This is a genomic window from Methylobacterium sp. HJ2 (assembly GCF_056431005.1).
Window position 1 is genome coordinate 390,231 of sequence record NZ_JBWJYM010000002.1, and the last position, 56,686, is coordinate 446,916.

48 protein-coding genes, 1 tRNA gene, 1 other RNA gene and 1 riboswitch (2 of these 51 only partly in view) are annotated in these 56,686 nt (G+C 72.1%); of the genes, 26 read left to right on the forward strand and 24 right to left on the reverse strand.

What is annotated here, in order from left to right; all coding sequences use genetic code 11:
* The 4 genes from ACS5RC_RS06425 to ACS5RC_RS06440 all read right to left on the reverse strand — a co-directional run.
* Nucleotides 1-1,913, reverse strand: the 5' portion of a protein-coding gene (locus tag ACS5RC_RS06425) for an NAD-dependent epimerase/dehydratase family protein (protein WP_478342994.1). Its footprint begins 334 nt before the window's first position; only the first 1,913 of its 2,247 coding nucleotides appear in the window; the start codon lies at nt 1,911-1,913; the stop codon falls past the left edge of the window.
* 55 nt (nt 1,914-1,968) lie between these two features.
* Nucleotides 1,969-3,129: an NAD-dependent epimerase/dehydratase family protein gene (locus ACS5RC_RS06430; RefSeq protein WP_478342995.1), complete on the reverse strand. Its 1,161-nt coding sequence runs from the start codon at nt 3,127-3,129 to the stop codon at nt 1,969-1,971.
* Nucleotides 3,130-3,224: 95 nt separating this feature from the next.
* Nucleotides 3,225-5,525 carry a GumC family protein gene (locus tag ACS5RC_RS06435; RefSeq protein ID WP_478342996.1) on the reverse strand — a complete coding sequence of 767 codons (2,301 nt, stop codon included), beginning with the start codon at nt 5,523-5,525 and terminating at the stop codon, nt 3,225-3,227.
* A gap of 447 nt (nt 5,526-5,972) precedes the next feature.
* Nucleotides 5,973-6,863 (reverse strand): helix-turn-helix transcriptional regulator, encoded by an 891-nt coding sequence (locus tag ACS5RC_RS06440; RefSeq protein ID WP_478342997.1) that lies wholly within the window; start codon nt 6,861-6,863, stop codon nt 5,973-5,975.
* A gap of 457 nt (nt 6,864-7,320) precedes the next feature.
* On the opposite strand from ACS5RC_RS06440, the gene ACS5RC_RS06445 reads away from it, so the two are divergent.
* Complete coding sequence (locus tag ACS5RC_RS06445) at nt 7,321-8,376, forward strand: hypothetical protein (protein WP_478342998.1); 1,056 nt, start codon at nt 7,321-7,323, stop codon at nt 8,374-8,376.
* Between the two features lie 289 nt (nt 8,377-8,665).
* Nucleotides 8,666-8,836, forward strand: a complete 171-nt coding sequence (locus ACS5RC_RS06450; RefSeq protein WP_478342999.1) for a hypothetical protein — start codon at nt 8,666-8,668, stop codon at nt 8,834-8,836.
* Nucleotides 8,837-8,915: 79 nt separating this feature from the next.
* Here the strand turns inward: ACS5RC_RS06450 and gltA are convergent, their stop codons facing one another.
* Both gltA and gltX read right to left on the reverse strand, forming a co-directional pair.
* Nucleotides 8,916-10,205 (reverse strand): citrate synthase, encoded by a 1,290-nt coding sequence (gene gltA, locus ACS5RC_RS06455; protein ID WP_478343000.1) that lies wholly within the window; start codon nt 10,203-10,205, stop codon nt 8,916-8,918.
* 338 nt (nt 10,206-10,543) lie between these two features.
* Nucleotides 10,544-11,968 carry a glutamate--tRNA ligase gene (gltX, locus tag ACS5RC_RS06460; protein ID WP_478343001.1) on the reverse strand — a complete coding sequence of 475 codons (1,425 nt, stop codon included), beginning with the start codon at nt 11,966-11,968 and terminating at the stop codon, nt 10,544-10,546.
* A 201-nt stretch (nt 11,969-12,169) separates the two neighbouring features.
* On the opposite strand from gltX, the gene ACS5RC_RS06465 reads away from it, so the two are divergent.
* Nucleotides 12,170-14,437, forward strand: a complete 2,268-nt coding sequence (locus ACS5RC_RS06465; protein ID WP_478343002.1) for a ComEC/Rec2 family competence protein — start codon at nt 12,170-12,172, stop codon at nt 14,435-14,437.
* Here the strand turns inward: ACS5RC_RS06465 and lexA are convergent.
* Entirely contained in the window at nt 14,431-15,168 is a 738-nt protein-coding gene (gene lexA, locus ACS5RC_RS06470; RefSeq protein ID WP_478343003.1) for a transcriptional repressor LexA, read from the reverse strand. The two genes, ACS5RC_RS06465 and lexA, sit on opposite strands and share 7 nt — an antisense overlap.
* A gap of 670 nt (nt 15,169-15,838) precedes the next feature.
* Here lexA and ACS5RC_RS06475 point away from each other — a divergent pair.
* Together ACS5RC_RS06475 and ACS5RC_RS06480 are read left to right on the forward strand one after the other, a co-directional pair.
* Nucleotides 15,839-16,204 carry a c-type cytochrome gene (locus tag ACS5RC_RS06475; RefSeq protein ID WP_478343427.1) on the forward strand — a complete coding sequence of 122 codons (366 nt, stop codon included), beginning with the start codon at nt 15,839-15,841 and terminating at the stop codon, nt 16,202-16,204.
* A gap of 207 nt (nt 16,205-16,411) precedes the next feature.
* The gene (locus tag ACS5RC_RS06480) at nt 16,412-16,810 is read left to right on the forward strand and encodes a BLUF domain-containing protein (protein ID WP_478343004.1); all 399 of its coding nucleotides are present in this window, start codon (nt 16,412-16,414) and stop codon (nt 16,808-16,810) included.
* A 54-nt stretch (nt 16,811-16,864) separates the two neighbouring features.
* On the opposite strand, the gene ACS5RC_RS06485 is transcribed toward ACS5RC_RS06480, so the two are convergent.
* Nucleotides 16,865-17,890 (reverse strand): cobalamin B12-binding domain-containing protein, encoded by a 1,026-nt coding sequence (locus ACS5RC_RS06485; RefSeq protein WP_478343005.1) that lies wholly within the window; start codon nt 17,888-17,890, stop codon nt 16,865-16,867.
* A 313-nt stretch (nt 17,891-18,203) separates the two neighbouring features.
* Between ACS5RC_RS06485 and ACS5RC_RS06490 the strand changes: the two genes are divergently transcribed.
* From ACS5RC_RS06490 to ACS5RC_RS06500, 3 genes are all read left to right on the forward strand, one after another.
* The gene (locus ACS5RC_RS06490; protein ID WP_478343006.1) at nt 18,204-18,719 is read left to right on the forward strand and encodes a hypothetical protein; all 516 of its coding nucleotides are present in this window, start codon (nt 18,204-18,206) and stop codon (nt 18,717-18,719) included.
* 275 nt (nt 18,720-18,994) lie between these two features.
* A tRNA-Thr gene (locus ACS5RC_RS06495) sits at nt 18,995-19,069 on the forward strand.
* 458 nt (nt 19,070-19,527) lie between these two features.
* Nucleotides 19,528-20,808 carry a DUF2254 domain-containing protein gene (locus tag ACS5RC_RS06500; protein WP_478343007.1) on the forward strand — a complete coding sequence of 427 codons (1,281 nt, stop codon included), beginning with the start codon at nt 19,528-19,530 and terminating at the stop codon, nt 20,806-20,808.
* Between the two features lie 148 nt (nt 20,809-20,956).
* Here ACS5RC_RS06500 and ACS5RC_RS06505 read toward each other — a convergent pair whose 3' ends face one another.
* Genes ACS5RC_RS06505 through ACS5RC_RS06515 form a run of 3 tightly spaced genes read right to left on the reverse strand, consistent with a single transcriptional unit; the run spans nt 20,957 to nt 24,848 of the window.
* On the reverse strand, nt 20,957-21,316 hold the full coding sequence (locus tag ACS5RC_RS06505) for a SpoIIAA family protein (protein WP_478343008.1): 360 nt from the start codon (nt 21,314-21,316) through the stop codon (nt 20,957-20,959).
* A 59-nt stretch (nt 21,317-21,375) separates the two neighbouring features.
* Nucleotides 21,376-23,577: a primosomal protein N' gene (locus ACS5RC_RS06510; RefSeq protein WP_478343009.1), complete on the reverse strand. Its 2,202-nt coding sequence runs from the start codon at nt 23,575-23,577 to the stop codon at nt 21,376-21,378.
* Between the two features lie 17 nt (nt 23,578-23,594).
* The gene (locus ACS5RC_RS06515; RefSeq protein ID WP_478343010.1) at nt 23,595-24,848 is read right to left on the reverse strand and encodes an MFS transporter; all 1,254 of its coding nucleotides are present in this window, start codon (nt 24,846-24,848) and stop codon (nt 23,595-23,597) included.
* A 202-nt stretch (nt 24,849-25,050) separates the two neighbouring features.
* Here ACS5RC_RS06515 and ACS5RC_RS06520 point away from each other — a divergent pair, with 202 nt between their 5' ends.
* Nucleotides 25,051-25,623 carry a hypothetical protein gene (locus ACS5RC_RS06520; protein WP_478343011.1) on the forward strand — a complete coding sequence of 191 codons (573 nt, stop codon included), beginning with the start codon at nt 25,051-25,053 and terminating at the stop codon, nt 25,621-25,623.
* 67 nt (nt 25,624-25,690) lie between these two features.
* Here ACS5RC_RS06520 and ACS5RC_RS06525 read toward each other — a convergent pair whose 3' ends face one another.
* The 4 genes from ACS5RC_RS06525 to fumC form a co-directional block, all read right to left on the reverse strand.
* Nucleotides 25,691-27,766, reverse strand: coding sequence for a TonB-dependent receptor (locus ACS5RC_RS06525; protein WP_478343428.1), 2,076 nt, complete (start codon nt 27,764-27,766; stop codon nt 25,691-25,693).
* A 190-nt stretch (nt 27,767-27,956) separates the two neighbouring features.
* A riboswitch (cobalamin riboswitch) is annotated at nt 27,957-28,169 on the reverse strand.
* Between the two features lie 17 nt (nt 28,170-28,186).
* Entirely contained in the window at nt 28,187-28,447 is a 261-nt protein-coding gene (locus ACS5RC_RS06530) for a ribbon-helix-helix domain-containing protein (protein ID WP_478343012.1), read from the reverse strand.
* Nucleotides 28,444-28,671 carry a DUF4169 family protein gene (locus ACS5RC_RS06535; protein WP_478343013.1) on the reverse strand — a complete coding sequence of 76 codons (228 nt, stop codon included), beginning with the start codon at nt 28,669-28,671 and terminating at the stop codon, nt 28,444-28,446. Before ACS5RC_RS06535 ends, ACS5RC_RS06530 begins: the two co-directional genes overlap by 4 nt.
* A gap of 53 nt (nt 28,672-28,724) precedes the next feature.
* Nucleotides 28,725-30,146: a class II fumarate hydratase gene (gene fumC / locus ACS5RC_RS06540; protein ID WP_478343014.1), complete on the reverse strand. Its 1,422-nt coding sequence runs from the start codon at nt 30,144-30,146 to the stop codon at nt 28,725-28,727.
* 151 nt (nt 30,147-30,297) lie between these two features.
* Between fumC and ACS5RC_RS06545 the strand changes: the two genes are divergently transcribed.
* Nucleotides 30,298-31,698, forward strand: a complete 1,401-nt coding sequence (locus ACS5RC_RS06545; RefSeq protein WP_478343429.1) for a cytochrome P450 — start codon at nt 30,298-30,300, stop codon at nt 31,696-31,698.
* 78 nt (nt 31,699-31,776) lie between these two features.
* On the opposite strand, the gene ACS5RC_RS06550 is transcribed toward ACS5RC_RS06545, so the two are convergent.
* Nucleotides 31,777-32,076 carry a GCG_CRPN prefix-to-repeats domain-containing protein gene (locus tag ACS5RC_RS06550; protein ID WP_478343015.1) on the reverse strand — a complete coding sequence of 100 codons (300 nt, stop codon included), beginning with the start codon at nt 32,074-32,076 and terminating at the stop codon, nt 31,777-31,779.
* An 896-nt stretch (nt 32,077-32,972) separates the two neighbouring features.
* Nucleotides 32,973-33,626: a sigma-70 family RNA polymerase sigma factor gene (locus ACS5RC_RS06555; protein ID WP_478343016.1), complete on the reverse strand. Its 654-nt coding sequence runs from the start codon at nt 33,624-33,626 to the stop codon at nt 32,973-32,975.
* Between the two features lie 242 nt (nt 33,627-33,868).
* Here ACS5RC_RS06555 and ACS5RC_RS06560 point away from each other — a divergent pair, with 242 nt between their 5' ends.
* From ACS5RC_RS06560 to ACS5RC_RS06595, 8 genes are all read left to right on the forward strand, one after another.
* Nucleotides 33,869-35,326: a helix-turn-helix transcriptional regulator gene (locus ACS5RC_RS06560; RefSeq protein WP_478343017.1), complete on the forward strand. Its 1,458-nt coding sequence runs from the start codon at nt 33,869-33,871 to the stop codon at nt 35,324-35,326.
* 96 nt (nt 35,327-35,422) lie between these two features.
* Nucleotides 35,423-35,584: a CsbD family protein gene (locus tag ACS5RC_RS06565; RefSeq protein ID WP_478343018.1), complete on the forward strand. Its 162-nt coding sequence runs from the start codon at nt 35,423-35,425 to the stop codon at nt 35,582-35,584.
* A 74-nt stretch (nt 35,585-35,658) separates the two neighbouring features.
* Nucleotides 35,659-36,159, forward strand: a complete 501-nt coding sequence (locus tag ACS5RC_RS06570; protein WP_478343019.1) for a CsbD family protein — start codon at nt 35,659-35,661, stop codon at nt 36,157-36,159.
* 82 nt (nt 36,160-36,241) lie between these two features.
* Nucleotides 36,242-37,147 carry a PhnA-like protein gene (locus tag ACS5RC_RS06575; protein WP_478343020.1) on the forward strand — a complete coding sequence of 302 codons (906 nt, stop codon included), beginning with the start codon at nt 36,242-36,244 and terminating at the stop codon, nt 37,145-37,147.
* 133 nt (nt 37,148-37,280) lie between these two features.
* A complete protein-coding gene (locus tag ACS5RC_RS06580) occupies nt 37,281-37,484 on the forward strand; it encodes a CsbD family protein (RefSeq protein ID WP_478343021.1) in 204 nt (67 codons plus the stop codon).
* Nucleotides 37,485-37,530: 46 nt separating this feature from the next.
* Nucleotides 37,531-37,914 (forward strand): CsbD family protein, encoded by a 384-nt coding sequence (locus ACS5RC_RS06585; RefSeq protein WP_478343022.1) that lies wholly within the window; start codon nt 37,531-37,533, stop codon nt 37,912-37,914.
* A gap of 173 nt (nt 37,915-38,087) precedes the next feature.
* Nucleotides 38,088-38,516, forward strand: coding sequence for a BA14K family protein (locus tag ACS5RC_RS06590; protein ID WP_478343023.1), 429 nt, complete (start codon nt 38,088-38,090; stop codon nt 38,514-38,516).
* A gap of 94 nt (nt 38,517-38,610) precedes the next feature.
* The gene (locus tag ACS5RC_RS06595; RefSeq protein WP_478343024.1) at nt 38,611-39,078 is read left to right on the forward strand and encodes a YidB family protein; all 468 of its coding nucleotides are present in this window, start codon (nt 38,611-38,613) and stop codon (nt 39,076-39,078) included.
* A gap of 161 nt (nt 39,079-39,239) precedes the next feature.
* Here ACS5RC_RS06595 and ACS5RC_RS06600 read toward each other — a convergent pair whose 3' ends face one another.
* Entirely contained in the window at nt 39,240-39,857 is a 618-nt protein-coding gene (locus tag ACS5RC_RS06600) for an SspB family protein (protein ID WP_478343025.1), read from the reverse strand.
* A gap of 84 nt (nt 39,858-39,941) precedes the next feature.
* Nucleotides 39,942-40,320: a transfer-messenger RNA gene (gene ssrA / locus ACS5RC_RS06605) on the reverse strand.
* Between the two features lie 15 nt (nt 40,321-40,335).
* Between ssrA and ACS5RC_RS06610 the strand changes: the two genes are divergently transcribed.
* The 3 genes from ACS5RC_RS06610 to ACS5RC_RS06620 all read left to right on the forward strand — a co-directional run bounded on the left by ACS5RC_RS06610 (nt 40,336) and on the right by ACS5RC_RS06620 (nt 44,161).
* On the forward strand, nt 40,336-41,133 hold the full coding sequence (locus ACS5RC_RS06610; protein ID WP_478343026.1) for a lysostaphin resistance A-like protein: 798 nt from the start codon (nt 40,336-40,338) through the stop codon (nt 41,131-41,133).
* A gap of 179 nt (nt 41,134-41,312) precedes the next feature.
* Nucleotides 41,313-42,209: a thymidylate synthase gene (locus ACS5RC_RS06615; RefSeq protein ID WP_478343027.1), complete on the forward strand. Its 897-nt coding sequence runs from the start codon at nt 41,313-41,315 to the stop codon at nt 42,207-42,209.
* A 260-nt stretch (nt 42,210-42,469) separates the two neighbouring features.
* Nucleotides 42,470-44,161 carry a methyl-accepting chemotaxis protein gene (locus tag ACS5RC_RS06620; RefSeq protein WP_478343028.1) on the forward strand — a complete coding sequence of 564 codons (1,692 nt, stop codon included), beginning with the start codon at nt 42,470-42,472 and terminating at the stop codon, nt 44,159-44,161.
* Between the two features lie 324 nt (nt 44,162-44,485).
* On the opposite strand, the gene ACS5RC_RS06625 is transcribed toward ACS5RC_RS06620, so the two are convergent.
* Nucleotides 44,486-44,683: a hypothetical protein gene (locus ACS5RC_RS06625; RefSeq protein ID WP_478343029.1), complete on the reverse strand. Its 198-nt coding sequence runs from the start codon at nt 44,681-44,683 to the stop codon at nt 44,486-44,488.
* A gap of 395 nt (nt 44,684-45,078) precedes the next feature.
* Here ACS5RC_RS06625 and ACS5RC_RS06630 point away from each other — a divergent pair, with 395 nt between their 5' ends.
* From ACS5RC_RS06630 to ACS5RC_RS06640, 3 genes are all read left to right on the forward strand, one after another.
* Entirely contained in the window at nt 45,079-45,921 is an 843-nt protein-coding gene (locus tag ACS5RC_RS06630; protein WP_478343030.1) for a formate/nitrite transporter family protein, read from the forward strand.
* Between the two features lie 74 nt (nt 45,922-45,995).
* Nucleotides 45,996-47,732: a bifunctional protein-serine/threonine kinase/phosphatase gene (locus ACS5RC_RS06635; protein WP_478343031.1), complete on the forward strand. Its 1,737-nt coding sequence runs from the start codon at nt 45,996-45,998 to the stop codon at nt 47,730-47,732.
* Nucleotides 47,733-48,018: 286 nt separating this feature from the next.
* Complete coding sequence (locus tag ACS5RC_RS06640) at nt 48,019-49,752, forward strand: methyl-accepting chemotaxis protein (RefSeq protein ID WP_478343032.1); 1,734 nt, start codon at nt 48,019-48,021, stop codon at nt 49,750-49,752.
* 138 nt (nt 49,753-49,890) lie between these two features.
* Here ACS5RC_RS06640 and ACS5RC_RS06645 read toward each other — a convergent pair whose 3' ends face one another.
* From ACS5RC_RS06645 to ACS5RC_RS06660, 4 genes are read right to left on the reverse strand one after another with little or no spacing between them, the layout of a single operon-like run.
* Entirely contained in the window at nt 49,891-50,808 is a 918-nt protein-coding gene (locus ACS5RC_RS06645) for an ABC transporter permease (RefSeq protein ID WP_478343033.1), read from the reverse strand.
* 10 nt (nt 50,809-50,818) lie between these two features.
* Nucleotides 50,819-51,892, reverse strand: a complete 1,074-nt coding sequence (locus ACS5RC_RS06650) for an ABC transporter permease (protein ID WP_478343034.1) — start codon at nt 51,890-51,892, stop codon at nt 50,819-50,821.
* Complete coding sequence (locus tag ACS5RC_RS06655) at nt 51,889-53,490, reverse strand: ABC transporter ATP-binding protein (protein WP_478343035.1); 1,602 nt, start codon at nt 53,488-53,490, stop codon at nt 51,889-51,891. Before ACS5RC_RS06655 ends, ACS5RC_RS06650 begins: the two co-directional genes overlap by 4 nt.
* Nucleotides 53,487-54,485, reverse strand: coding sequence for a BMP family protein (locus tag ACS5RC_RS06660; RefSeq protein WP_478343036.1), 999 nt, complete (start codon nt 54,483-54,485; stop codon nt 53,487-53,489). The genes ACS5RC_RS06655 and ACS5RC_RS06660 overlap by 4 nt, the downstream gene beginning before the upstream one ends.
* Nucleotides 54,486-54,911: 426 nt before the next feature.
* On the opposite strand from ACS5RC_RS06660, the gene ACS5RC_RS06665 reads away from it, so the two are divergent.
* A complete protein-coding gene (locus ACS5RC_RS06665; protein ID WP_478343037.1) occupies nt 54,912-56,078 on the forward strand; it encodes an amidase in 1,167 nt (388 codons plus the stop codon).
* Nucleotides 56,079-56,194: 116 nt separating this feature from the next.
* Nucleotides 56,195-56,686: the 5' portion of a TetR/AcrR family transcriptional regulator gene (locus ACS5RC_RS06670; RefSeq protein WP_478343038.1), read on the forward strand. The gene runs 126 nt beyond the window's last position; 492 of the gene's 618 nt are visible here — the first part of the coding sequence; it begins with the start codon at nt 56,195-56,197; its stop codon lies off the right edge, out of view.

Below are 56,686 nucleotides of genomic sequence, written 5' to 3' on the forward strand. Positions count from 1 at the left end.
TGGCGCGCGGGCGGCCAGCGCACGATGATCTGCATGATGCGCTTCGGGTTGCGGGCGACGAGCTTGATGTCGCGCATCAGGCCCTGGTTCGCCTTCGACACCGCGGCGGCCGGCCAGAATACCGGTGGCTTCACCCCGAGCGCCCGGGCGACGGCACCGTAGAAGCTCGCCCAGGTCACGGCGTCCGGCCCCGACAGGATGAAACGCTCACCCACCGCCTCCGGCCGGGTCGCGGCCAGCAGCATCCCGTCCACGAGGTCGTCGACGTAGACGGCGCTGCACAGGCCTTCGCCGCGGTCGGGCAGCACCACCTCGCCGCAGATCAGCATCTCGGCGGGCGCGTTCGTCCAGGGCTTGCAGAAGGGCCCGTACACGATGGTGGGCTGCACCACCGTGGTGGGGATGCCCCGGTCGCGCGCCGCGCCCAGCACCTCCGCCTCGATGGCGAGCTTGTCGCGCACGTAGATCCAAGAGCGGTCGCCGTCCCGGGTCTGCTCCGTCAGGGGCCCGGCCGGGAAGGGCTCGTAGACCGAGAAGGTGCTGACATGGACGAGGCGGCGCACCCCGTGGGCGCCGCAGGCCGCCACGAGGTTGCGGGCGCCGTCGAGGTTCTGCTTGCGCGAGCGCGGATCGTAGGCGCAGTGGAAGACGTACTCCGCCCCCGCGAGCGCCGCGTGGATCTGCGCGGCATCGGCCAGATCCGCCTTGACGAGGCGCACGGGCAGGCGCGCGAGGCGGGCCGCATGGCCGATCTCGCGGATGAGGCAGGTGACTTCGGCGCCCGCCCGCATCAGCCGCTCGACGAGGCGACCGCCGATGAAGCCGCTCGCGCCCGTCACCACCACCTTGGCGCCCGGCGCGATGCCGCCGGCCGGCAGGGCGTTGGCCGCGTCCCAGGGCAGGTCGAGGGGCGCGCGCATGGCGTAGCAGGCCTCGATCCGGCGGACGGAGGCGAGTCCCGCCTCGCCCGTGACCGAGACCCGCTCCGGCCCGGTCACGCTCCTGAGGAAATCGCGCATCTCCGCGTCGAACAGCTCGGGGAAGAGCTGGGGCTTCATCGTCGCGGGGGTGAGCCCCTCGTGGGCGAAGGCCATCGCCTCGGCGGAGCCGGCCAGCACGGTGTTGGCGTAGAGCGCCACCTCGACGAAGCCGCGGCTGCCCTCGATGCGCGCGGTGTTGGCGAGGTCGCGGGTGCGGCTCAGCTCCAGCCGGCCGCGCCCGCCGCCCGCGATCCCGAACTCCAGCACGCAATCGGCCTCGACGCCGCTGTCGCCGTCGTCGCGATAGGCGGTCGGCGTGATGTCGCCGAGCCAGTAGCCCAGGAGGTCGAGGGTGTGGGCGCCGGTATCCATCAGCACGCCGCCGCCCGAGAGGTCGTGGCGCAGGAGCGCGTCGGAGCTCGTCGCCCAGTTGAAGACGAAGCCCTCGCGCGCCTCGACCCGGCGGATCTCGCCGAGCGTGCCGGAGGCGATGAGCGCCTTCGTCCAGCGCGCCACGTGCAGGTAGCGCCGCAGCAGGCCCACCGCCAGGACGCGCCCGCCTGCCTCGGCGGCGGCGATCATCGCCTCGCCCTCGGCGCTCTTGGTGGCGAGCGGCTTCTCCATGAAGACGTGCTTGCCCGCGCGCAGCAGCGCCAGCCCGATCGGGCCGTGCGTGGTGTGGGGCGTCGCGACGAGAGCCGCGTCGAACTGGTCGGCGACCGTGGCCCAGTCGGCGGCCGTGACGATCTCGGCGCGCTTGCGCCCGGCCCGGCCCGCGAGCAGGGCGAGGCGCTCGGGCGAGCGGTCGATCAGCACGCTCGGCGCCCAGCCCTGCCGCTTCAGGGCGGGGAGCAGGTGGTGGTCGACCACCGCGCCGCAGCCGATGATGGCGAGGCGGGGCTTGCCGGTGGGGCTCACGGATTTCGCGGACATGATGGGGCACACCTTCTCGGACAGGGAAGCGGGGACGGAGGGGAGACGGCCGCGCTCAGGGCGCCGGGGCCGGGAGGCGGCGCGCGCGCGGGGCGCGGACCTTCGGGGTGCTGAGCCCGGACGCTCGGAGGGCGGCGGCCCGGAGCGCCTGCCGCTGGTCCTTCCGGCTCTCTCGCAGGGTCTCTCGCGGGTTCTCTTGCGGATTCGCCTGCCGGCTCTCGCGCCGCGTCCTTTGCCGGGTCTCCGGACGCGGCTCGGCCGCCAGAGGGTACTTCGCCGTGAGGTGCGCCGAGAGTTCGGGCCGCGCCCACAGGTCGGCCAGCGCCTCGTCGATCCCGAAGGCGGGCGCCCAGCCGAACAGCGCGCGGATGCGGGCGATGTCGGCGGCGAGCACCGGCCGGTCCACGGCCCGGACCCGGGATGGCTCCGACTCGACGGCGAAGTCGGTGCCGGCGATGCGGCGGAGACGGTGGACGACCTCTTCGACCGAGTAGGCCCGGGAGGTGCCGAGATTGACGGTGACGCAGGCGCCACGCTCGACGCTGCCGGCCAGGGCCGCCGCCATGAAGCCGCGGGCCGCGTCCTCGACATGGACGTAGTCGCGCCGCGGGCTGAGATTGCCGAGCCGGATCCCGGTCCGGCCGGCCTTCAGCTGGGCGACGATCTCGGGCATCAGGTGGGGGTTGGTCTCGCCCGGCCCGATCACGTTGAACAGGCGGACCACCACGGCCGGGAAGCCGCGCTGCGCCGCCATGTAGCGGACGTAGTGCTCCCCGTGCAGCTTGGTGAAGCCGTAGATGTCGGAGGGCTCGACCGGCGAGGCCGCCTCGGTATGCGGGTCGTCCTCCGCCCGGTAGACGGCGCCGCTGCTGGCGAAGACGAAGCGGCAGCCCGGCGGGCAGGCGGCCAGGAGGTTGACGGTGCCGGCGACGTTGGTGCGCACGGCCAGAACCGGGTCCTGCTCGCATTCCGGGATGTAGTGGATCGCCGCGAGGTGGATGATCGCCTCGGGGGCGAAGTCCCGGATCGCCGCCTCCACCGCCGCCGCATCGGCGATGTCGCAGGGCACGAGCCGGATCCGCGCCAGTTCGGCCGCGGTGAAGCGGCTCTCCCCGTAGCGGAGCGCGTCGAGCACGCAGACGGCGTGCTCCGCCGCGAGCAGGCGCGTCAGCGGCCTGCCCACGAACCCGTTCCCACCGATCACCATGATCCTCATCGAACCCGCTCCCTCGATTCGCCGGATGGCGTGCGATCCCTGTCGGATCGCGGCGGCCCGGCCGGGACGCCGCGTCGGTCGTCTGGCCCGGCGCATCAGGCCGTACGGGCGCCGGAGGGCAGCTTTCCGCCCTCGGGCGGTGCGGGAGCCGGGGGCCGACGCGGGGCCGCCTCGGCCTGCGCCCCCGCGGCCGGCCCGGATCCGGCGGACGACGGCACCGCCGCGGCCTCGGTCGGCGGATCGGCCTGGGCATCCCGTGCGAGGGCGCTCCGGGCGAAGAAGGCCCGGTGCGCGACGTAGTGGCCGCACTGGTCGGCGAAGCGGTCGTGCCGGTGCTCGTCGAGATCGACCTCCGTGAGCACGACGCCGCGGACCCGCACCGAGAGCTCCTGCAGGCGCCGGAGCAGCGCCACCACCGTCCGGCGCGGTGTGGCGCCCCAGCGGACGGCGAGGACGACCGCGTCGGAGAGGTGGGCGAGGTGCACCGCGTCCAGCACCAGCATGGCGGGGGGCGCCTCGATCAGCACGAGATCGAAGCGCGTCCGGGCGAGGGTGAGGAAGCGCTCGAAGCGCTCGCCCGCCAGAAGGTCGCCGGCCTCGGGCCAGCCGCCGCCGCGCAGGCGCACCACCCGCCGCTCCCGCACGCTGTCGAGGAAGCCCGCGGGATCGCCCAGCACAACGGTGCGCAGGTCGGTGCGCCCGTCCGGGTCGCCCGGGCCGGTCCCGGCGGCGTCGATCACCAGGGTGCGGGTCCCGCGCCCGGCCAGCGACTGCGCGAGCGCCATGCAGAGCAGGGACTTGCCCTCGTTCGGCAGGGCGGAGGCGACGAGGAGGACCTGCGAGGTCGCGGGAGGCCGCGACCAGCCGAGGCCCGCCGTCACCAGCCGGATCGCCTCGTCGAACATCCGCATCGCGGACGCGTCCGAATCGGCGGTGATGGCCGGGACCATGCTGAGGCAGCGCAGGGCCGTGAACTCGGCGACCTCGGTGCCCGAGCGGAAGCCGTTATCGCGCCGGGCGAGCAGGAGCGCGCCCGCGATGCCCGCTACGCCGGCGCCCGCGCCGGCGAGCCCGACGATCAGCGGACGGTTCGGGCTCGAGGGCACCAGGGTGGGCTCGGCCCGCATCACCACCTGCACCGCCGAGGATTTCACCCCGGCGAGGGCGATCGCCTGGGCATGGCCGTCATTGAGCAGCTTCAGCCGGTCGCGGACGGAGAGGGCGGCGGCCTGGAGGCTGCGCAGCTTGGCCTCGCGGCCCATCTCGCCGATCGCCGCGGCCTTGAGGGTCTCGACCCGCGCGGCGGTCGCCTCCTCCTCGGCGGCGGCCGAGCGCAGCTCGCTCTGCAGGTTGCCGATCGCCCGGTCGACCTCTTGGCGCAGGCGCTCCTGCGCCTCCGAGAGCGCCGCCTGCGCCTGGAGCAGGCGGGGATGGCGCGGTCCGGCCGAGCCCAGGGCCGCGATCTCGTGCCGGGCCGTCTCCACGCCTTCCAGCAGGCGCTGGATCACCGGGGCGCCGGCGAGGTCCTGCGCCGAGGGCACGCCGCCGCCCGCGAAGATCTCGCGCGCACGGGCCAGCCGGGCCTCGGCGGCGAGGCGGGCCTGCCCAGCGCTCGCGAGCCGCGCCTGGGCATCCTGCAGGGCCTGCTGGGGCAGGTTGGAGCCGCCCGCGCCCTCGACGAACCGCGCTTCCTCGCGATAGCGCTCGACCGCGGCCTCGGCCTGGTCCAGCGAGAGGCGAGTGGCCCGGACCTGGGCTTCGAGCCAGGTGCTGACGCGCTCGGCATCGGCGACGCCGATCTCCAGGCGGTTGCGCTGATAGGCTTCCACGAAGCCGTTGGCGATGCGCGCGGCGCGCTCCCGATCACGGTCGGTGTAGGTGACCGAGATCAGGTAGGCCCGGGCGTCGTTCGTGACGCCGAGATTGGCGGCGAGCGCCTTGACCGCCCGCTCGGCGGCGAGCGCCGGGTCGCCGGGTGCGCCGGGGTCGCGGCCGAGCAGGCGGCTGAGCAGCCCCAAGCCGCGGGCGAAGGTCGGATCGTCGGCGAGACGCAGATCCTCGGACACGCGCCGGGCGATGGCCCGGGAGCGGATCACGCGCGCCTCGCTCTCGACCATGGCCGCCGCGTCGAGGTTCGCGGTCGGCGCCTGGGCGGGCTGGCCGACCTGTGGGGCGAAGGAGCGGCCGAGATCGACCTGGATCAGGGTCTCGGCGGTGTAGCGATCGGGCAGCAGAAGGCTGATCGCGGCGGCCACGACGAGCACCCCGGCCACGAGCATCGCGATCGGCCGGCGCCGCCGCCAGACCGCCCGGACCAGTCCGAGGCTCTGGGCCTCGTAGACCTGTCTCAGGCTGAGGCTCGAACCCGCGTTGGGCTGCTCCGGAACCCAGTTCATCCCGCCCTCACTCGCGCAGACCCGATCGCGGATCGCCCGGCTGCCCGGCCCGCAGGGGCGGGTCCGACAGGTCGATCGGATCGCTGCCAATGGATCGTCGCCGCGCCGCGATTGGGAAGTGAGATCAGGGATTAGCCCGATCGTGCACCGCAACAGGGCGGGGGTCGCGGCGCGCCCGCGACCGGCGCGTGCGAGATCACGATGGGCGTCGCGCGGGATGCCGGAGACGTCGCGGAGAACGCGAACGGGCACGGGGCCGGGGGCGCCGGCCTCGTGCCCGTGTCGGGTGACCTGAGCCGGTCCGCGTCGCTCTGCGCCCGCGACCAGCGTTCGACCGGTGTCGTGACGGGGGCTCTCGTGCGCCGAACCGGTATCCCGTTCGGCGGACGGCAACCACCGTCTGCCGCCGGCCCGAGGGGCGGCGTCAGGGGCCGGGTCGCGCCCCGATCAGAGCTGGATCGGCCGTATCAGCCTGCCGGGGATCGGGGCGATCGACAGCGGACGCTCCGCGGCCGGTTGGTCCAGCCTGCCGAACGGATCGTCGTCCGTGCCGTTCCAGGCCGGGTCGGCCGCCTCCGGGTCCGCTGCGTCCGGGTGCGCGTCGCTCAGGACGCCGAGGGGCGCGGCGTTGCCGAGGGGCGTCGTCATGCCCCAGATCGCCGCCTGCGTCCGGTTGCGCACCCGCATCTTCCGCAGGATCGCCTTGACGTGGCCCTTCACCCGGTTCTCGGGCAGGCCGAGCTGCAGGGCGATATCGCGGTTCGAGGCGCCGCGCACGAGGCAGGCGATGATCTTGGTCTCGCGCGGCGAGGGCCGGAAGGCGCCCGCCTCGGCGACGGGATCCAGGCGGCTCTCCTGCACCGGTGCGGCCGCTTCGCAGAGCGGCTCGGGGCCGAGCTCGGCGGCGGGTGGCAGGCTCGGGACGATGCGGTGCCCGAGCAGGGCGAGTTCCAGGGTCTGGATCAGGATGTCGATGCCGGTCGTGTGCGTGAGGATCGCCGCGGCGCCGCTCTCCAGCATCGGCACCACCTGCTCCTCGTCGAAGCTCGAGCACAGGCAGAGCAGGGCCGCCTGGGGGAAGCGCGCGCGGGCCGCGCGGACTTCGACCAGGGACAGCTCGACTCTGGGCTGCGCGCACAGGATGGCGACGCGGGGCACCCGGTCCCCCGATCCCAGCCCGCACCCGCTCTCGTCCGCCGCCATCACCGCGAACCCTTTGGGGGCGAGGAGGCGCCGCAGGCCGTCGCGGAACAGGACCGTTCCGCCCAGGATCACGGTCGGGACCGGATCGTTGCGCGATGCCTGGGCATCGTCACCGCTGTGCACCAAGTCGATCATGATACAACTCGATCCTTCAGGTTCCGCGATGGTCGGGTGCAGCGTATCGAGCTGCCGAAGAAAGGCTCCTTTAGGTTTTTACACCTACTCCCTGTTTGTCTTACGAAGAGCTAGAAGAAGTTTCTACAGGGGCACACTAAACTAAATTAACAATCGCTCGCCGATCAGTAGATTCTTCTCGTTACGGACCTTTCGAAAATCTGGACTCGGTCGAGGCGGCCCTCCTCGACGCTCCGGTGCGGGAGGTGGGATCCACGCATTTCCCGTGCCGAGCGGCGAATCGCGGCGGCAGATCCACCGTAGTCAAGCGCTCTGGAGACGAAGAGACATTTTAAGGATTAGAGGCCCGACCTTCGGCGCAACCATCAGCCTTTCGGATTAGACCAGATTGCAACGCCGGATCTCGGCCGCGGATTCTATGATGATCGTATCGGATAGTGCCGGCACGAGACACGCCATGCTTCCTCAAACCTCCGCCGCCCTCGCTTCCTCCGCACCCACGGGGCCGGCGCGCCGGCCCCAAGGCGACCGGCAGGACTGGGCCGAGAGCTTGCGCCGGGATTATCCCGATCTCGTCGGGCGCGGGCCGAGACCGGCCTCGGGCGCGGGCCGGGCCGTCCGGACCGGCGCGGCCCTCGCGGCGCTGGCGCTCGGGACCGGAGCGATCGCCCTAGCGGGATCGTCCCTGCCGCTGCACGAACCGGGTGCCGGATCCGCGGCCCTCCTGCAACGCGCAGAGGCCGGCGAGGCGCGGGCGGCGGACCTCGCCCGCGAACTGGCGCAGGCCCGATCCGCGATCGCCGCGGCCCAGGGCGAGACGCTGCGCCTGCGCGAGACGGCGGGGCAGATCGCGGCGACCGAGAAGGCTGCCAAGCAGGCGACCGAGCAGGCCGATGAGGCCCGCCGGGCCGCGGAGGAGGCGGCGCAGGCCGCCGAGACGCGGATGCGCGAGCAGGTGACCGTTGCCGAGGCCGGAAGCGCCCAGGCGCGGCACGAGGCCGAGGCGCTGCGCCGCGAACTCGCCGCTGCCGTGGCGGCGCGCAACAGCGCCCTGGAGGCCGCGGCCGAGGCGCGGAGCGGACGTCTGGCCGCCGAGGCCGCACTCGAGAAGGCCGCCCCGGACGTCATCCCGCCGCCCGAGGGGCTGGAACCGATCGCGCCCGTGGCCGAAGCCCCGCCCGCCGAGAGCGCGCCCGTCGCCGGGCTGCGCTTCGCCGCATACCCGGATCTCCCGCTGCCGGACGCCCTCCGGACCGAAGCGGCGTCCGGGGTCGCGACGGCGGACGCCGCGACCCGGCCCCTGCCCGACGACAAGGCCGTGTCCGCACGATCGCCGACGCGCGGAGCGGTCGCGGAGCCCGGCCCGATCCGGCGCCCCAAGCGGCAGGCGGCGGCAACGGTCCGGGTGCCGGAGGGCCGCCGGATCGGGCGCGAGTCCCGCGCCGAGCCGCGACGGTCCGGATCGCAGGGCGGCGCATCCGCGAGCGTGGACCGTCGCCCCCCGGAGGAGTGAGGGCATCCCGAGCCGGGTCTGTCCGGTCGGGATCCGCGGACGGCGCTCCGGCCGCTCGCGGCAGCGCGCCGTCGGCGGCGCCCGCAGCGGTGCGACCGACGGGGACCGGGCCGCCCGGTCGGCGCCGAGGCGCGGATCGGCGGTGCGGCGGTGCGGCGGTGCGGCGGGCGCCGCAGAAATCCTTCGGAACGCTCGAGCAAGAACTTGGGACGCTCGGTCATTCCCCTGACTGCGCCGAGATGGCTCTTCTCGGTCCGTGTGCCGCAGGGCGCCGGGCGGGGAGCGATGGATGAGGCAGCAGCAGGACATTCCGGCGTGGCTGCGCAGGCGGCGCTTTCCGGATCACATCAAGCTGCTCATCGCGGCGGGGCAACGCCGCAGGGCAGCCGATGCGGAGCCGCCGCCGGAAGAGCCGTCGAGATCGACGATCATTCCCTTCCCGGTGCGGCGCGGCGGCTGACGCCACGGGCGCGGCCCGCACCGTCGGACGCTGTCCGGCGCGGCGCGGAGACGCTCTTCTCGCCGCGCCGCGCGGGGTCTCAGCCGCGTTGGGTGATCGGCACGTACTCGCGACGATCCGGACCGATGTAGAGCTGGCGCGGGCGACCGATCTTCTGGGACGGGTCCTCGATCATCTCGGCCCACTGGGCGATCCAGCCGACGGTGCGGGCCAGCGCGAACAGCACCGTGAACATGTCGGTCGGGAAGCCCATCGCCTTGAGGGTGATGCCCGAGTAGAAATCGATGTTCGGATAGAGTTTCTTCTCGATGAAGTACTCGTCCTTGAGCGCGATCTCCTCGAGCTTGACGGCGACCTCCAGCAGCGGATCGTTCTGCTTGCCGAGCTCCTTCAGCACCTCGTGGGTGGTGTGCTGCATGATGCGCGCGCGCGGATCGTAGTTCTTGTAAACCCGATGGCCGAATCCCATCAGGCGGAAGGGATCGTTCTTGTCCTTGGCCTTGGCCACGTAGGCATCGACCCGGTCCGGGGTGCCGATCTCCATCAGCATCTTCAGCGCCGCCTCGTTGGCGCCGCCATGCGCCGGCCCCCACAGGCAGGCGATGCCGGCCGCGATGCAGGCGAAGGGATTGGCTCCCGACGAGCCCGCGAGGCGCACCGTCGAAGTCGAGGCGTTCTGCTCATGGTCGGCGTGCAGGATGAAGATCCGATCGAGCGCTCGGGAGAAGATCGGGTTGACCTGATACTCCTCGCACGGAACGGCAAAGCACATCCGCAGGAAGTTCGATGTGTAGTCGAGCTCGTTCTTCGGATACACGAAGGGCTGACCGATCGAGTATTTGTAGGCCATTGCCGCGAGCGTCGGCATCTTGGCGATCATGCGCATGGAGGCGATCATGCGCTGGCTCTCGTCCGAGATGTCGGTCGAGTCGTGATAGAAGGCCGAGAGCGCGCCGACGCAGGCCACCATCACGGCCATCGGGTGCGCGTCGCGGCGGAACCCGGTGAAGAAGCGGTTCATCTGGTCGTGCACCATGGTGTGGCGCGTGACCCGGTAATCGAAGTCGGCCTTCTGGGCCGGGGTCGGCAGTTCGCCGAACAGCATCAGGTAGCAGGTCTCAAGGAAGTCGCCCTGCTCCGCGAGCTGCTCGATCGGGTAGCCGCGATAGAGCAGGACACCCTCGTCGCCGTCGATGTAAGTGATCTTCGATTCGCAGGAGGCCGTCGAGGTGAAGCCGGGATCGAAGGTGAACGTGCCGGTCTTGGCGTAGAGCTTGCCGATATCGACGACGTCCGGCCCGATCGTGCCTTTCTTGATCGGAAGCTCGACCTGCTTGCCGTCCACGGTGATCGTGCTGGATGCGCTCATAGGACGTGGACCTTTCCTCGCAACGGGGCGGTGCCGGCCCAAGGTCGCGTCATCCGGCGGCCCAGGACCCTGAGCACGGCAGTTTTGCTGCAGGTGCTCACAGGCCACCGGGTTAGCGGATCGTCCCTGCGCCTTCAACGGGGCGGATCGCTCCGCCCTTCCGGCCGTAGCGAAATCCGGGCCGTGCTGTCAGGTTTCCGTCGGCCTTGTGCGCCGCAATCGAATCGGCCGCGCGCCTGGGGCCGGTCCCGATCGCGGCGCGACGGGGCACGGCTCCCGACCTCCGTCGTGACGGGCCCTCCCGCGCCGAATCGGCATCCCCGCCGGCGGGAGGCGCGCTAGCTGCCGGCCTGGTCCCGCAGCCGCGCCAGGCTCTCCTCCCGCCCGAGCACCGCCATCACGTCGAAGAGCGGCGGCGAGGTGGTGCGTCCGGTGAGCGCGGCCCGCAGGGGCTGGGCGACCTGTCCGAGCTTGAGCCCGCCGGCCTCGGCGAATCGGCGCAGGGCGGCCTCGGTCTCCGCAGCAGTCCACGCCGTCAGCGCCTCGAGGTCGGGCAGCACGGCGCCGAGGCGGGCGCGCGCCTCCGGCGTGAGGAGGGCCTTCGCCTTCTCGTCGAGGGCGAGGGGGCGGGCGGCGTAGAGGTAGTAGGCGCTGTCGAGGAGCTCGATCAGGGTCTTGGCGCGCTCCTTCAGGCCCGGCATCGCCCGGATGAACTGCTCGCGCAGGGGATTCGGGAGCGGGGCTGCGAGGCCCCGGGCGGAACCGACGTTCGGCAGCACGGCCTCGATCCCGTCCACGAGGGCGGCATCGTCCGCCCCCCGGATGTAGAGGCCGTTGAGGTTCTCCAGCTTGGCGAAGTCGAAGCGGGCCGGCGAGCGGCCGATCGCCTTCAGGTCGAAGGCCGCGATCATCTCGTCCGTGGAGAACACCTCCTGGTCGCCGTGGCTCCAGCCCAGCCGCACGAGGTAGTTGCGCAAGGCCGCCGGCAGGTAGCCGAGATCGCGATAGGCGTCGACGCCGAGCGCCCCGTGGCGCTTCGACAGCTTGGCGCCGTCCGCCCCGTGGATCAGCGGGATATGGGCCATCAGCGGCACCGCCCAGCCGAGGGCCGCGAAGATCTGGCTCTGGCGGGCCGCGTTGGTGAGATGGTCGTCGCCGCGGATGACCTGGGTGACGCCCATGTCGTGGTCGTCCACCACCACCGCGAGCATGTAGGTCGGCGTGCCGTCCGAGCGCAGCAGGACGAGGTCGTCGAGGTCGCGGTTGGCCCAGGTGACGCGGCCCTGCACCGCATCCTCCACCACCGTCTCGCCCTCCGTCGGCGCGCGCAGGCGGATGACGGAACTGGCCCCCGCCGGCGCGTCGGACGGGTCGCGGTCGCGCCAGCGGCCGTCGTAGCGGGCGGGACGGCCCTCGGCGCGGGCCTGCTCGCGCATGGCCGTGAGTTCCTCGGGCGTCGCGTAGCAGCGATAGGCGTGGCCCGCCGCCAGCAGGCTCTCGGCCACCTCGCGGTGGCGCTCCGCCCGGGCGAACTGGAAGATCACGTCCCCGTCCCAGTCGAGGCCGAGCCAGCGCATCCCGTCGAGGATCGCGTCGATCGCCCCCTGGGTGGAGCGTTCCCGATCCGTGTCCTCGATGCGCAGCAGCATCCGGCCGCCGGTGTGGCGCGCGTAGAGCCAGTTGAACAGCGCGGTGCGGGCGCCTCCGATGTGGAGGTAGCCCGTGGGCGAGGGCGCGAAGCGCGTGACGACGGGTGACGACATCGGTCTCGGATGGCAGGTGCGATGCGGACGCTCGGACCGCATGGCATGCGGGCACGAGCAGGGGATACGGGCGACGGACGCGGGAGCGCGGGCGGAAGGGGCGGATCCGGCCGTCCGAGCGGGCGGCTGTAGCATGGCCCCGCCGATGCGTTAAGAATTCGTTGCACGGCGCGAATGGTCACGCCGCAGGGCGGCGCAGGGATGCGGCGAATCGGGACAGGCAGCGCGGGAGGCGGCGCGGGCGGCGCCCTGGCGCTCTTCGGCCCCGCCCGTCCGGCGCTGGGCCGCCTCGTGCCCGCGCTCCGGGGCTGGACAGCGGCCGGCCTCGCGGTCGAGGCCGAGCAGCGGCGCCTGTTCCCCTGGCTGGCGGTCGCGTTCGGGGCGGGCATCCTGGTGTTCTTCGGGCTGGCCGACGGGGCGCCCGTCCTCGCCGCGCCGCTGCTATGCGCCGGGCTCTGCCTCGGGCTGACGCCGCTCCTGGGCGCCCGGCCGGCGGCCCTAGCCCTCGCACTGGCGCTCGCCGCCGGCTTCCTCGGCTTCGCCGCCGCAGCCTGGCGGATGCAGCGCGTCGCGGCGCCCGTGCTGAGCCGTCCCCTGATCGCGCCGCTGTCCGGCATCATCGAATCCCTCGACGAGCGCGAGGAGGGGGCGCGCCTCGTCGTCGTGGTGTCGAGCCTCGGCACGCTCGCGCCGGAGGCCCGGCCGCGCCGGGTGCGCGTCTCCTTCCGCAAGGCGCCGCCGCTCAGGCCCGGCGACACCCTGCGGGCGAAAGCGCGTCTGCTGCCGCCGCCGGAAGCGGCGCGGCCGGGCGGCTACGACTTCGCCCGAGACGCCTATTTCCGGGGGATCGGCGCGGTCGGCTCGCTCATCGGCCCGATCGAGATCGTGCCGCCCGCCGAGCCGCCCGGCCTCGCCCTGCGCACCGCCGCCGGGATCGATGCGGCCCGCAACGCGCTGACGCGCCGGATCGCGGACGCGAACGGGGGGCAGGCGGGCGCCGTCGCGGCGGCGCTCGTCACTGGCAAACGCGGGCTGATCGCGCCGGGCACCAACGACGTGCTGCGCGCCGCCGGGATCTACCACGTGGTCTCGATCTCCGGGCTCCACATGGTGCTGGCGGCCGGCGTCGTGTTCTGGCTGGTGCGCGCGGCGCTGGCCCTCGTGCCGCACCTCGCCCTGCTCTGGCCGATCAAGAAGATCGCCGCCGCGGTCGCGATGGTGGGCGTCAGCGCCTATTGCGCCTTCTCGGGCTGGGACATCGCGGCCGAGCGCTCGCTGGTGATGACCCTGATCATGCTGGGGGCCATCCTGGTCGATCGCCCGGCCCTGTCGATTCGCAACCTCGCGCTCGCGGCCCTCGTGGCCCTGGCCCGCGAGCCCGAGGGGCTGCTCGGACCGAGCTTCCAGATGTCGTTCGGCGCGGTCGCGGGCCTGATCGCCTGCGCCCGGCTGTTCGACGGGCGCCTGTTCCGGCGCGAGGGCGCCGGCCGGCTCGGGCGGATCGTCGCCGGAGCCCTTTCGGGGATCGTCGGCACCCTCGCCACGACGCTGGTGGCGCAGGTCGCGACGGCGCCCTTCGCGACGTTCCACTTCCAGACCGTCCAGCCCTTCGGGATCGTCGGGAACGCGCTGACGCTGCCGCTGGTCTCGCTCGCGGTGATGCCCTCGGCGGTGATCGGCATCCTCGCCTATCCGTTCGGCCTCGACCTGCCGGTCTGGTGGCTGATGGGGCAGGCGGTGCGCGGCATGCTGGCGATCTCGGGCTGGATCGCCGGGTTCGGCGGCGCGATCCTGGTGGTGCCGGCCTTCGGTTCCGCCGCCCTGGGGCTGCTCGCCGGGGCGCTGGTCCTCTCCACCCTGCCGGCATCGCGCCTGCGCTGGCTCGCGCTCGCGCCGGGCCTCGCGGGGCTCGGGCTGGCCGCCGTGCCGGAGCGCTACGACCTCTACGTCGATCGCCAGGGCTCCGGCGCGGTGCTGCGCGGGACGGATGGCCGGCTCGCGATCCTCGGGAAACCGTCCGGATTCGTGCTGGAGCAATGGCTGAAGGCGGACGGCGACGGGCGCAGACCCGCGGAACTCGCCAGTGCCGGCCGCTGCGACCCGGTCGGCTGCGTGGCGCGGCTCGCGAACGGGCGCGCCGTGGCGCTGGTCAAGGACCGACGCGCCTTCGCGGAGGATTGCGCCCGGGCCGCCCTCGTGATCTCGAGCCTCGCGGCCCCCGTCGGCTGCGAAGCGTCCCTGGTGATCGACCGCCGCTACCTCGCGCGGCACGGCGCCGTCGGGCTGCGCCCGACCCCGGACGGGTTCGCCGTCGCACGGGCGCGCGCCGCTCGCAGGTCTGATCCGGCGGTCGCACCGGATCCGGCACCGCCGAAGCCGCCGATCCGGGGATCGCCCCCCGACGAGCCGGGCGGACCGGCCGAGGAACCCGGCGAGAGCGAGGCGCCCGCGAACGAATCGCTTCAGTAGCGCCGGACGAGGCTGACGAGGCGGCCCTGGATCCGCACCCGGTCGGGCCCGAGCACGCGCGTCTCGTAGGCAGGGTTGGCCGCCTCCAGGGCGATCGAGGAGCCGCGCTTGCGCAGACGCTTCAGCGTCGCCTCCTCGTCGTCGATCAGCGCCACGATGATGTCGCCCGTATTGGCCGTGTCCTGCTTGCGGATGACCACGAGGTCTCCGTCGAGGATGCCGGCCTCGACCATCGAGTCGCCGCGGACCTCCAGGGCGTAGTGCTCGCCGCCCGCCAGGAAGTCCGGCGACAGGGTGATGGCCGAGCTCTGGTTCTGGATCGCGGCGATCGGGGTGCCGGCCGCGATCCGGCCCATGACGGGGATCGAGATCGCGCGACCGCTCTCGTCGGTCGCATGAGTCGTGGCCGGGCGCGGCGGGGTCTTGCCCTTGCCGCCCTCCACGACGCTCGGGGTGAAGCGCCGCGCCTCGGGCGGGGTGGCCTGGGCGGCAGCGGCGGTCGCGATCTCGCCGAGGCTCTCGGGGATGCGGATCACCTCGATGGCCCGCGCCCGGTTCGGCAGGCGGCGCAGGAAGCCGCGCTCCTCCAGGGCGGTGATCAGGCGATGGATGCCGGATTTCGACTTGAGATCGAGCGCATCCTTCATCTCGTCGAAGGACGGCGGGACGCCACTCTCGCGCATCCGCTGCTGAATGAAGCGCAAGAGATCCAGCTGTTTACGCGTCAGCATCGGGCGGCACTCGCATTCGGACCAAGCGGGTAGGACGACCGCGAACCACGGCCTCGGAAACAAACCACGAACACGTTAAACGTTCCGCAAGTGTTCCGCAAGCCTGGCCGAGCGATCGCGCCTGCGCGCGGTTAGGGCGCGGTGCTGCTCCGAGTGCGTCGGATCCCTGCGACGAGTTCGGTCTCCCGGTCGAGGATCGCCGCCTGGGCCGGCCCGCCACCAAGGATGTTCAGCGCTGTGCTTTGCGCCGGTCCGGGCTCGGACGGCTCGCGCTGCGGCAAATCCGCTGGCGCTCCAGAGCCGTCGAACAGGACCGCTGCGCGGCGCATTGTTCTTGCTCACGCGATAGGAGACGAATCGTGGCCTTGATCTTCGCTCTACTTCTCATCCTGCCTCCGCTGGGGATCGCCGTTCTCGACCTTCTCCGGATGCGGGCCACCCGCGCTCTGTGAGATGGGTCACACATTCGTGTGATCGCAGACCTCAGGACGCACGAAGGCCGGCCCGCCGCGCTGCGACCGCGGCAACGCGACGAGTGATTCTGCCGCCGGCTGATCCAACGCCTCCGCGAAATCCCTGCGCCGACGGCGCCCCGCGACAGCTGGGCCGCTGGTCCTTTGCAGGCTGCGCCGTACTTGTCAGGGACAAAACAACACTTGGAGGACACATGATGCGCGCATCGATCGTCGGATTTGGTCTGGCTCTGCTCTTTCCCCTCGCTGCCCACGCGCAGGATGCGGGCGACCCGGCGGCCGGTGAGAAGGCGTTCGCGCCGTGCAAGGCGTGCCACAATTTCCAGAAGAACGGCGTCGGCCCCGACCTGAAGGGCGTCGTCGGGCGCAAGGCCGGCACCTACGAGGGCTACACCTACTCCGCCGCTCTGAAGAATTCCGGCCTCACCTGGGACGAGGCGAACCTGCACGAGTGGCTCAAGAACCCGAAAGCCAAGGTGCCGGGCACCAAGATGGTCTTCCAGGGCTATCCGGACGACAAGAAGATCACCGACCTGATCGCCTATCTCAAGACGCAGAGCTGACGATAGGGCCGCGGCGCCGCAAGCTGGGCGCGGCACGACGAAAGCCGCCGGGGCCGGTTCCGGCGGTGGTGCGAGCCGAGAGCCCGGGTCATGCCGGCCCGGTTCGGCCGCCCTCCCCATCTGCAGCCGGAGGGCGGCTGCAAGGGTAGCCTCGCACCGATCCGTGTCCTAGCATGGGCGACGATCGCATCGGGGGATGGTGCTGCGATGATCGTGTTTCAGCTCATCTACGCGTCGCGCCCGTTCGGATTCGATCAATCCATCCTCAACGGCATCCTCTCGCAGTCGCGCCGATGCAATACCCGGGACGGCATCACGGGCGCCCTCATCTGCCGAGCGGATATCTATCTGCAGATGCTGGAGGGCTCCGAAGAGGCGCTGATGGCCACCTACGGCCGGATCGAGCGCGACGATCGGCACCTGGAAGTCAAGCGGCTGTCCTACGAACCGGTGCGCGAACGCCTGTTTCCCGGCTGGGCGATGCGCGATGATCCCGCGCGGTCGTTGATGTGGACCCAGGCCGAGGTCGCGGACGGCGCGCTCGCAGGGGCGACGCCGAAGCAGGTGCTCACGATCTTCGAGCGTCTCGCGGCAATGCCGGCTTGAGCACAGCGCAGGGACGGCTTCGCCGCCTCGGCTGAGAGGCTGAGACGACGCGGCCTATACGGCCCGACTCTGCGAAGCGATCTGCCCGACATCGAACAATCGTTGCGCGAGAAGCACGGCAGTCGGCGCATCGACCGCCGATGCATCCGCTCCGACCCGCTCGACCAGATCCGGATGGGCCAGGAAGACCGGACCGCCGACCATGACGCCGATGAAGGGATTGCGGGACGCCTTCCGGACGGATCGGATGGCCGTGGCGAGTTGCTCGAGCCGGCCCTCGTGGCTGAGCGTCAGGCCCACGACGGCGAACCATTCGGAGGCGACCAGCCGGGCGATCTCCTCCGGCTGGGACGCCAGGCCGTTCGCCACCGCCCAGCCCGCCCGGCGCATGAACTGCTCGATGATCCGCACGCCGAACGTATGCTCCTCCCCGGGTGCACTCATCAGGAGCACTTGCCGGATACCGAGGGTCGCGGTGGCACGCCCGTCTGCGCGAAACCGCGACAGGAGGAGCTGAAGGCGGGCCACGCCGGTCGTCACCTCGAGGAAATCGCACAGATCCTCATCCCACATCCGGCCGAGCAGGGCCGCCGCCGGCGCCAGGAGATCGAGGAACAGGTGCTCGACGGCGTAGCCCTTCTCGACGAGCGCGGCGAAGGCATCGACCGCGGGCGCGACGTCCGGGCCGAGCACCAAGTCCGTGAACCCGGCGACCTGTGCGGGTTCGAGCTTGGCCAGGGCTTTGGGTTGATCGGGCACGAGGCCGCGGTGCCGGAGCACCAGCCGCGGGATGATCTCGGCTTGAACGACGCTGCCCAACGCCAGGCAGCGCGCACGCGCCTCTTCCGCCGCCCGCTTGCGCGCGTAGGCCTGACGGGCCTTCGCCAAGCGCTCGGCATCGTGGATTGCCGGGTCGGACCCGCGCGCATCGAGCGAAGCTAGATCCTGCATCGTCTCCGCCCCCGCGTCGGTGTGTCGGCGACCTTGATGATCTGCCGCTCGTTGCGGGGCATCAGAGCCGCAGCCGGCGCCGATGTCAAAACCCGCCCCCGCGCGGGCGCGCGACGCGCGCGGCTGCAAGGCCCGCTCGGCCTGCGGCGGGCCTCGGAACGCGGGCCGCGCGATCCAGGGGCCGGCCGAATCGGCGCGGATACTGGGGACTCCGCCCCCGGAGAGGGTCCCGATCGCGCGGCGACGCGGCCCACGTCCCCTGCCGAGACGGCCTGATCGCGAGGTGACATGAAGCGGCCGATGCAGCCCGTTGCTCCGGCAAGGCGCTCGGCATGAGGAGGCGGCCCGGGTGAGACGGCGGCGTCGCCCTCCGAAACCCCGTGGCGAAGGGTCCGCCGGCCTCGACAGCCGCGCTCCGGTCCATACAGTGCCGCGGATGCGCTTGGCCGGTTCCGCCCTCGTCCTCATCGCCATGCTCGGCGCCATCGCCAGCGGCCCTGACGCCGTGGCATCCGGGCGCGCTCGCGCATCCGTCGATCCCGTTCGGCCGTCCGCCTCCGAGGCCACGCGCTTGGTCCGCGCTCACGTCACGAACGGCTTCGTCACCGTGGAGCAGACCCTCGCCTATGCGCAGCGGCTCCGGCCGGAGAGCTTCCGGGTCGATCGCATCTGGGCCGAGAGGCGCGCGGGCGAGCCCTTCATGCGCGTCCACCTCTGCTACTGGCTGCGCAATCCCGGCATCCCGGCCCAGCCCACCTGCGGGATCGACTACATCGTCGCCGTCGATCCGACGCACGTCGCGCTCGCGGAGCCGCTGGACGGCCTCGGCCGTGATCTGCAGGCCGGGCGAGACGCCTTCGTCCGGGCCATCGATCACGAGCTGGCCTTGCAGCGCAGGCCCGCCGAGAAGGCCCTGAGAGACATCCTGGCCCCGGTCAATCCGTACGACTGGCGGTAGGTCGTACGCCGCGGACCGCCGAACCCGCAGGCGCGCCGGGAGGCACCCTCCGGGCCGGGTTGCCAGGAGATCCGGCCCTCTGCGCCGTATACGCCCTGCCTAGATCCCTGCCCTGGTCAGGGCGGGTCTCCCGGTGCGCCCGACGGATCCGTGCGAAAGGGCCGGGACCGGACCGTGCGGGAGACCTTGTGCCTTGACGAAGCGCCTCCAAACGTAGTCAAACGCGCCTCCGACGCCCCGAAACCGCCAGAGTTGACAACGGGTTCGATGCGTCTGCCGGTGTAGCACAGCGGTAGTGCAGCGGTTTTGTAAACCGAAGGTCGGGAGTTCGATCCTCTCCACCGGCACCACGAACAGCGCAGGTTTTCAGTAAACGGCGGATCTGTTCGAGACATCGGCAGCCTATCGGCGCACGGCGCGGCTCCGGATGCTTCTCGGAACGCCTCGTCCCTCTGCGCGCACGGGCATTTCCGACAAGTAGATCCATCGTGATCCGCCCTCGCCAATCCGTCCGACCGCACGTGCGTCCTCGACTGGCCTGACGCCGCGTCGAGCGCGGCTGTGGCAGTGGCTCGCGGGCCCGGAGAACATTCCTCGGCGCGGCACGTTGTGCCCCTCGGTCGGCAGCCGACCCCGCGGTCGGCAGCCGACCCGTCGCGCGCGGGCTTCCCCCCGTCCCGGCCCGACACTGCGTCGAGGAGACGATCGTGGAGCCATCGACCCTGGCCGCGGCACGGCCGGAGCACGTGTCGCCGGAGCGGATTCGGGCTCCGCGGCCGGGCGCGGCGCCTGTCGTCGGAGCCCGGGTATGAGGTCGCGGATCGCCGCGTGGCTCGAGATCCTGGGCGATCAGTTCTGGCTGCGGCCGGCCCTGATCGTGTGCGCGTGCCTGCTACTGGGACAGATCGGGATCGGGTTCGAGGCCGCCCGGGACCTCGGCCCGGATGCGTCGGCCGCGCACTGGGGCTATTCCGGCGGCGCCGAGGGCGCACGCGCGCTCCTCAGCGCCATTGCGTCCTCGACCATCGGGGTCGCCGGCACGACCTTCTCGATCACGATCGCGGCGCTGTCCCTGGCATCGGGTCAGATGGGGCCGCGCCTGCTGCGCAACTTCACCCGCGACGCGCGCAACCAGGTCGTGCTCGGGATCTTCCTCGGCACCTTCGCCTACGCCCTGGCGGTGCTGCGCACCGTGCGCACCGTCGCGGAGCAGTCCTTCGTGCCGCACCTCGCCATCACCGGGGCGATCGGGCTGGCGCTGATCTGCCTCGGCACCCTGGTCTGGTTCGTCCACCACATCGCCGCCAGCATCAACGTCGAGACCGTGGTCGACGCGGTACACCGCGATCTCTGCGCGGCGGTCGCCGCCCGGACGCTGGACGCGGCCGATCTCGCGCCGCCGGCTGATCCGCCGCGGGGCGGCGCGGTCGCGGGCACGGGCAGCGGCTACCTCCAGGCCCTCGACCCCGCCGCCCTGGCCGATTGGGCGGCGGCGAAGGGCGTGGTCGTGGCGCTGCGCGTGCGCCCGGGCGCCTACGTACCCGCCGGCTACCCCGTCGCCCAGGCCTCGCGCGCGGTGGCGGACCTGCCCGAGATCCTCGACGCCGCCCTGACCTTCGGGCGCCGCCCGGCCGCGCTGCAGGATCTCGAATACGCGGTGCGCCAGCTCAGCGAGATCGCCGTGCGGGCCCTCTCGCCCGGGATCAACGATCCGTTCACGGCCGGCAGCGTGGTCGATCACATGGGGGACGCGCTCGCCAGGATCGCCCCGCGCCACCTGCCGACGGGCGCCGTGGCGCGGGACGGGCGCGTCGTCCTCGTGCATCCGGTCACGGATTACGGCGGGCTCTGCGACGCGATGTTCCACATGATCCGGCAGAACGCCGCGGGCTCCGTGCACGTGCTCGGCCGGATGCTGGACGTGCTGACGCGGGTCGCCGAGATCGAGCGCCGCGCCGACCGCCGGGCTGAGCTCGCCCGCCACGCCGGCCTCGTCATCGCGGCGGCATGCCGGGACGTGGCGGATCCGGACGACCGCGCCGACCTGGAGGAGCGCCATCGCCGCTTCCAGGCCTCGGCCTGCGCCTAGAGGGCCGTCCGCGACCGGAGGCGGGCAACCCCGTCACGCAAGGGGTCGGCCCCGATCGCGGTGCGCTGCGGGACCGGGCATCCGCAGCGGCGGAACGCGCCGGCCTGGTCCGCCGACGCGGGCGTCCGGCTCGGCCGGACGCGGCGTCCTAGGCGGCGGCGAGCCAGGAGCGGGCCTCGTCGATGCGGGCGCGCTCGAACACCTTGATCTGCGCGGGCGAGACGAAGCTGAAGGTCTCGGCCAGCATCTTGAGCCACTGCGCGTCCGTCACCAGGGCGACGTGGCTGACGCCCTTCATCATCGAGAGGCCGAAGCGCGGATCCTTGAAGAAGGCCGCCGGCTCCATGCCCTCGAAGGCGCGGATGTCCTCCAGGAGCTTGATCTTGCCGCCCTTGTCGAGATCGGCCTTCATCGCGGTCATCACCGCGTTCATCTCCTCGTCGGTGATCTTCCCGTCGACCACGATCTCGGCGACGTTGGCATCCGGCTTCTTGGTGTAGCTCAGCACTGGTCGGGCTCCTCGCGGCCGTCCGGGCCCTTCGCGGGCGTCGGCGGCCCGGCACTCTCCTACAAAAAGCTCTGCGGGTCGACATCGACGGCGACCCGCACGTTCCCGCGCGGACGGGGGGCGCGCGCGAGCCAGTCGCGCAGGTAGCCCTGAAGGTCCACGCCGCGCTCGGTCTTCACCAGCAAGCGGAAGCGGAAGCGCCCGCGCACCAGGGCGAGCGGAGCCTCGGCCGGCCCGAGCACCATCACGCCGGCCGGCGGGTCGGCCGCGCGCGCGAGCGCCTGTCCCTGCGCCTCCGCCGCCTCGCGCTCGGCCGCCGAGACGATCAGGGCCGCGAGCCGGCCGAAGGGCGGCAGGCCCGCGGCCTCGCGCGCGGCAACCTCCTCCGCATAGAAGCGCTCGGCGTCCCCCGAGAGCAGCGCCGCGATCACCGGATGGGTCGGCTGGTAGGTCTGGACCAGGGCCCGGCCGGGCCGCTCGCCGCGGCCCGCGCGCCCCGTCACCTGCTGCAGCAGCTGGAAGGTGCGCTCGGCCGCGCGCGGATCGCCGGAGGTGAGGCCGATATCGGCATCGAGCACCCCAACGAGGGTGAGGTGGGGGAAGTTGTGGCCCTTGGCGACGAGCTGGGTGCCGACGACGATGTCGCATTCGCCGGCCGCCACGGCCTCGAGCTCGTGGCGCAGCCGCTCGGCCCCGCCGGGAAAGTCGCTCGACAGCACGATGATGCGCTGGTCCGGGAACAGCTCGGCGGCCTCCTCGGCGATGCGCTCGACGCCGGGGCCGCAGGCCGTCAGGTTGTCGAAGGTGCCGCACTCGGCGCAGGCCTGCGGCCGGGGCTCGGCGTAGCCGCATTGGTGGCAGACCAGCGCCTTGCGGAAGCGGTGCTCGACGAGCCAGGTCGAGCAGTTGCGGCAGCGGTAGCGGTGGCCGCAGGCCCGGCAGAGCGTCAGCGGCGCATAGCCCCGCCGGTTGAGGAACAGCAGCGACTGCTCGCCGGCCGCGAGGTTCGCCCGCATGGCGGCCACGAGCGGCGGGCTCAGGAAGCGGCCGCGCTCGGGCGCGTCGAGGCGCATGTCGATGGCGCGGATGTCGGGCAGGCGCCGGCCGCCGAAGCGCTCGGGGAGCCGGACGTGGCGGTAGCGCCCGCGTTCGGCGTTCACCCTGGTCTCGATCGAGGGGGTGGCCGAGGCCAGCACCACCGGACAGCCCTCCAGGCGCCCGCGCACCACCGCCATGTCGCGGGCGTGGTAATGCACCCCGTCCTCCTGCTTGTAGGCGGCCTCGTGCTCCTCATCGACCACGATCAGGCCGAGCCGGCGGAAGGGCAGGAACAGGGCCGAGCGGGCGCCGACGACGACCGCCGCATCGCCCGACGCCACGGCCGCGCGCAGGCGCTCGCGCCGCTTGCCGCCGATGCCGGAGTGCCAGGCGGCCGGGCGCACGCCGAAGCGGGCCGCGAACCGGTCGAGGAATTGCGCGGTGAGCGCGATCTCCGGCATCAGGATCAGGGCCTGGCGCCCGGCGCGGACGCAATGGGCCACGGCCTCGAAATACACCTCGGTCTTGCCCGATCCGGTGACGCCCTCGAGCAGGATCGTGCCGCCGCCCGCCTCGGGGCGCGGGAGACCGGCCTCTCCGGCCTCCGGCGGCCGCAGGCCCGGGACGAGATCGAGCGCCGCCGCCTCCTGCGCGGCCGAGAGCGGCACGCGCGGGTGCTCCGGGTCGGGCGGGGGCGCCACCGGCTCCGGCTCGACCGCGACCGCCTCGAGGGCGCCGTCGTCGATCAGGCCGTCGACGACGCCGACCGAGACGCCGGCCTCCTTGGCGAGCGCGCTCTTGCCCCGCAACGCCCCGTCGGCCGCGGCGGCCAGCACCTTCGTGCGCGCCGCGGTCGCCCGCGCGGGGGGCTTTCCGGACAGGCGCACCCCGACGCGCGCGGTCTCGCGGGCGGCGGCCTCGTCGGGCAGGCGCAGCACCATGGCGAGCGCCGAGCCCTTCGGGGCCAGCGTGTAGCGGGCGATCCAGTCGACGAGGCGGCGCAGGGGCTCGGAGAGCGGGGGCAGCTCGAGCCGGCCCGTCACCGGCCGGAGGTTCGAGCCGCCGGGACTGCGGGCGAGGCCCCAGACCACGCCCACCGTCTCGCGGGGCCCGAGGGGCACCTGCACCACGTCGCCCTCGGCGAGTCCCAGCCCGTCCGGCACGACGTAGCTGTAGGCGGTGTCGAGGGCGAGGGGGATCAGGATCTCGGCGATGTCGGGCATGCGGGATGGGGCTGGCCTCAGGCCTCGGATCGCGGGTCGGCCCGCTCCTCGTTCCGGGTTCGTACCATAGCTTGCAGGGAAGCGGACGCGTCTCGATCGGAAGGCCGGCGCAGGGACAGGGCGAGCGGGAGGGCGGCGAGGCTGAGGGCGGCCATCGCCCAGAACGCCCGCGCGCCGAGGCCCGCGTAGAGGGGGCCGGCCGCGAGCGTCACCAGGGCGCCCGCGAGCCCGAGGCCGACGCTGCCGTAGAGGGTCAGCGCCGTCGCCCGCAGAGGCGGGGGGATCGTCTCCTCGATCAGTCCGAGGCAGGCGAGGTGCAGCAGCGCGAAGCTGAGGCCGTGCAGCGCCTGCGCGGCGGCGAGCCAGGGGAGCGCCTGCGTCTCGGCCACCGTCGCCCAGCGGATCGCGCCGGCGACCGCCGCGAGGGCGAGGCCGCCGGCCGGTCCGATCCGGCGCAGGAGCGGGGGGCCGAGGGCGACGAAGACCAGCACCTCGGCGGCGACCGCCTCCGACCAGAGCAGCCCCGCCGCGCCCGGGCCGATGCCGGCCCCGCGCCACAGGATCATGGCGAAGGCCTCGTGGAGGGCATGCGCGCCGACGACGAGGCTCGCGACGAGCACGGTGCGGCGGAAGCGCGGGCGCCCGAGCACGTCGCGAAAACCCTTCGCACCCGCGGCCGGCTCGCGGCACGGTCCCTCCGCGCGGCCCAGCAGCAGGCGCACGAGGAAGCCCGTGGCCAGGAACAGGACGCTCCCGGCGAGCACGGCGGCGGCAAGGCCCTGCGCACCCACCAGCCAGCCGGCCGCCGCGGTGGCGGCGATGAAGGCGGTCGAGCCCGCGGCCCGGACCCGCCCATAGGCGAAGGCCGCTCCTCCACGGGCGGCGCCGAGCGCCAGCGCGTCGGCGAGGGGGGCGAGCGGCGCGGTCGCCACCGCGTAGAGCAGGCCGACCGCGAGGACCGGCCCGAAGCCCTCGGCCGGCAGATGCAGGGCGGCGAACAGCCCGGCCGCCGCGGCCGAGAGCCCGAGGATCCCGCGCGCGGCGTCGCGCCGGTCGGCGAGGCGACCGGCCAGCGGGGCCGCGACCAGCCGGACCAGGGTCGCGGCGGCGAGCACCGTGCCGATCGCCTCGGGGCCGAGACCGCGGGCGGCGAGGACGTTCGGCAGGATCGGGGAAAGGCAGCCATAGGCGCCGTAGAGCCCGGCATAGAGCAGCAGGAAGCGGGCGAACCCGCCCGTGTCCCCCGACGCTGCCCCCGACCGGCTCCCCATCGGCCGAGCCTAAGCAGGTTCGCGTCGGCGGGCCAGGGCGTCGCCCGACTCGGAGGCGCTCCCGGTCCGTCCGATGCGCGAGCCTCACCTTCGGAGCCGGCGGCCGATCGGGCGCGGCAGCGGGCTGCGTGCCCGGGCACACGGACGGGATCGCGCCGGCCTGATGACTTGCCACGGCGCACCGTCGCACGAGGAGGCCGAAATGAATGAAAAGGATCAGGTCCTGAAGATACTCGGCCAGCACTTCCTGCGGCGGATCAACTTTACCTTCCAGGGCGGTTCCGGAGACGTCACCGTAACCAGCAAGTCATTCCAGAAGATCGTGAGCCTGATCAAGGCGGATACGATGCACGTCGCGATCGACAGAACGCTGACGACGGCGGGCGAGTGGCGCGCAGGCACCAACACGCTTGCTATCCTGCCGATCCGGGGCCGGTACGACGAGGCTACGGTCCTGCACGAGAGCCTGCACGGCCTGTTCGATATCGAGAAGACGTCGCTGCTGGCGATCAACGAAGAGGCCGCGTGCTATGTCGTGGACGGGCTCTACTATAAGATGACGGGACTTCGGGATGCGCGTGTCGACAATCCGATCGACAACGCCGCCAAGCCCCTGGCCACGCAGGTTCTGAAAGCGAGCGTCGATGGCTCCACCCCGACCGTGACGCTCGGAGCGACGGGGTGGGGAAAGCTTCTGGATGCGGTCCGAGCCGACAGCACCTACGTCCCCGTGGTGAATGCGGGCGCGACATTCATGTACACGCACGACGGCTAGAGCCGCACCCGGTCGCTGCGATCGGGATCGGCTCCAGGCTTCTAACGCGCGGTGGTCTCGCGCCGGCTCAGAACCGTCCGGCGATGGTCAGCCGCACGGCGGTGGGCTCGACGGGATGGAGATGCCGGTCGGCGACGCCGTCCGCCGGCTCGCCGGGCAGGCGGGATGTGTAGAAGTAGGTGATCTGGTCGGCCTTGGCGTTCGTCAGGTTGAGCACGTCGAGGGAGACGCTGATCCCGTTCTCGAAGGCGTAGCCGACCCGGCCGTTGAGGAGCGCGGTGGGCTTCGAGCGCACCGCATTGTCCTCGATCAGGGGGCGGGGCCCGAAGTAGCGGACCCGCATCGCGCCGAACCAGCCGAGCCCCTCGCCCAGCGTGATCCCCGCCGAGGCGATGGTGGTCGGCGCCTCCGGCACCCGGTTGCCGGCCGGGTCGGCGTCGGAGAAGCGCGCGTTGGTGACGGTGAGGTCGCCCTCCAGCCGCAGCCAGGGCGTCACCGCGTAGCGGTTCGTCCACTCGACGCCGAAGCGGCGGGTCGGCCGGCTCGGCTCGGTGGTGCCGGTGTCGCCCTGGAACAGGTTCTCGGAGGCGAAATCGAGCCGGAACAGCGCGACCGCGGTCTCCAGCCCGGCGATGCTGCGGTTGCGGACCCCGACCTCGTAGCCGGTCGAGGGCACCAGGAAGGGGGCACGCTGGACGGTGAAGAGGGGGCTCGCGGGATCCACCGTGGCGGTCACGCCGCGCACGTCGTTCGAGTGGAAGCCGCCGCCGTAATTCACGTAGAGTTCGGTATCGAGCCAGGGGCCGAGCACGAGGCCGAGCTTCGGGTTGACGATGCCGTCGCGGACCCGCCCCGCATTGGCGGCCGTGTCGGAGCGGACCTCGGCATAGTAGCCGTCCGCCCGGACGCCTACGCTGGTGCGCAGCCAGTCGGTCCAGCGCAGGCGGTTCTCGTAGTAGAACGCCCCGCTCGTCTCCAGCACCCGGTCGTCGAGCACGGTCGAGCGGGTGAGCCGGTTGGCGGTGTTGAACAGCCCGACCCGGATCGCGTCGGTGCGTGTCTGCACGCCGATCTCGTTCTCCATCGGCAGGCCGAGCAGATCGCCCGGGAAGACGTGGGAGATCTCGCCGCCGCCGAGCACCCGGTCGTCGCGCTGGCGGAACTGGTCACCGTTGACGGGATCGTTGAGGCGGTAGGTGAAGTCGTTCCAGAGGTTCATCCGGTAGCGGATGAGGTAGCCCGAGGCTCGGGTGATGCCGGCCTCGCCCGTCCGACTCCAGCGGCCCGAGAGCGAGAAGCGGCCGGTATCGCCGCCATCGGTCGGGTCGAGGGTGCCGTAGCGGCCGATGAGGCCCTCGGCCACCGCCCGCTCGGGGATCTGGTTGGTGGCGTTCCACGTGGCCCAGTAGGCCATGCCCGTGACGGAGAGGCCGTCGAGGGCCGTGCCCTGGCTGTAGCGGACGACGCCGTTCAGCTTGGCGAGCCGATCCGGCACGTCCCAGGGCCCGTCGTAGGTCTGCGCCTCGCCCGCCACCAGCAGGTTGCCCGCGCCCAGCGGCGTGGAGGCGATGGTCAGAGCGCGCTTGTAGCCGAAGGACCCGATCGCGGTCAGCGCGACGTTCCGTGCGACCGTGTCGAGATAGTCGATCCGCACGGAGCCCGCCGAGGCGAAGTCGCCGTCGCGCACGAAATAGGGGCCCTTGTGGAACTCCACCGCGCCGACGAGCTCGGGGATCAGGAAGTTGAGATCGGCGTAGCCCTGGCCGTGCGCATGGGTGCGCAGGTTGACGGGCATGCCGTCCACCGAGATGGCGATGTCGCTGCCGTGGTCGAGGTTGAACCCGCGCAGGAAGAACTGGTTGGCCTTGCCCTCGCCCGAGTGCTGCGTGACGATCAGGCCCGGCACCGCCTCGAGCACCTCGCCGGGCCGGGTGACCGGCCGGCTGTTGACCTGCGCGCCCGAGAGGAGGCCCGCGCTCGCCGCATCGACGCGGCGCAGGCCGCCCCCGATGCCGGTGACGCCGCCGACCGCGGCGGCATTGGCAGCCGGCTCGCGGGAGGCGGCGGGATCGGCGGCGACGACGGAGATTTCGGCGAGATCGACCGCCTCCGGCCCGGGCGCGGCGCGAGCCCGGGCGGGCATGAGCGAGAGGGATGCGGCGCAGGCCCAGGCGGTCCTGGCCAGGATGCGGCGGGATCGTCTGATCGGCGCGGTGGCGGACACGGAGCCTCGCGGGCGGCTGCGGCACGTCACCGCGAACGAGGCCGTGCCGTCCGAGCCTCGGCACGGACGTCCCGGCACCCGTCGGGACACCCCGCCCGACGCGTTTCGCGTGTGACCACGGCCGACGGCAGGTCTCCTGGCTCGCGGGTCGCTGCCCTCTCGCCGTCTTCCCGGATGAAGCTCATCCAGTGACGTGCTGGCGGAAGGCTCGCCGCTCACAGTTGCGGGGGCAGCCGCGGCTTCGGGCGGATCCCTCCCGGGCTGGCCCTCACCGCGTTCCCTTTTGATCCCCTCGCGGGGAACCGTCGCCCCGCACTAGAGGGGCGGGAGCCGTGACGGTCAATCCGGATCCGGCCGGTTTGCGGGCCCCTGTCGTCCGTCGGCCACAACCCCGGATCGCGCGGCTGCGAGCACGAAGACCCGGATCGCCGAGGACAGGTTCTGCGCGCCGCGTCCCGCGTCGATCGCACCGATCAGCGCCTGCACCGATTGCCCACGCGCGGCGGCCGCCTCGCGCAGGGCTTCCCAGAACGGCTCTTCCAGGGAGACGCTGGTGGGATGGCCCGCGATCAGAACCGAGCGCTTGCGGATGCCGCTCACGCCCCGGGCTCGTCCCGCTCCGGCTCGTGCTCCGGCCGGTGCTCCGGCCCTTGGCCCAGCCGGTGCCCCTCGTGGCGGGTCTCCTCCAGGGCCTTGCGCTTCTCCTGCAGGGTCCTGGCCTTCTTCGGACGACCGAAGGCGATCCGGTTCTCGGCGGCCTGGGCCTCCTTGCCCGCCTTCTCCCGCGCCTTCCGGGCCTGGCGCAGGTTGATGATCTCGGCCATGCGATCCATCCTGGGTTCGGGCCGGCGCGGGATCGTCCGCGCCGGCGCCGGGCTCACTCGGCGCTGGGCGCCAGCATCGTCTCCGGCCGCACCACGCGCTCGAACTCGTCCTCCGTCACGTAGCCGAGGCGCAGGGCCTCCTGCTTGAGGGTGGTGCCGTTCTTGTGCGCGGTCTTGGCGATCTCGGCGGCCTTGTCGTAGCCGATCGAGGGCGCGAGCGCGGTGACCAGCATCAGCGAGCGGCTCATCAGGTCGGCGATCTTGTCCTCGTTGGCCTTGATGCCGACGACGCAATTGTCGGTGAAGCTCACGGCCGCGTCCGCCAGGAGCCGCACCGATTGCAGCACCGCGTTGGCGATCACCGGCTTGAACACGTTCAGCTCGAAATTGCCCTGCGAGCCGGCAAAGCTCACGGTGGTGCCGTTGCCGATCACCTGGGCGCAGACCATCGTCAGGGCCTCGCACTGGGTCGGGTTGACCTTGCCGGGCATGATCGAGGAGCCCGGCTCGTTCTCGGGGAGCGACAGCTCGCCGAGGCCCGAACGCGGGCCCGAGCCCAGGAAGCGGATGTCCTGGGCGATCTTGAACAGGCCGGCGGCGAGCGCCGACAGCGCCCCTTGGGTGAACACCAGGGCGTCGTGGGTGGCGAGCGCCTCGAACTTGTTGTCGGCCGAGGTGAAGGGCAGCCCGGTCAGCTCGGCCACCTTGGCGGCGAACTTCACGGCGAAGTCGGGATGCGCGTTGAGGCCGGTGCCGACGGCGGTGCCGCCCTGGGCCAGCGCCAGCACGCCCGGCAGCGTCGCGGCGATGCGCGCGCCGCCGAGCGCCACCTGCGCGGCGTAGCCGGAGAATTCCTGGCCGAGGGAGACGGGCGTCGCGTCCTGCAGGTGGGTGCGGCCGATCTTCACGATGCTCTCGAACGCCTTGGACTTGGCGTCGAGCGCCCCGTGCAGGTGCGAGAGCGCGGGCAGGAGCCGCTCCTGGATCTCGCGGGCCACCGCGATGTGCATGGCGGTCGGGAAGGTGTCGTTCGAGGACTGGCCGCGGTTGCAATGGTCGTTGGGGTGCACGGGCGCCTTGCCGCCGCGCTGCCCGCCGAGCCGCTCGTTGGCGAGGCTCGCGATCACCTCGTTGGCGTTCATGTTCGACTGGGTGCCCGAGCCCGTCTGCCAGACCACCAGGGGGAACTCGTCGTCGTAGCGACCCGCCACCACCTCGGCGGCGGAGTCCGCGATCGCGTCGGCGATCCTGGGCTCGAGAGCGCCGAGGTCCTTGTTCACCAGGGCGGCGGCCTGCTTGACGATGCCGAGCGCGTGGACGAGCGGCGCCGGCATGTGCTCGGTGCCGATGCGGAAATTCTGGATCGAGCGCTGCGTCTGCGCACCCCAGTACCGGTGGGCCGGAACCTCGATCGGACCGAAGGTGTCGGATTCGGTACGGGTGGCGGTCGGGGTGCCGGACTCGGTGGGCGACATCGTGGCCTCTACGTCTGGTGCAGTGCGGTGCCTACTTAGCGAAGGCGGGCCCGAAACGCGAACGGCCCGCGCCGCGGCCTCCCGACAAACGGCGCGGCCTGTACGCCCCCCCGCGCCCGCCCTGCCGCGCCCCCGGAGCCGCATGCCGACGATCCTCGAGACCGCGCCGCCCGCCGCCCCGCACCCGGACCGGTTCCGTCCCTCCGTGCCGCCGCCGCGGCGCACGCCGATGACGCTCTTCGCGTTCCTGAAGGCCGCGCGGGCGAACCCGATCACCACCTGGATGGAGGAGCACTTCACCGCGCCCGTCGTCGCGGGGGACGGCGTGCTCGGGCGCATCACCGTGGTGAGCGAGCCGGGCCTGATCCGGCATGTCCTGGTCGAGAACGCGAGCGCCTACCGCAAGGACGACCTCCAGCGCCGGGTGCTGGCCCCCGGCCTCGGCGAGGGGCTGCTCACCGCCGAGGGCGACGCGTGGCGCCTGCAGCGGCGCACCCTCGCGCCGATCTTCTCGGCCCGCACCGTGCGGGGCTTCGAGACGGCGATGAACGCGGCGGGCACCCGCCTCGGCCGGCGCCTTGCCCGGCGCGTCGGCACTCGCATCGACGTCGCCCTGGAGATGACCCGCGTCACCCTGGACGTGCTGGAGCGGACGATCTTCACCCAGGGGCCCCAGAACGACCCGGACGCCCTCGGCCGCGCCATCACCCGCTTCCTCGAATCGGTCGGGCCGATCGACCCCCTCGACGTGTTCGGGGTGCCGGCCTTCGTGCCGCGGATCGGGCGCCTGCGGGCGCGACCGGCCGTGCGCTACTTCGCCGAGGTGGTGGACGGCCTGATCGACCATCGCCGCGCGCTGATCGCGCGCGGGGAAGCCCCCGAGGACCTGCTGACGCTGCTGCTCGCCGCCCAGGACCCGGAGACCGGGCAGGGCCTGACGGACCTGGAGGTGAAGGCCAACATCGTCACCTTCATTGCCGCCGGCCACGAGACCACCGCCAACGCCCTGACCTGGGCGCTCTACTGCCTGTCCCAGGATCCGGCCTCGCGCGAGCGCCTCGAGGCCGAGGTCGATGCGGCGGCCGATGGGGAGGGACACTTCGCGATCGAGCGCCTGCCCTTCGCCCGCGCCGTGATGGAGGAGGCGATGCGGCTGTTCCCGCCGGTGCCGTTCCTCAGCCGGCAGGCCCTGAAGGAGGACCGGCTCGGCCGGGTGAAGGTGCCGCGCGGCTCGATCGTGATGGTGGCGCCCTGGGTGCTGCACCGCCACCGCACCCTGTGGGAGGATCCGGATGCCTTCCTGCCCGAGCGCTTCCTCGGGGCGGCGCGCGAGGCGATCCCGCGCTTCGCCTACCTGCCCTTCGGCGCCGGGCCCCGCATCTGCATCGGCCAGAGCTTCTCGCTGCAGGAGGCGGTGATCGTGCTGGCTCACACGGTGCGCGCCGTCCGCTTCGCGCTGCCGGCCGATCACGCCCCGGTCACGCCGCTTCACCGGGTGACCCTGCGCCCGGCCAACGGCTTGCGGATGGACGCGCTGCGGCGGGGCACCTGAGGGCACCCCGCCGCGACCGTCATCGGGGCGGATCACCGGCCGGGATCATCCGGGAGGGGCGGGACCGCCCCCGTCGCGTCACCAGCGGTGATGCCAGCCCGCATGCCGGTAGTCGCCGTGCCAGCCCCAGTGGCGATGGAAGCCGACCGGGCGGTCGCCGCCCCAGCGGTGCCAGCGCGGGCCGTACCAGCCGATACGGCGATAACCGTAGACGACCGGGCGAACCGCGATGGGCCGGTAGACGACGTTGGGGCGGCAGAAGCCGTAATACCCGCGATGTCCGCCGATGCCGCAGCCGTCGCGGGCCTCGGCCGTGCCCGCGGTCGCGGCGATCGTGCCCAGAGCGAGGACGGCTGCGCCGGCAAGGTTGTATCGCATGTGCATCTCCTCTGTTGCGATGCCCCCGAAACACGCATCCGTTCGCAACGGCTGCGAACATGAACGAGATTACGTGTTTCCAAATGTGTATTTAAGCCTGATCCCATTCTCCGTTACTTGAGACCGGCGCGCCGACGACCATCCGCCCGGCCGGGCCGCGATCGGGATCGGGACCGCGGTCCGGCTCGCCCGGGACATCCGTGGGCTCCTCCTCGAAGGGCGCCGACGGTTCGTCCGGTCCGATCGGCAGATCTCCCGGAAAGGGGCGCGGCGGCATCCCCGGAGGATCGTCCCCGTCGGGAGCGGGTTGGGGCGTTCCGGAAGCGAGCATGCGATTGTCCTCCGGTCTTCGTCGCGTCCGGACGGCTCCCCGCCTCGGCGGGCACGCGTCCGAACGATGTGCGACCGTTTCGCCGAGAGTTTGCGACAGGACTTGGGGCCGGGCGCGCGCCTGGGGCGGCACGGCGCCCGGCCTTGCGGCCGTGCCGGACCTGATCGGGGTAGAAGAAGGACCGGCACAACTTCGGAAATTCTGCACCGGGACTTGAGTGCCCCGACGCAACAGCGAGATATTCGCTGCCGGCCGCGGCTCAATGATGCAGATGCATCATTTTTCGTGGGCCATACTTGGTAAAATCAGGGGTTCGTCGGTTGTGCCGCGCAGCGGGACGCCGGCGCTCGGGCCGCCCGCTCCCGGGCGCGGGTCCCCGCCCGGCAGGTCGGCCGAGGCCCCGGAGCACGGCTGGCCGGGGCGGCCTGTCGTGGCCTCGTGCAGGTCGCTGCATCAGCCGCGGGCGACGGCGTTCCAGACCGCGTCGCGCTGGTCGGGCGCCCGCGCCCGGAGGAAGGCGTCGAGGACGCCGCCTCGCCCGACGGGGCGGCGAGGCCCGGCTTCGTCACGCGGCCCCCAGGGCCAGGGCGAGGCGTTCGCGCGCCCGGCTCACGCGGCTCTTCACGGTGCCGGGCTGGCAGCCGAGGATGACGGCCGCCTCCTCGTAGGCCAGGCCGTCGAGCACGACGAGGAGCAGGGTTTCGCGCTGCTCGGCCGGAAGGTCGTTCAGGGCGACCTGCAGGTCCGCCACCGCGACGCGGTGCTCCTGAGCGGCGGGCGAGATCAGCCGACCGGCCCAGGCTCCGTCGACATCCTCGACCTCGCGCCGCAGCCGCCCGCGCCGGTTGAGGAAGGCGTTGCGCAGGATCGTGAACAGCCACGCGAGCAGGCGGGTCCCCGGCTCGAACCGCGACCGCTTCTCCCAGGCGCGCATCAGGGTCGTCTGCACGAGATCGTCGGCCTCGGAGTCGTTCCGCGCCAGCGCGACCGCGTAGCGCCGCAGCCGCGGGATGGCGTCGATCAGATCCTGCCGGAACGTGTCGGGGATCTGCCCGTCCGCCTGGGCCGCCGACAACGCCTCCGCGAGGCGGCGCAGGACCTGGCCGAGCCGTGAATCCGCCTCGACGGCCGCAGGGAACGGGTAGATCGCGCCGAGACCCGTCCCGATCAGGTCCTGGACATGACGCGGCAGCGCAGGGTCCGGCCCTCGATCGTCCAAAGGACGGGACCCGGGCTCTCTGAGTTCTGACAACACTGACGACCGCCCTTTCTCCTCGGAGCACATCTCTGCTCGCCCGCTGCACTACGGGTCGAGGACGCTCGAGGGTTGTTGTTGGGTCATCACGTTCACGTCAATGATCCGGATATACCAAGCTTTCCCGATCTCGGCGCGGAACTGCCCTCCCACGCACTTGTTACGAGCCGGAACCCGGCACGCCGCATCGCACCATGGGAGAGGTCGTGACACTCGCCGTCGACAGGCATGAACTCCGGCAGATCATCGCCGGCCTCAGCGAAGGGGTGATCCTGGTCGAGCCCGACCAGACCATCGCCTACGCCAACGAGGCCGCCCTCGCGATGCATGGGGCGGAGACCGTGGCCGAGCTCGGCGCGACCGTCGACGCCTATCGCGAGCGCTTCTCCCTGCGCTACCGCAACAACCGCGCGCCCGAGCACTACCCGATCGAGCGCGTCGTCTCGGGCGAGACGTTCCACGACGTCGTCGTCGAGGTGACGCGGACGGACAGGCCGGACGTCGAATTCGTGCATTCCCTGCGCAGCCTGGTTGCCACCGACCGGGACGGCAACCCGAGCTGCCTCGCGCTCATCCTCAAGGACGTCTCCGACCAGTTCGAGGCGGAGGAGCGCTTCGAGAAGACCTTCAACGCCAATCCGGCGCCCGCCGTGATCTGCCGGCTCTCGGACCTGCGCCACGTCAAGGTGAATCTCGGCTTCCTCGAGATGACGGGCCACACCCGCGACGCGGTGATCGGACGCAGCGTCTACGAGGTCGACGTGCTGGCCGGCGCCCGCAACCGCGACCTCGCCGTGTCGCGCCTCAACGCGGGCGGCACGATCCCGCAGATGGAGGCCTGCCTCGAATTGCCCGGCGGCGGCTCGCGCACAGTCATCGTGGCCGGACAGCCGATCGAGATGGGCGACGAGCCCTGCATGCTGTTCACCTTCGCCGATCTCGAGCTGCGCCGGAAGGCCGAGACCGCCCTGCGCCAGAGCGAGGAGCGCTTCGCCAAGGCGTTCCGCCTCACCCCCGTGCCCACCGTCCTGGCGCGGGCCGACACCTTCACCATCACGGGCGTGAACGAGGCCTTCACCCGGATCTTCGGCTTCTCCGCCGACACGGTGACCGGGCGCTCGCCCGCCGATCTCGGCCTCTGGGTGCACGATGCGGCCCGGATCAAGTTCGAGGCGGCCGTGACGCGCACCGGCTACGTGCTGGGCCTCGAGGTCTGCCTCCGGCACGAGGACGGATCCAACCTCGATTGCCTGATCTCCGCCGAGCGGGTCGAGATCGGCGAGGAGGCCTTCGCCCTTCTCGTCGTGCAGGACATCACCGAGCGCAAGCACACGGAGCGGGAGCTGTTCGCGGCGATCGAGACGGTGATGGCTGACACCTCGTGGTTCAGCCGCAGCCTCATCGAGAAGCTCGCCAACCTGCGCCAGCCCGGTGCGGGCCACAAGGACGCGCTCACGCCCAACATCACCGTGCGCGAGCGCCAGATCCTGGATCTGATCTGCTCCGGGCTCGACGACCAAGCCATCGCCAAGCGCCTCAATCTCTCCCGCAACACCGTGCGGAACCACTCGGCGGCGCTCTACCGCAAGCTCGGGGTCCACAAGCGCTCCGAAGCCATCGTGTGGGGGCGGGACAACGGCTTCCCCGCCAACTCAGCCGGTTAGATCGATCTATCGTACTAGTAAATCCAGATCATTGAACGGGGCGCGTCGCGCGCCACCTGACGGGACGGGCACAGGCAAAGTCTTTCGGAGGCATTCATGGGCGAATCCAAGTCCACCGTCTCGGCGGAAACGCTCAGGGCCTCCGTGAAGGAAGCGATCGGCAAGTTGATTGGCGACGGAAAAGTCGAGGCTGAAGGCAAGTCTCAGCAGGAACTGCTGAAACCCGCCGAAAAGCCGAAGGCGAATCCCGAGGCCTAGCGCCGATCGGACGTTCCGCGACGTCGTTCACGGCGTCCGGAACGCAGTCATCTCTTACAAGCAGGAGCGTCACGATGGTTGATACCACCCGCATCACAGGCGCCGCCAAGGAACTCGGCGGCAAGGTCCAGGGCGCCGTCGGCGACCTCACGGGTTCGAACCGCAATTCGGTCGAAGGCCGCGCGCGCGAGGCCCAGGGTGCGGCCGAGAACCTCTACGGGCAGGCCAAGGACGCCGTGAGCGACGCCGCCGACCGGGCGGCCGATGCCGCGCGCGACGTCGGCGGCCGGGTCCGCGACACGGTCGACGGGCTCGCCGGAGGCGATGTCCGGGACGGGGCGCGCCACGTCCAGGACGCCGCGGGCGACGCCTACGAGCGGGCCGAGCGGGCGGTCCGGAGCGCCGGCCGCGAGGCCTACGACGCCGCCGAGGACGCCTACGAGAACGGCGGCCGGTACCTGCGCCAGGGCGGCCGCGAGGTGACCCATCAGGTCGCCGAGCATCCGGTCGCGGCGCTGCTCGTGGCGGGCCTCCTCGGCTACGGCCTCGGCCTGCTCATTCACGGCCGCGACTGATCCGCGGCCTGTCGAACCCCCTGCCTTTCCCATCTCGGACTACCGAATCCCTCGGACGACCGACGACCCGGAGCCTTCCAACGTGTCTTCTTCCAGTCTTCCCGCCTCGCCCGTCGTCGCGGGCGATCGCACTGTCCTTCTGCACCACGTGTCGTGGGGTGCCATCCTGGCCGGGTCGGTCACCGCGCTGGTGACGCAGGTGATCCTCAACATGGTCGGGGTCGGCGTCGGCCTGTCCAGCGTCGGCACGACCGCCGCCGACAACCCGGCGGCCACGACCCTCTCGCTGGGCGCCGGCCTCTGGTTCGTCGGCTCGGGCATCCTCGCCGCGCTGGCGGGCGGGTTCCTGGCCGGCCGGCTCTCGGGCAAGCCCGTCACCGCCGGCCTGCACGGCCTCGTCTCCTGGGCGGTCACGACGCTCGTGGTGCTCTACCTGATCACCTCGGCGGCCGGCGGCCTGATCGGCGGCGCCTTCTCGGGCGTGACCAGCACGCTGGGCGGAGCCGGCTCGCTCGTGGGCGGCACGGTGCAGACCGCGGCGCAGGCGGCGGCCCCCTCGCTCTCCAAGATCGCCAACCCGCTCGACGGCATCGAGCAGACGGTGCGCCAGCAGGCCGCCGGCCAGGACCCGCAGGCGGCCAAGGACGCGGCGGTGGCCGCTATCCGGGCGCTGTTCACGGGCGATCCGGCCCAGAAGGCCCAGGCCGAGGGCCGCGCCGCGGAGGCGCTCGCCAAGGCGCAGGGCATCCCGGTCGATCAGGCCCGGGCGCAGATCCAGACCTACGAGAAGCAGTACGATCAGGCCGTCGCCACGGCCAAGCAGAAGGCCGAGGCGGCGGCGAGCGCCGCGAAGTCGGCGGCCACCCAGGGCGCCTTCTACGGCGCGCTCGCCCTGATCCTGGGCGCCCTCGCCGGCTTCCTCGGCGGCCGCTTCGGCGCACCCAAGCCCGTCTCCCTGGTCGACCAGTACGGCGCCCGACGCGCCTGAGCGCATCCCGGCCGGTCGCTGCGACCGGCCGGTCCTCGGCCGATCCCGGAAGGGATCCCGAGATCGATCCCCAGACCCATCCGACTGCCATCGATCCACCGGCCGTCGACACCAGCCGTCAAGGAGCCATCCCGTGAGCAGCACCACCGACAAGCTGAAGGGCCTCGCCAACGTCGCAGTCGGCAACGCGAAGGAAGGCGTGGGCACGCTCACGGGCAACGACAGGCTCGTGGCGGAGGGCAAAGCCCAGGAGCTGAAGGGCGAGGCCCAGCGCACGGTCGGCGAGGCCAAGGACGGCGTGCGGTCGGTCGTCGACACCGTCACCGGCAAGCGCTGACCCGGCCGACCGCCGGGCGCCCCCATCACCACAACAGGAGAATGCCATGAACCGCGACCAATTCCGCGGCGCGTCCCGCCACCTGAAGGGTCGCGCCCAGACCGCCCTCGGCGGCGTCACCGGACATCCGGCCCGCCAGGTGCGGGGCGCCGTGAACCAGGTGGCCGGCGGGGCGCAATACGCCTACGGGCGCGCCCGGGACCGCGCCGAGGACGCTCTCGACGATGGCCGGCACCTCGCGCACGAATTGCGGGACCGTGCCGACCATTGGATCGAGGACGGCCGCGACTTCGCCCGCGACGCCCGCAAGCGCGGGACGGCCTACGGCCGGCGCGCCGTGCGCTACGCGGACGACAACCGCGCCTCCGCCCTCATGGGGCTCGCCGCCGTCGCCTTCGCGGTGGGCTGGCTCGCCCGGCCGAGACGCTGAACCCCGCAAGCCGGAGATTTTCTCATGATCCGCAAGCTCCTCACCGCCTTCCTGCTCCCGAGGATCATCGCCTTTGTCGGCCGCCGCTTCGGCGGCCGTGCGGCGGCGCCCCGGCGCAGGGGCTGACACTCCCCGACAACGGCGATTCCCCTACGTTCCCGGAGACCCTCCCGATGAAGCTCACCCTCGCTCTCGCGGCCACCGTCGCCGCCGGCCTGAGCGGCCTGCCGGCCGTGGCGGCGCCGGCCGAGACCGGCCCGGCCGCCGCCCTGGTCCGGGGCGACCTGCCCACCGCCTACGCGCAGTATCGTCGCTTCGGCCAGCGCCACGGCTGGCGTCGCGGCTACGGCTACCGGCGCGGCTACGGCTATCGCCGTGGGCCGGGCGTCGGCGCGGCGGTCGGCGCGGGCGTGGCTGGATTGGCGGCCGGCGCCATCATCGGCGGCGCCATCGCCAGCTCGCAGGCGCAGGCCGCGCCGGTGGTCGTGCAGGGCGGCCCCAACCCCGAGGCGGTGGCCGCCTGCGCCCGCCGCTTCCGCTCCTACGACGCCGCGAGCGGGACCTATCTCGGCAACGATGGCGACCGGCACCCCTGCCCCTAAGCGGCCGGACGGGCCGCGAGGCTCCGTCCGCACCCGCACGCCCCCGGGCGGCACGCTCGTCCGGGTTTTTACGAGACCCACGAAAGGACACGCGATGAGCAAGGGCTATCCCTCGATGACCGCGCTGCTGGGCCTTCTGGCCGTGGCCGGCTACCAGAACCGCGACAAGCTCGCCGAGCTCCTGAAGGGCCACGGCACCGAGCCGGCGCACCGGCCCGTCACCCCTCTGCCGAATGCGGGCGGGAGCGGGAGCGGAACCCTCGGCAATCTGCTCGGCGGGGTCGGCAGCGCGGGCATCGGGGGCCTGATCGCCTCGGGCCTGAGCGAACTGGTCGACCACTTCACCAAGGGCGGGCACGGCGAGACGGCGAATTCCTGGATCAATCCGGGGGCCAATCGCGACATCCACGAGGCCGATCTGGAGCGGGCCATCGGTCCCGAGACGCTCGATCACCTGACGCAGCAGACGGGCCTGAGCCGCGCCGCCCTGCTGTCCCGCCTGTCGCGGGAGCTTCCCACGGCCATCGATCGCTACGCCGCCGACGGACGCCGGCCGGCCTGACGCGGACACGGACCGGGCGCCCCCCGGGGGGCTGCCCGGTCACGCCCGATCGGTCGCGGAGGATCGGCCGCGCGGCGGAGCCCCGAGACGGCCTCGCCGGCGCGGCTGATCCTCCGCCTGCAGCACTCGAAAGACCGGCCGCCAGGCCGCGTGATGGGGCGCTAGCTCTTCTTGCGGAACGCGTCGAGGCTCACGACCTCGGCGCCGCTCTCCTCGCCCTCGCCGTCTTTCTTCGGAGGCCGGGCGGGCTTGTCCTCAGCCTTGGCGGCCGGGGCGGGCAATCCCTTCGGCGCGCCGCCGACGGTCGCGAGGCCCGTGCTCTTGGGAGCGATCGGCGTGACCTCACCCGGCTCGGAGCCGGCCCCGCGGGGCGCGGGCTTGGCGGCGACCGGATCGTCCTCGGCCTCCACCGGCTCGGCGTTCTCGTTGAGATCGAATTTCAGCCCGAACTGCACGGACGGGTCGAAGAATCCGCTCAGCGCGTCGAAGGGCACCAGCAGTCGCTCCGGAACGCCGGAGAAGGACAGGCCGACCTCGAAGGCGTGCTCGGTGACGCCCAGGTCCCAGAACTGGTGCTGAAGCACGATCGTCATGTCCTGCGGGTACTTCTCGCGAAGCGCCTGCGACATCCGCACGCCCGGAGCCTCGGTCCGGAACGAGACGTAGAAATGGTGCTCGCCCGCCAGCCCTTCCCGGGCGGCGTCCGTCAGCACCTTGCGCACGACCCCCCGGAGCGCTTCCTGGACGAGGAGGTCGTAGCGGATCAGATCGTCTGCCATCTGCGGTCGTTCTGCCCGGTCTGCCCGACGCCATCTGCCCGATGACCACACCGCGCGAGCCACGGACGGGATCGAGGACAATTCAATGAAGGCTTCCGGTGCCGGGTGCCTTCGAACCCCGCCTGTGCGGTGCGGACCGCCAGGGCTGCGAATCGATCTGGGAGCCGCTTGCGCGGCCACCGCAGCAACGTTGTCGTTGGCAACTGTTGCAGAAGCCCGATGACGGCGGAACCATGCCGAGCGAACGTTCTACCTTTAGGCCCTCGTCGATCCTAACTTCGCCTCCGCCCGAGCCCAGGCTCACTGCCGACACTGCCTTGCGGCAGCATGTCCTGGGTTCGGGTGGAGGCGCCGGGTACCGCCCCCGGGTCCGATAGGGTTATTCCGAAGACCGTTTATCGCCATAGCCGGTCTCGCGACCGGCCAGGTGAATATAGAGGGGATCGCCCCGGTTTTGAAGCCCGATCCTGCTGCCCCGATGCCGGATGCCGCGGCTGTTGCCGGAAGCGCCCACACCGATGGCGGCGGGGGTGCCTGGGCGGCCGCGCTCCACCTCGCCGGACTGGCCGCCCTCGTCGTCCTGTACCTCGGGACGGCCAGCCTGCTGGCGCTCGCCGCCGTGCGGATCGGGGCCGATCTGATCGCCGGGATCGACCCGTTCCTGCCCGCCGATCGCAGGCCCTTCATCGGCGCGGTGGCGCTGGCGCGGCGCGAACTCGCCGTCGACGTCGTGCGGCAGATCCTCCTGGCCGCCCTGGTGATCGGCACCGCCCTGTGGCGCGACGGACGCGGCTGGCGCCGCCGCCTCGCGCTCGACCGCGAGGCGCCCAACGGCATGCGGGCGCGCAGCCTCCTGCTCGTCCTCCTGCTCTGGCCGATCCTGCACATCGCCTGGGTGACCACCACGGCCGACCTCTTCGGCGCGAATTTCGGCCAGGGCACGCGCCTCTCGCCCCTGCTCACGCCCGGCGCGGTCGCCGCTTGGCTCGGCTACGTCGTGGTCCTGGCGCCGGCCGCCGAGGAGATCCTGATGCGCGGCGAGATCTTCGCGCGGGCCCGGACCGTCCTCGGGCCCGCGGCCACGATCCTGGTGACGGCCCTGATCTTCGCCCTCGCGCACATCTCGGGCTGGGGGCTGGCGCGGCCGGTCTCGCTGCTGCCCCTCGCGCTCGCCCTCGGCATCCTGCGTTGGCGCACCGGCCGGCTCTGGCCCTGCATCGCCCTGCACGGCTGGAGCAACCTCGCGCTGATCGCCTACGTGCTCTGGCCGGGCTGAAGGCGGCGAGCGCCCCGGGGCGCGTGCCGGGCCGGTGCCGGGACCGGGGATATCGGCGCGGCGCGGTTGTCGAGGCGGGCCCGACCCCCTAACCCAGGGAGGAGCGGTGGACGGGTGGCGGCCGGAGCGCTCGGGGGCCGGCGCAGGGCCGCCGCCCGGTCGCGACGGAAGGCGTGAGCATGCGGCACCCCGAATGGCAGTATCTCGACCTGTTGCGGCAGGTCCTCGAGACGGGCGACGAGCGCATCGACCGCACCGGCGTCGGCACCCGCTCGCTCTTCGGCGCGATGCTGCGCTTCGACCTCGCGGGCGGCCAGGCACCGATCCTGACGACCAAGCGGGTCTACTGGAAGACCGCGGTCAAGGAGATGCTCTGGTTCCTGACGGGGGGAACCAACATCCAACCCCTGATCCGCGAGAACGTCCGGATCTGGACCGACTGGCCGCTCGCCAATTACCGCCGGGAGACGGGCGAGGCCATCTCGCAGGAGGCCTTCGAGCAGCGGATCCTCGAGGACGACGCGTTCGCCGCGCGGTGGGGCGAGCTCGGCCCCGTCTACGGCAAGCAGTGGCGCCGCTGGCAGGGTGCCGACGGGCGGCACTACGACCAGATCGCCGATCTGGTCCGGACCCTGCGGGAGAACCCGGCGAGCCGCCGGATGCTGTTCCACGGCTGGAACGTGGCCGAGATCGGGTCGATGGCGCTCCCGCCCTGCCACATGGTCTACCAGTACCACGTGACCTCGGACGGCCGCCTGAACGGCCTGCTGTTCCAGCGCTCGGTCGACCTGCTGCTCGGGGCGCCGTTCAACTTCGTCGGCGCGGCGGCGCTGCAGCTGATGCTCGCCCAGCAGGCGGACCTTGTCCCCGGCGAGCTGGTCTGGGTCGGCGGCGACGTCCACCTGTACCGCAACCATCTCGATCAGGCGCGCGAGCAGCTGACGCGCGAGCCCGGACCGTTTCCCCGGATGCGGCTCGACCGCCGGGCCGACAGTATCGACGGCTATCGCATCGCGGATTTCGTCGTGGACGGCTACGCTCCGCAAGCCGCCATCAAGGCCGACGTCGCCGTCTGAGAGGCGGCGCGGGCCGGGCGGCGCCCCACCGTCCCCGGCTGCGCGGATCGTTCGAGGGCCGGAGACCGACGCCCGATCGCGACGTCCGAGGCTACGAACCGGATCAGGTTCGTGCGCGATCCCGCGCACGATGTCGTCGGCAAGTCTAATCCCTGTCTTGCTCGCATGTAACCGTAATATGACGGTCATCAATCGTTTGTTAAATCTACGCGTCTTAGCTGTATTTCGCACGAATACAACTTCGGCAGATAGGGCTGGCCATGCGCGCGCTGAACGATCTCAAGCTGATGGCCAAGCTCGGAATACCCGTCTCGATCCTGCTCGTCGTCGCGCTCGGGCTGGTCTGGCTGGCGCAGCACAGCCTCGCCCAGCTCGCGCGGAATACAGAGGTGATCGTCGATGTCCGGGCCGCCCGCGCGGTCTCCGCCTTTCAGGTGAACGTCGCCGTCGACGAGGCCACCATCGCGGAGAAGAACATCGTCATCGAGACCGACGCGGCCGTGATGGCGGGCCAGCATGCCGCCTATCGCGACCAGCGGCAGGCGGCAATGGGGGCGGTCGAGCGCCTGATCGCCCTGGCCGACACCCCCGAGCGCCGGGCCGCGAACGAGGCCATCAAGGCCGATCTCGTCGCCTTCTTTGCCGCCGCGGACAAGTCGATCGCCCTGGGGCTCAAGAACGAGACCGAGGCCGCGGCCCGGATCTCCGCCGCCGAGGTCCGGCCGGCCCGCGCCAGGATCGGCGCCAGCGTGGCCGAGCGCGTGGCGACCAACCTCGCCGACCTGCAGACCGCCAAGCAGCAGGCCGACGAGACCGCCGCCGCCACCACCACCACGCTGATCGTCACGGCCGGGCTCGGCCTCGCGCTCGCGATGGCGCTGTTGGCGGCCATTGTCCTGTCCGGCATCACCCGGCCGCTGCAGGCCATGACGGGCGCCATGGGCCGCCTCGCCTCCGGCGATCTCGACGTCGCCGTGGTCGGCACCGAGCGCCGGGACGAGATCGGCCTGCTCGCGCGCGCGCTGCAGATCTTCAAGGACAACGCCGTCACGGCCCGGCGCCTGGAGGCCGAGCAGGCCCTGGAGAACGCCGCCAAGATGCGCCGCGCGGAGCTGCTCGAGCAGATCACGGCAAGCTTCGAGCACAACGTCTCCTCCCTGACGCAGGGCCTGGCGGGCGCCGCCACCGAGATGGAGGCCACCGCAGAGGCCATGACGGCGGTCGCCGCCCAGACGAACCAGCAGACCACGATCGTGGCGGGGGCCGCCCAGGAGACCTCCGCCAACGTGCAGACCGTTGCGGCGGCGACCGAGGAGATGGCGGCCTCCGTCAAGGAGATCGTGACGCAGGTCACCCGCTCGGCCCAGATCGCCGACCAGGCGGTGGCGAGCGCGTCGCGCACGGACGCCACGGTGCGGCGCCTCGCCGGCACGGCCGAGCGGATCACCGCCTTCGTGCAGGTGATCGCCAACATCGCGGGCCAGACCAACCTGCTGGCGCTGAACGCCACCATCGAGGCGGCGCGCGCGGGCGAGGCCGGCCGCGGCTTCGCGGTGGTCGCCTCCGAGGTGAAGGAGCTGGCGGGCCAGACCGCGAAGGCGACGGGCGAGATCGGCGCGCGCATCGGCGAGATCCAGGCCGCGACGCAGGAGGCGGTCGCCGACATCGAGGCGATCGGCCGGATCATCGGCGAGATGTCGAGCTACGCCGCCTCGATCGCGGCGGCGATGGAGGAGCAGGGCGCGGCCACGCAGGAGATCACGCGCAACGTGCAGGAGGCGGCCAAGGGCACCGAGGAGGTGACGTGCAACATCGCGGGCGTTCGCGACGGCGCGGGGCAGACCGGCGCGGCCGCGAGCCAGGTGCTCAGCTCCGCCCAGGAGCTGGCCCGCCAATCGGAGGGCCTCACGCAGGAGGTCGGCACCTTCCTGGCCAGGGTCAAGGCGGCCTGAGGCGCCCGAGCGCGTCGCGGGTCGACGCGGTCCGGGACCCCGCGGAGCGGACGGCCCGGGGCTCGGCCGGATCCCCGGGTCGCGCCCCCTCAGCGCAGGGCGGCGACCAGGATCCCTTCGGGATCCCGGATGTCGACGAGGCCGGCCAGCGTCATGGCCACGATCATGGCCAGCCTCATCCCGCGCCTGAGGCGTCTGCCCGCGGCCGCGAGCCCCTCAAGACGGCGACGACCGGCAGGCGAGGACCGCGCCCACCCGTGCGGCTCGCGCCGCGGCCGGGATTGCGCGCAGCCAGGGCACGGCTCCGTCGGACGGGGGTGACGATCAGTCGACGGGCTGCGCGGCGCTGGAGCCCGTGTGGATGGTCAGATCGACCGGACAGCCGAGATCCGCGCGCTCCAGGTCCGATGTCGCCGCCGCGCACGTATCCTCCGCGGCGGCGGTAGCGGCTTCGACGGCATTCGCAGCGATCGGCCCGTTGGTCGCGATCGCGAAGATCAAGATGGCGGCCCTGATCACCATGGCTTCATCCCGGTCGTTGCATCGCCCGGAGTGTCAGGACGTGGGCGCTACGCGGCATCCCTCAAACGCGGCTGCGCGCCGAACGATCACGCCCTTGTGAACAGTTCGGCCTTTCGGAGCGGGATGGGGCGACGATGCGCCGCGTGCCGCCTCGGTTTCACCCGTCCCGCCGCTCTGCCGCAGCAGGCACGACGATCCCGGATTCCGGGGCCCGGACGACCGCGGTGCGGGAACGGGCCCGGATCTTGCTCGCCTTCGACGCGACAGGCGCCGCGGACGCTCAACCACCCGAGGTGCCTGCTGCAAGCCGCGCAACGACGCGCGGCCGATCTACGGGATCCGTCCCGAGTCCATCGGCAAGCCTTGCAGACGACACGCAGCAACAAGGATAGATTATGGCCTATCTCGCGCCAGCCGAATTTGCCACCAAGATGGTCGACGCCGGCGAATCCAAGATCTTGATGTCGACCCGCGACACGGTGATCCGCGCCTACATGGCCGGCGCGATCCTCGCGCTCGCGGCCGTCTTCGCCGTCACGATCACCCAGCAGACCGGCATCCCGATCCTCGGCGCCGCCCTGTTCCCGGTCGGCTTCTGCATGCTCTACCTACTGGGCTTCGACCTGCTCACGGGCGTGTTCGTGCTGGCTCCCCTCGCCCTGCTCGACGGGCGCCCCGGCATCACCTGGGGCGGCGTGCTGCGCAACTGGGGCCTCGTCTTCGTGGGCAACTTCCTGGGCGCCCTGACGGTGGCCTTCATGATGGGCTTCGTGTTCACCTTCGGCTTCACCGCGCCCGCCGACAAGGTCGGCGAGTTCATCGCCCATATCGGCGAGCGGCGCACCGTCGGCTACGCCGCGCACGGCGTGGGCGGCTGGTTCACGATCTTCATCCGCGGCATGCTCTGCAACTGGATGGTCTCCACCGGCGTCGTCGGCGCGATGATCTCGACCACCGTCAGCGGCAAGGTGATCGCCATGTGGATGCCGATCATGGTGTTCTTCTACATGACGTTCGAGCACTCGGTGGTGAACATGTTCCTGTTCCCCTTCGGCCTGCTCATGGGCGGCCAGTTCTCGATCGGCGACTACTTCTTCTGGAACGAGATCCCGACCGTGCTGGGCAACCTCGTCGGCGGCATCGCCTTCACCGGGCTGACCCTCTACACCACCCACGTTCGCACCGCCCCCAAGCGCGTCGTCGCTCAGGCCCCGGCCGGGCGCCGCCTCGCGGCCTGATCCCGGCTTGACCGGCCGGGCCCCGGGCCGCAAAGCCCGGGGCCCTCTCGCACGGGCCGGGGGCCGTGCCGCCGATGCCTTCAGACCTGACGCTCTCCCTCGGCCAGCACAGCGAGCGCGGCCGCAAGGAGACCAACCAGGATTTCCACGGCGCCCTGGTCCCCGAGCGGCCCGCCCTGACGCTCAAGGGCGCCGCGATCGCCATCGCGGACGGGATCGGCAGCAGCGCCGTCAGCCACGTCGCCAGCGAGACGGCGGTGCGGAGCTTCCTCACCGACTATTACGACACGCCCGACACGTGGTCGGTGAAGACCTCGGCCCGGCGCGTCATCGCAGCCGCCAATTCCTGGCTCCATGCCGAGACCCGGCGCAACCGCGACCTGCGCGACCCCGAGGGCGGCCGGGACCGCGGCTACGTCACGACGTTCAGCGCCCTCGTGCTGAAGTCGCGCACGGCCCACATCTTCCATGTGGGCGATGCCCGCGTCGCGCGGGTGGCCGGGCGCTCCCTCGAGACGCTGACCGAGGATCACCGCGTCGTCCTCTCCGCCAGCGAGTCCTATCTCGGCCGCGCCCTCGGGGCCGGCGCCCAGGTCGAGATCGACTATCGGGCGATCGGCATCGAGCGCGGCGACGTGCTCGTCCTGACGACGGACGGCGTGCACGAGCATGTCCGGCCCGAGCGCATCGTCGCGGAGATCCTGCGGCATCGCGACGATCTTGGGCACGCGGCCCGGGAGATCGCCCGATGTGCCTACGAGAACGGCAGCCCCGACAATCTGACTGTGCAGATCGTGCGCATCGAGGCCGTCCCGGACAGCGAGCCGGCCGAGCTTTCGGGCCTGGTCGAGGATCTGCTGCCGGCCCCGCTCCTCGATCCGCCGACGCTGTTCGACGGCTACCGGGTGCTGCGCACCCTGCACGCGAGCCACCGCAGCCACGTCTATCTCGCCGTCGACGACGAGACCGGGGCGACGGTCGCGCTCAAGGTGCCCTCGACGGAGCTGCGCGGCGACCCGGCCGGCCTGCGCCGGCTGCTGATGGAGGAATGGGTCGCGCGGCGGGTCGACAGCCCGCACCTGCTGCGGGCGCCCCCGCAGACGCGGCGGCGCAGCGCCCTCTACACGGTGATGGATTATGTCGAGGGCCAGACCCTGGCGCAGTGGCTGCGGGATCATCCGGAGCCGGCGCTGGAGGAGGTCCGGCGCATCGTCGAGCAGATCGCCCGCGGCGTGCAGGTCCTGCACCGGCGCGAGATGGTCCATCAGGACCTGCGCCCGCAGAACATCCTCCTGGACGCGGACGGGACCGTCCGGATCATCGATTTCGGCTCCACCCGGGTCGCCGGCCTCGCCGAGGACGGCGCCGCGGTGGAGACGATGCTCGGCACGGTGCAGTACACGGCGCCCGAATGCCTCGCGGGCTATCCCGCGACCCCGGCCGCGGACGTGTTCTCCCTCGGCGTCATCGCCTACCAGATGCTGACCGGGCGCCTGCCCTACGGCGCCGAGGCCGCGCGCGCCTTCAGCGAGGCGCAGGGTCGGCGCCTGCACTACGTCTCGGTCGCGGCCGCGCGCCCCGGCCTGCCGCCCTACGTCGACGCGGCCCTGCGCAAGGCGGTGCATCCCAACCCGGCCCAGCGCTACGAGGCGCCCTCCGCCCTCGTCCACGACCTGCGCCACCCCAATCCGTCCCTCCCGGGCCTGCGGCGGGCGGCCCTCCTGGAGCGCGATCCGGTCCTGTTCTGGAAGCTCGTCGCGCTGATCCTCGCGGTCGCCGTCCTCTGGCTGCTGGTGAGGGGAGCCGCGTGATCGCGTCGTGCCTGCACAGCGCCGGTCGGCGCGGCAGGATTCAGCGACTTGCTTGATGCGGCTTCCAAGTCCCGCTGAAGCAAGCTCAGAGTTGACCCTGCGATCGGCGCAACCTTGATGATAGCTATCTGACACGTGTGGTTAAGATGACGAGCAGTCAATAACGCAGATTTTATCTGATCTCGACGCGATTTAAGTCACTTTTAATGGAGAACTGCTTAATTCGAGGCGCATCTCACCGCACAGATGATCGGCACGCCACGTACGGGCCGACGGAGGAGGATCCATGCTGGCTCGACTGCGCCGTGCCTCCAGGCCTGCGCCCCCGCGTGAGCCGGAGCCGCAGACGCCGCCCGACGCGGCCGGCCCACCCACGCTCCACGATCAAGCCGAACCGATCATCGGTCAGGTCGAGCAGGATCTGCACAACCTCATCTCCGCGGTCCAGCAAGCCTCGGCGGAGGTCGGCCGATCCGTGGTGCAGGCCGGAACGGCCCTGACGGATATCGGGGCCCGCACCGCCGCGCTCGTCGGCGAGACCCAGGCCGTCGACGGCACCGCCGCGCTTCTGGCCCAGGCGGCCCAGGAACTCACCCAGGCCTCCGCCAGCATCAGCGTCCAGATCCACACCGCGGCCGCCCTGCTGGAGCAGGTCACGACCGTGGTCGGTGCGGCGCAGGCGCAGATCGAGCACCTGCGCACGTCCTCCGGCGAGATCGGCGGGGTCGTGGACCTGATCGCCGGGATCGCGAAGCAGACGAACCTCCTGGCGCTCAACGCCATGATCGAGGCCACGCGCGCCGGGGAATACGGTCGCGGCTTCGCCGTCGTGGCCCAGGAGGTGAAGGACCTCGCCGGACAGACGGCCAAAGCCACCGACCGGATCCGCGCGAGCGTCACGCGCCTGCAGCAGGATGCGGCCCAGTCGGCCCGGACGGTCACGGAGGCGGCCGGGCTCGTTGCGCAGGTCGGGCCGAAGTTCGTCGACGTCGTGGCGGCGGTCGAACAGCAGAACGCCTCGACGGCCGAGCTCAACCGCTCGGCCGATGCGGTGGCGGGCTTCGTCGGCGAGGTCGTGGGCAGTGCGGAAGCGATCCGGGAGCAGGCACGGGCCGCCTCGGCGGTGAGCCTCGCGACGGCCGCGTCGTCCAGCACCGTGGACCGCCTGCACGGCCGCACCCTCGTGGTGTTGCGGACGAACCCGCTCGGGGACCGCCGCCAGCATCCGCGCCTTCCCGTCGCGCTCGAGGCCACGCTGCGGCACGCCGGACGCAGCTACGCGACGCGCACGGTCGACGTCAGTCGCGGCGGCTTCCTGGTCTCGGCACCTGGCGACCTGCCGGCCGATCCCGGGATGACGCTGGAGATCGAGACGGCGGAACTCGGGCGTGTCCCCGTTCGGATGGTCGGGCGGAGCGGATTGGGCCTGCACCTTCAGATCACGCACGCGCCGCCCCATCACGCGGCGGCCGTCGAGCACCTGACGGGCACGGTGAACGCGCAGAACGCCGGCCGTATCGCGCGGGTCCAGTCCGCGGCCGGCGAGGTCGGGACAGCGCTCGAGGCGCTGATTGCGGGCGGAGGGCTGAGCGAGGCTGCGCTGTTCGACCGGACCTACCAGCCGGTCTTGGGCACCGATCCGCAGCAATACCTGAGCGCGGCCCTGCCGGCCCTGGAGGCGGTGCTCACGCCGATCCAGGAAGCCCTGCTCGGATCCGACCCCGCTCTGAGCTTCTGCGTGGCGATGGACCGGAACGCCTATCTCCCGGTGCACAATCGCAAGTACGCCCAGCCGCAGCGCCCGGGCGAGGTTGCCTGGAACACGGCCAACAGCCGCAACCGGCGGATCTTCGACGACCGCGCCGGGCTGATGGCGGCGCGCAGCACCGAGCCGTTCCTGGTGCAATCCTACGCCCGCGACATGGGCGGCGGACAGATGGTGATGATGCAGGAGGTGGATGCGCCCATCCACGTGCTGGGACGGCACTGGGGCGGCTTCCGCATGGCGTATCGGGTGTGAGGGCTGCCGGCGTCCTGCGCCTGACATTGCCGTCGCGGCGGTGAGTCCGCGCGGCGGCGCGGAGCCCGACCGCGTCCCCACCAGCCTGGCCGAGCATCGAGGGACGCGCCGGACCGGAAAGCCGGACGTCCCGTCGGATCAGGGTCGATAGGGAGCGGCGAGCGCGCGCGGTGCCGTCTGGCGGCCCACGAAGCCGGCCACGGCCAGGAACGCGAGCAGGTAGGGCATCATGACCAGCAGCGCGTTCGGGACTTCGAAGCCCATCGCCGGCAGCTGGAACTGGAGCGCCGTCGCGGCACCGAAGATGAAGCAGGCCAGCACGGTGCGACCGACCGTCCAGTTGCCGAAGATCACAGCGGCGATGGCGAGGTAACCGGCCCCGTTCGTCATCCCTTCGGTGAAGGTGTGGATGTCGCCGATCGAGAGGAAGGTGCCGGCCAGCGCGGCCAGCAGGCCCGTCACCAGGATGGCGCCGAAGCGCACGCGCCGGACCGAGAGGCCCGCGCGCTCGAGGGTGCGCGGGTCCTCGCCCGCGGCGATCAGGGTGATGCCGATCGCGGTCCGGTTCAGCGCGAAGGCCGCGACCGCTCCGATCAGGATGGCCGCATAGACGAGCCAGACCTGCCGGAAGACCGCCTCGCCGAAGACCGGGATGTCCCGCAGCAGCGGGGGCGCCCAGGTCGGGAAGCCCGGGATCTCCGCCCGGGAGCGGGCGCCGAAGATCTCCCGGTAGGCCAGCGTGGTCGTGCCGAGCACCAGGATGTTGAGGCCGAGCCCGGTCACGACCTGATTGGCGCGCAGGTTCACCGTGAGGACGGCCTGCACCAGGGCGACGGGCAGGGCCGCGAGCAGCCCGCAGAGGAGCCCGAGGCTCGGGGAGCCCGTGGCCCAGGATCCGACGGCGCCGCCGAAGGCGCCCGCGAGCATCATGCCCTCGATGCTCATGTTGAGGACGCCGCCCCGCTCGCTGATCAATTCGCCGATCGCCGCGATCAGCAGCGGTATCGCGAGGCGGATCGAGGAGCCGAGGAAGACGGCGACGAGCTCTGCGGTCATCGCGCGTTCCTCAGGCCTTCCTGTCGAGCCAGAAGGCGGCTCCGGCGACCGCCAGGATGATCAGGCCTTGCAGGATCTGCACGAGCGCCGTGGGCACGCCGGCGCCCATCTCCATGCTGATGCCGGCCGAGCGCAGGAAGCCGAACAGCACGGCGGCGGCGATCACGCCGAGCACCGAGTTGCGGGCCAGGAGCCCGACGACGAGGCCGTCGTAGCCGTAGCCGGAGGAGAAGCCCGTCTTGAGGGAATACTGCTCGCCGAGGAGCATCAGACCGCCCGCGAGGCCACCGAGCGCCCCGGCGAGCGCGAGGGCGACGATCACGGTGCCGGAGAAGGAGAAGCCGGCCCGGGTCGCCGCCACCGGGTTCAGGCCGACGGCGCGAAGCTGGAAGCCGAACCGCGAGCGCGCCAGCACGACCGCGACGAACAGGGCCAGCACCACGGCGAGCACGAGCCCGGCCGTGACGGGTGCGGCCGGGTCGCCGGTGAGGAGCGGGATCTGCGCCGCGTCGGGCACGGGCAGGGATTCGGGAAGCGTGGCCGCGTTGGTCATCGGCCGGCGCAGCAGCGCTTCGGACTGGACGCACCAGTAGACGAGCCAGACCGCGATGAAGTTGAGGAGCAGCGTGCTGATCACCTCGTTGGTGCCGATCCGCGCCTTGAGGAGGCCGGCGAGGCCCCCCCAGGCGGCGCCGGCCAGCGTCGCGGCGAGGGCGGGGAGGAGGAAGGCGAGGCCGAACGGCAGGGTGCCGATGCCGGCGGCGAGGGCCACGGCCGTCGCCGCGATGCCCCCGACCGCGATCTGGCCTTCGCCGCCGACATTGGTCAGCCCGGCGCGGGCGGCCAGGATGAAGCCGAGGCCGACGAGGGTGTAGACCACGGTCCGGTTCAGGGAGACGGCGACGGCGTAGGCCGAGCCGATCGTGCCGTCGAGGAAGCTGTCGAGCGCGTCGCCCAGGGACACGCCCAGGCCGAGGACGAGCGCGATCCCGACGAGGAACGCCGCCAGGACGGCGAGGACCGGGACGATCACGCCGAGGGGGAGGCGGCGCGGGGCCGGGCGCGTCGTCGCCTGCGCGCTCATGCCGCCGCGGCCTGCTCGGGCACCTGCCCGGCCATCATCGCGCCGATGGCGTCGCGGTTGCGGCTGTCGGCCGGGCGCTCCCCGACGATGCGCCCGCGGTAGATCACCACGACGCGATGCGCCACGGTGAGCACCTCGTCGAGCTCGGAGGAGACCAGCAGCACCGCCACGCCCCGCTCGCTCGCCTGCCGGATCAGGGCGTAGACCGCCTCCACCGCCCCGACGTCGAGGCCGCGGGTGGGCTGGGCGGCCAGCAGGAAGCGCAGGCCGGGCGCCGTCAACTCGCGGGCGAGGACGGCCTTTTGCTGATTGCCGCCGGAGAGGCGCCCGAAGACGGCGTCCGGGCCGGTTGCACGGACGTCGAAGCGCGCCATCAGGGCGGCGGCGGCCTCCCGCATGGCCGTCCGACGGAGCAGGCCGAAGCGGGTGAACGGGCGCGTCCGGTTCAGGAAGATGTTCTCGGCCACGCTCATCTCCGAGATCGCGCCGACCCGGTGGCGATCCTCGGGCACGATGCCGATCCCGGCCTCGGTGAAGGCCGCCGGGGGGCGGCCGGTCAGGTCGGTCCCGCCGAGATGCAGCCGCCCGCTCTCGGGCCGCAGCAGGCCGGCGAGCACCAGCCCGAGCTCGCTCTGCCCGTTGCCTTCGACGCCCGCGAGGCCGACGATCTCGCCCGCCCGAAGGGTGAGCGTCACGGTGTCGAGACGCAGCGCGCCGTCCGGATCGCGCGTGGTGATGCCGTCGATCTGCAGCACGTCCGCGCCCGCCGGGGCCGCGTCCGGCCGGCGCGCGGGTGCCGCCGGGGCCGCCCCGGCGATGCCGAGGGTCGCCGCCATCGCCGGATCGAGGGCGTCGACATCGCGCCGGATCATCGCCCGCACGAGCCGGTCGATGTCGCCGGCCGGCGCGTCCGAGGTAGTCGCGACCTTGCCCTGGCGCAGGACCGTGGCCCGGTCGGCCGCCTCGCGGATCTCGGCGAGCTTGTGGGTCACGAGCAGGACGGCGGTGCCCTCCTGCGCGACGCGCCGGCAGACGGCGAGGAGATTGTGGATCTCGTCCGGCAGCAGCACCGCGGTCGGCTCGTCCAGGATGAGGAGGCGCGGCTCCAGCATCAGGCACTTCACGATCTCGACGCGCTGGCGCTCCCCGATCGACAGATCGCGAATCCGGGAGAAGGGTTGCAGGGCCAGCCCGTAGCGCTCGGCGAGACCCTCCAGCCGCTTCGCCCAGCCCTTGCGATCGAGGATGCCGCGGACGCGGCCGAGCATGAGGTTGTCGACGACGCTGAGCTCGTCGACGAGGCTGAAATGCTGATGGACCATGGCGATGCCGGCCGCGAGCGCATCGCGCGGCCCGGCGGGGCGATAGGGCCGCCCGTCGATCCGCATCGTGCCCGCGTCCGGGGCGTGGACACCGAAGACGAGATTGCACAGCGTCGACTTGCCGGCGCCGTTCTCACCCAGCAGGCAATGCACCTCCCCGGCCCGCAGGCCGAGGTCGACCTCCGACAACGCCGTGAAGCTGCCGAAGCGCTTGGTCAGTCCGTCGAGTTCGAGCCGAGCGGGCGGCGCACCGGCCAGCGGAAGGACGCCGCTCAACCCTCCAGGACCTTGATCTTGCCGGACAGGATGTCGGCCTTGATCGCATCGAGCTTCGCCTTCATCTCCGGCGTGGCGCCGCAGATGATCATATCCGAGGCCTCGGGGCCCATGGCGAGGCCGAAGGGCTTGTAGCCGGCCGTCCAGGTGCCGGCGAGAACCTGATCGATCGCGTAGCGGACCTGATAGCCGACCCCGGTGATGGAGTAGGCGATGGTCAGCGGGTCGGTGCCGCAATAGTTGGTGTAGCTGCCGATGACATGCGTGCCCTTCTCCTTGGCCGCTTGCTCGAGTCCGCGCAGGCCGAGATTGAGGATGTGGTAGTGCACGTCCGCCCCCTGCGCGATCGCCGCGAGCGTCGCCTCCTTGGCCTTGGCGACGTTGTCGAAATCGCCCGTGTAGGTCTCGGAATACTTGATGCTCGGGTTGATGCTTCTGGCGCCGAGCCCGAACTCCTTGCCCGCGTTGACGATCGAGGGCAGCTCCATGCCGCCGACGTAGCTGACCCCCCCGGTCTTCGACAGCATCGCCGCCGCCGCGCCCGCGACGTAGGCGATCTCCGCCTGCTTCACGTCGTACCCCGCGACGTTGGGCGCGGATTCGCCCGCGTTGCCGCCGACGATCGAGAACTTCACCTTCGGAAAGCGCTTGGCCACCTTGTAGATCGCCGCCTGCGTCTGGCCGCCGACGCCGATCACGAGGGCGTTCTTGGTGGCGAGCTGGGTCAGCGCCTGCTCCATGTCGGCGTAGTTGATGTTCTCGATCATCTGCACCTTGACGGCGTCGCCGTGCTGCTTCTGCGCGGCGACCAGCCCGTCGTAGCCGGATTCCATCCAGCCCTTGTCGGATTTCGAGCCCGGGATCAGGATCCCGACCTTGGTGGGATCGGCCGCCATCGCGCGCGTCGGCAACGCGGCGCCGACGCAGGAGAGGGCGAGGCTGCAGGCCCCGGCCAGGATCAGCAGGCGGCGTCGGCGCGAAGTCTGGGCTGGCATGCGAGAGCGTTCCGATCGGTGCAGCGAGGCGGGCCTGCGGCCGGCCGGAGCGGCCGAACCATGATCTCGCGGCCCCGCAGCAACCGGCGTGCCAGCCATCCAATCCCCTGACCGCGCTCGCGAATCACGCGTCCGGCGCGCGTCCTCCGAGGTAAGTGACCATTTACCTGGCAGCCTGCGCCGGCGATCTGCCGAAGCGGCGGGCATTCCCGGCCCGCTGCCGGCACGGACCGGGCGAGCGTTCGCGGCAGCGCGATCTGGTCGGCGATTTGCAGCGCTCCGCCCTGGAGCGCGGATTCCGGAGGGTGACATGACGATCGTGCCGGCCAGGACGATTGCGGCGCGGGCCTCGTGCGCGGCGGGAGCGCCCGCGGGCGCCTGCCCCTCGGCCCCTGCCGTCCCGGATGGCCGCGGCGCGCCCTGCCCGTGAGCCGGCCCGCCTCGCGATCGGACGCCTTCGTCCCCGGGCCGCGTGGGGTCCTGCAACCGACGGCATCCGGCCCGCTCGATGGGCTGCGCTTGGCGGTCAAGGACCTGATCGACGTCGAGGGCCTCGTCACCGGCGCCGGCAACCCGGACTGGCGCGCGGGCCGAGCGCCGGCCTCGGCCTGCGCACCCGCGGTCGCGGCCCTGCGCGGCGCCGGTGCCGCCGTCGTCGGACAGACCGTCACGGACGAACTCGCCTTCAGCCTGGAGGGCGCGAACGTCCACGACGGAACGCCGCCGAATCCGGCGGCCCCCGACCGGTTGCCCGGCGGCTCCTCGAGCGGTTCGGCCTCGGCGGTGGCGTCCGGGGCGGCCGACATCGCGCTCGGGACCGATACCGGAGGCTCGGTGCGCATCCCGGCTGCGTTCTGCGGCCTCTACGGCTTCCGGCCGACGCATGGCCGGATCGACCTCGCGGGCGTCGTCCCCTTCGCGCCGAGCTACGACACCGTCGGCTGGTTCGCGCGCGAGGCCGGGACACTGGCCACGGTCGGCTCGGTCCTGCTCGGCGGGCGGAGCGAGGCCCCGCTCAAGCGGTTCCTGATCGCCACGGACGCCTTCGGGCTCGCCGATGCCGCGGTCGCCGAGGCCCTGCGCGCGGCCCTGCCCCCCGCAATCGCGACGGGGGACCCGATCGCGCTGTTCGAGGAGGGGCCGGAGGCGTGGCGCGAGGCCTACCGGGTGCTGCAGGGCCGGGAGATCTGGCAGAGCCTCGGACCGTGGATCGCCGCAGTCCATCCCCGGTTCGGCCCGTCCATCTCGGAGCGCTTCGCGGACGCGGCGGGCATCACCTCCGCGGAGGTGGCACGGTGGCAGCCGCTGCGGCAGGCGATCCGGGAGCGCCTGCGCCGGTGCCTGCCCCCCGGCACGGCCCTCGTGGTGCCGACCTCCCCGACGCCCGGTCTCCCGCGCGCGGCCGACGCTGCCACGATCGGAGATTTCTACGCGCGCGCCCTCCCCCTCACCGCGATCGCCGGCCATGCCGGCCTGCCCCAGGTGACGGTGCCGGCCGCCGCGGTGATGGGCGCGCCCGTCGGGCTCTCCCTGATCGGAGCGGCCGGTTCCGACGCGGCGCTCCTCGCGACCGCCCGGAGCCTGTTCGGGTGACGGCCGCTCGCACGGTCCCCGGACGGCCCCCCGAGACATCCGCGCGCGCCGTTCGCGCGGGACGCTCCCGGGCGGGATCGTCCGGCACGGCGCCCGACACCACGCGGACGCGGTTGATGCGCGCGGCGCGCACGGAGTTCACGCAGCACGGCTTCGCCGGCGCGCGCGTCGAGCGCATCCTGTCCAAGGCCAGGGTCAATCCGCGCATGCTCTACCACCACTTCGCCGGCAAGGCGGGCTTGTACGTGGCCGTCCTGGAGGCGGCGCTGGGCGAGCTGCGCCGGACGGAACTGCAGCTCGACGTCGAACGATCGGACCCGCTGGGGGGCCTGCTGGCGCTGTTCGACTTCCTGAGCGACCATTTCGAGGCCCATCCCGGCCTCGTGCGGCTGCTGAGCAACGAGAACCTCTCCAAGGCGCGCTTCCTGCGGCAATCGGGCTCGATCCGGGAGATCTCGTCCCCGACGCTCGCCATGATCGACCGGCTCCTGAAACGCGGGGCCGCGTCGGGACAGCTCAATCCAGATCTCGACGCCCTGCGCCTCTACGTCCTCATGGTGGCGCTGACGCAGTTCCATCTCGCGAACGTGCACACCCTGTCGGTCATC

Bases quoted from the DNA above. Each gene is read 5' to 3' on its own strand.
- ACS5RC_RS06430 (WP_478342995.1), bottom strand. From the start codon at position 3,129: ATGAGGATCATGGTGATCGGTGGGAACGGGTTCGTGGGCAGGCCGCTG.
- ACS5RC_RS06435 (WP_478342996.1), bottom strand. From the start codon at position 5,525: ATGAACTGGGTTCCGGAGCAGCCCAACGCGGGTTCGAGCCTCAGCCTG.
- ACS5RC_RS06440 (WP_478342997.1), bottom strand. From the start codon at position 6,863: ATGATCGACTTGGTGCACAGCGGTGACGATGCCCAGGCATCGCGCAAC.
- ACS5RC_RS06445 (WP_478342998.1), top strand. From the start codon at position 7,321: ATGCTTCCTCAAACCTCCGCCGCCCTCGCTTCCTCCGCACCCACGGGG.
- ACS5RC_RS06450 (WP_478342999.1), top strand. From the start codon at position 8,666: ATGAGGCAGCAGCAGGACATTCCGGCGTGGCTGCGCAGGCGGCGCTTT.
- gltA (WP_478343000.1), bottom strand. From the start codon at position 10,205: ATGAGCGCATCCAGCACGATCACCGTGGACGGCAAGCAGGTCGAGCTT.
- gltX (WP_478343001.1), bottom strand. From the start codon at position 11,968: ATGTCGTCACCCGTCGTCACGCGCTTCGCGCCCTCGCCCACGGGCTAC.
- ACS5RC_RS06465 (WP_478343002.1), top strand. From the start codon at position 12,170: ATGCGGCGAATCGGGACAGGCAGCGCGGGAGGCGGCGCGGGCGGCGCC.
- lexA (WP_478343003.1), bottom strand. From the start codon at position 15,168: ATGCTGACGCGTAAACAGCTGGATCTCTTGCGCTTCATTCAGCAGCGG.
- ACS5RC_RS06475 (WP_478343427.1), top strand. From the start codon at position 15,839: ATGCGCGCATCGATCGTCGGATTTGGTCTGGCTCTGCTCTTTCCCCTC.
- ACS5RC_RS06480 (WP_478343004.1), top strand. From the start codon at position 16,412: ATGATCGTGTTTCAGCTCATCTACGCGTCGCGCCCGTTCGGATTCGAT.
- ACS5RC_RS06500 (WP_478343007.1), top strand. From the start codon at position 19,528: ATGAGGTCGCGGATCGCCGCGTGGCTCGAGATCCTGGGCGATCAGTTC.
- ACS5RC_RS06510 (WP_478343009.1), bottom strand. From the start codon at position 23,577: ATGCCCGACATCGCCGAGATCCTGATCCCCCTCGCCCTCGACACCGCC.
- ACS5RC_RS06515 (WP_478343010.1), bottom strand. From the start codon at position 24,848: ATGGGGAGCCGGTCGGGGGCAGCGTCGGGGGACACGGGCGGGTTCGCC.
- ACS5RC_RS06520 (WP_478343011.1), top strand. From the start codon at position 25,051: ATGAATGAAAAGGATCAGGTCCTGAAGATACTCGGCCAGCACTTCCTG.
- ACS5RC_RS06525 (WP_478343428.1), bottom strand. From the start codon at position 27,766: ATGCCCGCCCGGGCTCGCGCCGCGCCCGGGCCGGAGGCGGTCGATCTC.
- ACS5RC_RS06535 (WP_478343013.1), bottom strand. From the start codon at position 28,671: ATGGCCGAGATCATCAACCTGCGCCAGGCCCGGAAGGCGCGGGAGAAG.
- fumC (WP_478343014.1), bottom strand. From the start codon at position 30,146: ATGTCGCCCACCGAGTCCGGCACCCCGACCGCCACCCGTACCGAATCC.
- ACS5RC_RS06550 (WP_478343015.1), bottom strand. From the start codon at position 32,076: ATGCGATACAACCTTGCCGGCGCAGCCGTCCTCGCTCTGGGCACGATC.
- ACS5RC_RS06565 (WP_478343018.1), top strand. From the start codon at position 35,423: ATGGGCGAATCCAAGTCCACCGTCTCGGCGGAAACGCTCAGGGCCTCC.
- ACS5RC_RS06570 (WP_478343019.1), top strand. From the start codon at position 35,659: ATGGTTGATACCACCCGCATCACAGGCGCCGCCAAGGAACTCGGCGGC.
- ACS5RC_RS06585 (WP_478343022.1), top strand. From the start codon at position 37,531: ATGAACCGCGACCAATTCCGCGGCGCGTCCCGCCACCTGAAGGGTCGC.
- ACS5RC_RS06590 (WP_478343023.1), top strand. From the start codon at position 38,088: ATGAAGCTCACCCTCGCTCTCGCGGCCACCGTCGCCGCCGGCCTGAGC.
- ACS5RC_RS06595 (WP_478343024.1), top strand. From the start codon at position 38,611: ATGAGCAAGGGCTATCCCTCGATGACCGCGCTGCTGGGCCTTCTGGCC.
- ACS5RC_RS06600 (WP_478343025.1), bottom strand. From the start codon at position 39,857: ATGGCAGACGATCTGATCCGCTACGACCTCCTCGTCCAGGAAGCGCTC.
- ACS5RC_RS06610 (WP_478343026.1), top strand. From the start codon at position 40,336: ATGCCGGATGCCGCGGCTGTTGCCGGAAGCGCCCACACCGATGGCGGC.
- ACS5RC_RS06615 (WP_478343027.1), top strand. From the start codon at position 41,313: ATGCGGCACCCCGAATGGCAGTATCTCGACCTGTTGCGGCAGGTCCTC.
- ACS5RC_RS06620 (WP_478343028.1), top strand. From the start codon at position 42,470: ATGCGCGCGCTGAACGATCTCAAGCTGATGGCCAAGCTCGGAATACCC.
- ACS5RC_RS06625 (WP_478343029.1), bottom strand. From the start codon at position 44,683: ATGGTGATCAGGGCCGCCATCTTGATCTTCGCGATCGCGACCAACGGG.
- ACS5RC_RS06630 (WP_478343030.1), top strand. From the start codon at position 45,079: ATGGCCTATCTCGCGCCAGCCGAATTTGCCACCAAGATGGTCGACGCC.
- ACS5RC_RS06635 (WP_478343031.1), top strand. From the start codon at position 45,996: ATGCCTTCAGACCTGACGCTCTCCCTCGGCCAGCACAGCGAGCGCGGC.
- ACS5RC_RS06640 (WP_478343032.1), top strand. From the start codon at position 48,019: ATGCTGGCTCGACTGCGCCGTGCCTCCAGGCCTGCGCCCCCGCGTGAG.
- ACS5RC_RS06645 (WP_478343033.1), bottom strand. From the start codon at position 50,808: ATGACCGCAGAGCTCGTCGCCGTCTTCCTCGGCTCCTCGATCCGCCTC.
- ACS5RC_RS06650 (WP_478343034.1), bottom strand. From the start codon at position 51,892: ATGAGCGCGCAGGCGACGACGCGCCCGGCCCCGCGCCGCCTCCCCCTC.
- ACS5RC_RS06660 (WP_478343036.1), bottom strand. From the start codon at position 54,485: ATGCCAGCCCAGACTTCGCGCCGACGCCGCCTGCTGATCCTGGCCGGG.